At 71.7% G+C, this 55,902-nt stretch carries 50 protein-coding genes and 5 pseudogenes (2 of these 55 only partly in view); 22 read left to right on the forward strand and 33 right to left on the reverse strand.

Annotated features, from left to right (window positions below):
- Window positions 1–1,159: the 5' end (the start) of a SpoIIE family protein phosphatase gene (locus ACZ562_RS14760; RefSeq protein WP_471178087.1), read on the reverse strand. 1,229 nt of this gene lie to the left of the window's left edge; 1,159 of the gene's 2,388 nt are visible here — the first part of the coding sequence; its start codon is at window positions 1,157–1,159; its stop codon lies beyond the left edge, outside the window.
- A 296-nt stretch (window positions 1,160–1,455) separates the two neighbouring features.
- Here ACZ562_RS14760 and ACZ562_RS14765 point away from each other — a divergent pair, with 296 nt between their 5' ends.
- From ACZ562_RS14765 to ACZ562_RS14775, 3 genes are all read left to right on the forward strand, one after another.
- Complete coding sequence (locus ACZ562_RS14765; protein WP_471178089.1) at window positions 1,456–1,701, forward strand: hypothetical protein; 246 nt, start codon at window positions 1,456–1,458, stop codon at window positions 1,699–1,701.
- 3 nt (window positions 1,702–1,704) lie between these two features.
- Entirely contained in the window at window positions 1,705–2,082 is a 378-nt protein-coding gene (locus ACZ562_RS14770; RefSeq protein ID WP_471178092.1) for a toxin Doc, read from the forward strand.
- A 434-nt stretch (window positions 2,083–2,516) separates the two neighbouring features.
- A complete protein-coding gene (locus ACZ562_RS14775; RefSeq protein ID WP_471178094.1) occupies window positions 2,517–4,181 on the forward strand; it encodes an RICIN domain-containing protein in 1,665 nt (554 codons plus the stop codon).
- Here the strand turns inward: ACZ562_RS14775 and ACZ562_RS14780 are convergent.
- The 3 genes and pseudogenes from ACZ562_RS14780 to ACZ562_RS14790 all read right to left on the reverse strand — a co-directional run bounded on the left by ACZ562_RS14780 (window position 4,144) and on the right by ACZ562_RS14790 (window position 6,101).
- Complete coding sequence (locus ACZ562_RS14780; RefSeq protein WP_471178097.1) at window positions 4,144–5,316, reverse strand: lactate 2-monooxygenase; 1,173 nt, start codon at window positions 5,314–5,316, stop codon at window positions 4,144–4,146. The two genes, ACZ562_RS14775 and ACZ562_RS14780, sit on opposite strands and share 38 nt — an antisense overlap.
- Before the next feature lie 82 nt (window positions 5,317–5,398).
- Window positions 5,399–5,506, reverse strand: a pseudogene (locus ACZ562_RS14785) (alpha/beta hydrolase); the annotation flags it as partial.
- A 43-nt stretch (window positions 5,507–5,549) separates the two neighbouring features.
- Window positions 5,550–6,101 carry a hypothetical protein gene (locus ACZ562_RS14790; protein ID WP_471178100.1) on the reverse strand — a complete coding sequence of 184 codons (552 nt, stop codon included), beginning with the start codon at window positions 6,099–6,101 and terminating at the stop codon, window positions 5,550–5,552.
- 323 nt (window positions 6,102–6,424) lie between these two features.
- Between ACZ562_RS14790 and ACZ562_RS14795 the strand changes: the two genes are divergently transcribed.
- Window positions 6,425–6,859, forward strand: a complete 435-nt coding sequence (locus tag ACZ562_RS14795) for a protease inhibitor (RefSeq protein WP_471178102.1) — start codon at window positions 6,425–6,427, stop codon at window positions 6,857–6,859.
- A gap of 658 nt (window positions 6,860–7,517) precedes the next feature.
- Here ACZ562_RS14795 and ACZ562_RS14800 read toward each other — a convergent pair.
- The 6 genes and pseudogenes from ACZ562_RS14800 to ACZ562_RS14825 all read right to left on the reverse strand — a co-directional run bounded on the left by ACZ562_RS14800 (window position 7,518) and on the right by ACZ562_RS14825 (window position 11,751).
- A complete protein-coding gene (locus ACZ562_RS14800; protein ID WP_471178105.1) occupies window positions 7,518–7,733 on the reverse strand; it encodes a CDGSH iron-sulfur domain-containing protein in 216 nt (71 codons plus the stop codon).
- Window positions 7,714–8,400, reverse strand: a complete 687-nt coding sequence (locus ACZ562_RS14805; RefSeq protein WP_471178108.1) for a HemK2/MTQ2 family protein methyltransferase — start codon at window positions 8,398–8,400, stop codon at window positions 7,714–7,716. Before ACZ562_RS14805 ends, ACZ562_RS14800 begins: the two co-directional genes overlap by 20 nt.
- Entirely contained in the window at window positions 8,401–9,426 is a 1,026-nt protein-coding gene (locus ACZ562_RS14810; RefSeq protein ID WP_471178111.1) for an iron-containing redox enzyme family protein, read from the reverse strand.
- Between the two features lie 373 nt (window positions 9,427–9,799).
- Complete coding sequence (locus ACZ562_RS14815) at window positions 9,800–10,807, reverse strand: Ppx/GppA family phosphatase (protein ID WP_471178114.1); 1,008 nt, start codon at window positions 10,805–10,807, stop codon at window positions 9,800–9,802.
- A 261-nt stretch (window positions 10,808–11,068) separates the two neighbouring features.
- Window positions 11,069–11,252 (reverse strand): annotated as a pseudogene (locus tag ACZ562_RS14820) (ATP-binding cassette domain-containing protein); the annotation flags it as partial.
- A gap of 85 nt (window positions 11,253–11,337) precedes the next feature.
- Window positions 11,338–11,751, reverse strand: a complete 414-nt coding sequence (locus ACZ562_RS14825) for a PaaI family thioesterase (protein ID WP_471178118.1) — start codon at window positions 11,749–11,751, stop codon at window positions 11,338–11,340.
- A gap of 187 nt (window positions 11,752–11,938) precedes the next feature.
- On the opposite strand from ACZ562_RS14825, the gene ACZ562_RS14830 reads away from it, so the two are divergent.
- A complete protein-coding gene (locus tag ACZ562_RS14830) occupies window positions 11,939–13,336 on the forward strand; it encodes a S1 family peptidase (protein ID WP_471178121.1) in 1,398 nt (465 codons plus the stop codon).
- A 99-nt stretch (window positions 13,337–13,435) separates the two neighbouring features.
- On the opposite strand, the gene ACZ562_RS14835 is transcribed toward ACZ562_RS14830, so the two are convergent.
- A complete protein-coding gene (locus tag ACZ562_RS14835; RefSeq protein ID WP_471178810.1) occupies window positions 13,436–15,580 on the reverse strand; it encodes a SpoIIE family protein phosphatase in 2,145 nt (714 codons plus the stop codon).
- 334 nt (window positions 15,581–15,914) lie between these two features.
- On the opposite strand from ACZ562_RS14835, the pseudogene ACZ562_RS14840 reads away from it, so the two are divergent.
- The 6 genes and pseudogenes from ACZ562_RS14840 to ACZ562_RS14865 all read left to right on the forward strand — a co-directional run.
- Window positions 15,915–16,330: pseudogene (locus tag ACZ562_RS14840) on the forward strand (ATP-binding SpoIIE family protein phosphatase); the annotation flags it as partial.
- Window positions 16,331–16,525: 195 nt separating this feature from the next.
- The gene (locus ACZ562_RS14845; RefSeq protein WP_471178124.1) at window positions 16,526–16,705 is read left to right on the forward strand and encodes a hypothetical protein; all 180 of its coding nucleotides are present in this window, start codon (window positions 16,526–16,528) and stop codon (window positions 16,703–16,705) included.
- A gap of 93 nt (window positions 16,706–16,798) precedes the next feature.
- Entirely contained in the window at window positions 16,799–17,866 is a 1,068-nt protein-coding gene (locus ACZ562_RS14850; protein WP_471178127.1) for a glucose-1-phosphate thymidylyltransferase, read from the forward strand.
- Complete coding sequence (gene rfbB, locus ACZ562_RS14855) at window positions 17,863–18,843, forward strand: dTDP-glucose 4,6-dehydratase (protein ID WP_471178130.1); 981 nt, start codon at window positions 17,863–17,865, stop codon at window positions 18,841–18,843. The genes ACZ562_RS14850 and rfbB overlap by 4 nt, the downstream gene beginning before the upstream one ends.
- Entirely contained in the window at window positions 18,840–19,721 is an 882-nt protein-coding gene (gene rfbD / locus ACZ562_RS14860) for a dTDP-4-dehydrorhamnose reductase (protein ID WP_471178133.1), read from the forward strand. The genes rfbB and rfbD overlap by 4 nt, the downstream gene beginning before the upstream one ends.
- Entirely contained in the window at window positions 19,718–20,524 is an 807-nt protein-coding gene (locus ACZ562_RS14865; protein WP_471178136.1) for a class I SAM-dependent methyltransferase, read from the forward strand. Before rfbD ends, ACZ562_RS14865 begins: the two co-directional genes overlap by 4 nt.
- On the opposite strand, the gene rfbC is transcribed toward ACZ562_RS14865, so the two are convergent.
- Entirely contained in the window at window positions 20,514–21,116 is a 603-nt protein-coding gene (gene rfbC / locus ACZ562_RS14870) for a dTDP-4-dehydrorhamnose 3,5-epimerase (RefSeq protein WP_471178139.1), read from the reverse strand. The two genes, ACZ562_RS14865 and rfbC, sit on opposite strands and share 11 nt — an antisense overlap.
- A gap of 4 nt (window positions 21,117–21,120) precedes the next feature.
- Window positions 21,121–23,079: a glycosyltransferase family 2 protein gene (locus ACZ562_RS14875; RefSeq protein WP_471178142.1), complete on the reverse strand. Its 1,959-nt coding sequence runs from the start codon at window positions 23,077–23,079 to the stop codon at window positions 21,121–21,123.
- A 265-nt stretch (window positions 23,080–23,344) separates the two neighbouring features.
- Here ACZ562_RS14875 and ACZ562_RS14880 point away from each other — a divergent pair, with 265 nt between their 5' ends.
- A complete protein-coding gene (locus tag ACZ562_RS14880; RefSeq protein WP_471178145.1) occupies window positions 23,345–23,845 on the forward strand; it encodes a metallophosphoesterase family protein in 501 nt (166 codons plus the stop codon).
- 389 nt (window positions 23,846–24,234) lie between these two features.
- On the opposite strand, the gene ACZ562_RS14885 is transcribed toward ACZ562_RS14880, so the two are convergent.
- Genes ACZ562_RS14885 through ACZ562_RS14915 form a run of 7 tightly spaced genes read right to left on the reverse strand, consistent with a single transcriptional unit; the run spans window position 24,235 to window position 31,697 of the window.
- Window positions 24,235–24,855, reverse strand: a complete 621-nt coding sequence (locus tag ACZ562_RS14885; protein WP_471178148.1) for an SRPBCC family protein — start codon at window positions 24,853–24,855, stop codon at window positions 24,235–24,237.
- 10 nt (window positions 24,856–24,865) lie between these two features.
- Window positions 24,866–25,972, reverse strand: coding sequence for an XdhC family protein (locus ACZ562_RS14890; RefSeq protein WP_471178812.1), 1,107 nt, complete (start codon window positions 25,970–25,972; stop codon window positions 24,866–24,868).
- Window positions 25,965–27,113 carry a vWA domain-containing protein gene (locus ACZ562_RS14895; RefSeq protein WP_471178151.1) on the reverse strand — a complete coding sequence of 383 codons (1,149 nt, stop codon included), beginning with the start codon at window positions 27,111–27,113 and terminating at the stop codon, window positions 25,965–25,967. Before ACZ562_RS14895 ends, ACZ562_RS14890 begins: the two co-directional genes overlap by 8 nt.
- A gap of 5 nt (window positions 27,114–27,118) precedes the next feature.
- Window positions 27,119–27,994, reverse strand: a complete 876-nt coding sequence (locus ACZ562_RS14900; protein WP_471178154.1) for an AAA family ATPase — start codon at window positions 27,992–27,994, stop codon at window positions 27,119–27,121.
- A gap of 15 nt (window positions 27,995–28,009) precedes the next feature.
- The gene (locus tag ACZ562_RS14905) at window positions 28,010–28,864 is read right to left on the reverse strand and encodes an FAD binding domain-containing protein (protein ID WP_471178156.1); all 855 of its coding nucleotides are present in this window, start codon (window positions 28,862–28,864) and stop codon (window positions 28,010–28,012) included.
- A complete protein-coding gene (locus ACZ562_RS14910; protein WP_471178158.1) occupies window positions 28,861–31,230 on the reverse strand; it encodes a xanthine dehydrogenase family protein molybdopterin-binding subunit in 2,370 nt (789 codons plus the stop codon). Before ACZ562_RS14910 ends, ACZ562_RS14905 begins: the two co-directional genes overlap by 4 nt.
- The gene (locus ACZ562_RS14915; RefSeq protein WP_471178161.1) at window positions 31,227–31,697 is read right to left on the reverse strand and encodes a (2Fe-2S)-binding protein; all 471 of its coding nucleotides are present in this window, start codon (window positions 31,695–31,697) and stop codon (window positions 31,227–31,229) included. Before ACZ562_RS14915 ends, ACZ562_RS14910 begins: the two co-directional genes overlap by 4 nt.
- A 206-nt stretch (window positions 31,698–31,903) precedes the next feature.
- Here ACZ562_RS14915 and ACZ562_RS14920 point away from each other — a divergent pair.
- Window positions 31,904–32,221, forward strand: a pseudogene (locus ACZ562_RS14920) (TetR/AcrR family transcriptional regulator); the annotation flags it as partial.
- An 871-nt stretch (window positions 32,222–33,092) separates the two neighbouring features.
- Here the strand turns inward: ACZ562_RS14920 and ACZ562_RS14925 are convergent.
- The 6 genes from ACZ562_RS14925 to ACZ562_RS14950 form a co-directional block, all read right to left on the reverse strand.
- Window positions 33,093–33,461 carry a nuclear transport factor 2 family protein gene (locus ACZ562_RS14925; RefSeq protein ID WP_471178163.1) on the reverse strand — a complete coding sequence of 123 codons (369 nt, stop codon included), beginning with the start codon at window positions 33,459–33,461 and terminating at the stop codon, window positions 33,093–33,095.
- Between the two features lie 177 nt (window positions 33,462–33,638).
- Window positions 33,639–33,860 carry a hypothetical protein gene (locus ACZ562_RS14930; protein ID WP_471178166.1) on the reverse strand — a complete coding sequence of 74 codons (222 nt, stop codon included), beginning with the start codon at window positions 33,858–33,860 and terminating at the stop codon, window positions 33,639–33,641.
- Window positions 33,861–33,908: 48 nt separating this feature from the next.
- Window positions 33,909–35,102, reverse strand: coding sequence for a type III PLP-dependent enzyme (locus tag ACZ562_RS14935; RefSeq protein WP_471178168.1), 1,194 nt, complete (start codon window positions 35,100–35,102; stop codon window positions 33,909–33,911).
- Window positions 35,099–36,865, reverse strand: coding sequence for an IucA/IucC family protein (locus tag ACZ562_RS14940; RefSeq protein WP_471178815.1), 1,767 nt, complete (start codon window positions 36,863–36,865; stop codon window positions 35,099–35,101). The genes ACZ562_RS14935 and ACZ562_RS14940 overlap by 4 nt, the downstream gene beginning before the upstream one ends.
- A 140-nt stretch (window positions 36,866–37,005) precedes the next feature.
- Window positions 37,006–38,733 (reverse strand): IucA/IucC family protein, encoded by a 1,728-nt coding sequence (locus tag ACZ562_RS14945; RefSeq protein WP_471178171.1) that lies wholly within the window; start codon window positions 38,731–38,733, stop codon window positions 37,006–37,008.
- Window positions 38,730–39,902: an ATP-grasp domain-containing protein gene (locus ACZ562_RS14950; protein ID WP_471178174.1), complete on the reverse strand. Its 1,173-nt coding sequence runs from the start codon at window positions 39,900–39,902 to the stop codon at window positions 38,730–38,732. Before ACZ562_RS14950 ends, ACZ562_RS14945 begins: the two co-directional genes overlap by 4 nt.
- A gap of 229 nt (window positions 39,903–40,131) precedes the next feature.
- On the opposite strand from ACZ562_RS14950, the gene ACZ562_RS14955 reads away from it, so the two are divergent.
- The gene (locus ACZ562_RS14955; protein WP_471178177.1) at window positions 40,132–40,977 is read left to right on the forward strand and encodes a (2Fe-2S)-binding protein; all 846 of its coding nucleotides are present in this window, start codon (window positions 40,132–40,134) and stop codon (window positions 40,975–40,977) included.
- Window positions 40,978–40,996: 19 nt separating this feature from the next.
- On the opposite strand, the gene ACZ562_RS14960 is transcribed toward ACZ562_RS14955, so the two are convergent.
- Window positions 40,997–42,751 carry an ABC transporter ATP-binding protein gene (locus ACZ562_RS14960; RefSeq protein WP_471178180.1) on the reverse strand — a complete coding sequence of 585 codons (1,755 nt, stop codon included), beginning with the start codon at window positions 42,749–42,751 and terminating at the stop codon, window positions 40,997–40,999.
- A 154-nt stretch (window positions 42,752–42,905) separates the two neighbouring features.
- Between ACZ562_RS14960 and ACZ562_RS14965 the strand changes: the two genes are divergently transcribed.
- From ACZ562_RS14965 to ACZ562_RS14975, 3 genes and pseudogenes are all read left to right on the forward strand, one after another.
- A complete protein-coding gene (locus ACZ562_RS14965) occupies window positions 42,906–43,994 on the forward strand; it encodes an S-(hydroxymethyl)mycothiol dehydrogenase (RefSeq protein WP_471178183.1) in 1,089 nt (362 codons plus the stop codon).
- A pseudogene (locus ACZ562_RS14970) lies at window positions 43,991–44,217 on the forward strand (MBL fold metallo-hydrolase); the annotation flags it as partial. The gene ACZ562_RS14965 and the pseudogene ACZ562_RS14970, both read left to right, overlap by 4 nt.
- A gap of 246 nt (window positions 44,218–44,463) precedes the next feature.
- The gene (locus ACZ562_RS14975; protein WP_471178818.1) at window positions 44,464–45,378 is read left to right on the forward strand and encodes an SDR family oxidoreductase; all 915 of its coding nucleotides are present in this window, start codon (window positions 44,464–44,466) and stop codon (window positions 45,376–45,378) included.
- Between the two features lie 80 nt (window positions 45,379–45,458).
- Here the strand turns inward: ACZ562_RS14975 and ACZ562_RS14980 are convergent, their stop codons facing one another.
- The 4 genes from ACZ562_RS14980 to ACZ562_RS14995 are packed head-to-tail and all read right to left on the reverse strand — an operon-like array spanning window position 45,459 to window position 48,178.
- A complete protein-coding gene (locus ACZ562_RS14980; protein ID WP_471178186.1) occupies window positions 45,459–46,205 on the reverse strand; it encodes a TetR/AcrR family transcriptional regulator in 747 nt (248 codons plus the stop codon).
- 55 nt (window positions 46,206–46,260) lie between these two features.
- The gene (locus ACZ562_RS14985) at window positions 46,261–46,830 is read right to left on the reverse strand and encodes a class E sortase (protein WP_471178189.1); all 570 of its coding nucleotides are present in this window, start codon (window positions 46,828–46,830) and stop codon (window positions 46,261–46,263) included.
- A 22-nt stretch (window positions 46,831–46,852) separates the two neighbouring features.
- On the reverse strand, window positions 46,853–47,026 hold the full coding sequence (locus tag ACZ562_RS14990) for a hypothetical protein (RefSeq protein ID WP_471178192.1): 174 nt from the start codon (window positions 47,024–47,026) through the stop codon (window positions 46,853–46,855).
- 45 nt (window positions 47,027–47,071) lie between these two features.
- Window positions 47,072–48,178, reverse strand: a complete 1,107-nt coding sequence (locus ACZ562_RS14995; RefSeq protein ID WP_471178820.1) for a glycosyltransferase family 2 protein — start codon at window positions 48,176–48,178, stop codon at window positions 47,072–47,074.
- 144 nt (window positions 48,179–48,322) lie between these two features.
- Here ACZ562_RS14995 and ACZ562_RS15000 point away from each other — a divergent pair, with 144 nt between their 5' ends.
- Window positions 48,323–49,132: an SDR family NAD(P)-dependent oxidoreductase gene (locus ACZ562_RS15000; protein WP_471178195.1), complete on the forward strand. Its 810-nt coding sequence runs from the start codon at window positions 48,323–48,325 to the stop codon at window positions 49,130–49,132.
- Between the two features lie 47 nt (window positions 49,133–49,179).
- On the opposite strand, the gene ACZ562_RS15005 is transcribed toward ACZ562_RS15000, so the two are convergent.
- Complete coding sequence (locus tag ACZ562_RS15005) at window positions 49,180–50,565, reverse strand: pyridoxal phosphate-dependent decarboxylase family protein (protein WP_471178198.1); 1,386 nt, start codon at window positions 50,563–50,565, stop codon at window positions 49,180–49,182.
- 62 nt (window positions 50,566–50,627) lie between these two features.
- Here ACZ562_RS15005 and ACZ562_RS15010 point away from each other — a divergent pair, with 62 nt between their 5' ends.
- The 3 genes from ACZ562_RS15010 to ACZ562_RS15020 all read left to right on the forward strand — a co-directional run bounded on the left by ACZ562_RS15010 (window position 50,628) and on the right by ACZ562_RS15020 (window position 53,338).
- A complete protein-coding gene (locus tag ACZ562_RS15010; RefSeq protein ID WP_471178200.1) occupies window positions 50,628–52,016 on the forward strand; it encodes an aminotransferase-like domain-containing protein in 1,389 nt (462 codons plus the stop codon).
- 129 nt (window positions 52,017–52,145) lie between these two features.
- Window positions 52,146–52,841, forward strand: a complete 696-nt coding sequence (locus ACZ562_RS15015; protein ID WP_471178203.1) for a L,D-transpeptidase family protein — start codon at window positions 52,146–52,148, stop codon at window positions 52,839–52,841.
- A gap of 311 nt (window positions 52,842–53,152) precedes the next feature.
- The gene (locus tag ACZ562_RS15020) at window positions 53,153–53,338 is read left to right on the forward strand and encodes a hypothetical protein (protein WP_471178206.1); all 186 of its coding nucleotides are present in this window, start codon (window positions 53,153–53,155) and stop codon (window positions 53,336–53,338) included.
- 90 nt (window positions 53,339–53,428) lie between these two features.
- Here the strand turns inward: ACZ562_RS15020 and ACZ562_RS15025 are convergent, their stop codons facing one another.
- Entirely contained in the window at window positions 53,429–54,802 is a 1,374-nt protein-coding gene (locus ACZ562_RS15025; protein ID WP_471178209.1) for a S1 family peptidase, read from the reverse strand.
- Window positions 54,803–55,023: 221 nt separating this feature from the next.
- On the opposite strand from ACZ562_RS15025, the gene ACZ562_RS15030 reads away from it, so the two are divergent.
- A protein-coding gene (locus ACZ562_RS15030; RefSeq protein ID WP_471178211.1) for a MalY/PatB family protein crosses the window boundary here: on the forward strand, window positions 55,024–55,902 show its 5' portion. Its footprint extends 300 nt past the window's final position; the window shows 879 of its 1,179 coding nt (coding positions 1–879); its start codon is at window positions 55,024–55,026; its stop codon lies off the right edge, out of view.

Here is a 55,902-nt window from a genome sequence, read left to right on the forward strand (position 1 = left end):
GGACGGCGACGCCGAGGGTCAGTCCGCGGGCCTGGATCGGCACGGACATCGTGGAGTGGACGCCGTACTCCCTGACCCGTTCGGCGCGGGCCTTGTCCCAGGAGAGCCAGTCGGCGAGGTCACCGGTGGCCGTCGACGCCACGATCGAGTGTCCGGCCAGCAGCGAGTCGGCCTGGGGCGACGAGGCGGGATAGACCTCCACCCGACCGGGCTTGGCGACGGCCTCCGGGCTGCCGGGGCTCACGGACCGCTGGGCGGCCCGGCGGAGGCCGACGGGTGCGGTCAGCGGCCCGGTGGACGGTTCACCGCCCGGTTCCGGCGGGTCCAGCAGGTCGACGCTGACGAAGTCGGCGAGGACGGGGACACAGACGTCCGCCAGTTCCTGCGCCGTCCGCGTGACGTCGAGCGTGCTGCCGATGCGGACGCTCGCCTCGTTGACGAGCTGGAGCCGATCGCGCGCCAGGTACTGCTCGGTGAAGTCGTGGGCGGTGACGCACACGCCCCGCACCCGCCCGGCGGAGTCGGTGATCGGCGCCATGCGGGCCAGCCATGCGCCGGTGCGGCCGTCGCCGCCGATCGGCAGGTACGTCCGTACGTCGTGGCCCCGGCCGGTGGTGAGCACGCGCCGCAGATGCCGTTCGACGTCCGCGGTCTTCGGCTGGCCGCTCAGCTCGAGCACCCGAAGCCCCCGCACCCGCTCCTCGGGCAGTCCGAGCACCTCGGCCATGGCCTCGTTCATCCGGCGCAGCCGGAGCCGTTCGTCATAGATGGCGAGGGCGCAGGGGGACTGCACGAGCTCCGCCGTCTCCAGCGGGTCGTCGGGTGCGTGGGGCCGGTCGCCCTCCAGCGGGGTGACCACGAGCCAGTGGCCGGGGTTGCCGTCCTGAGGCTGTCTGCGGTGGGCGAGCAGCCATACGGACACGGTGCCGCCGTCGGCGTGACGCAGTGTGAGGATGCCGTCCCAGCGGGGCCCCTCGGGCAGGCCGTCCCCCTCCTGTCCCGCGCCGACCAGCAGGTTCGCGGCGGGACGACCCACGACGTCGGCGGCCGGCCAGCCCAGCAGCCGCTGGGCTCCGGCGTTCCACTCGACGAGAATGCCCTCGTCGTCGATGACAGCCCGCGCCGTCGCGGCATCGTCGAACGGGTACACCGGGCTCATCGTCGCCACTCCCATGCGCGCACTCACCGTGAACAGGTGCGTCACTGCGGTGCCAGCCTAGTGCGTGGCGCTCCGGCGCGGACGGGGAACCCCGCTCCGCGGGACCCGGCGCCCGCACCGCGGTCAAGGGGGAATTCCGGCCGTTGCGGCGCCGACGGCAGAAGCAGGGTCCGGCGGGAATCGGACACGGCGTTCGGCCGCGTTGGTGCCGGTTTCCGACCTCCTCGGTACCGTTGAAAATCCCACTTGACCTGGGGCTATTTACGACTGAGTACCCGAGCGGTACCGTGAGGGGCATGCCAGCTCTCAACGTGGAGTTCAGCGACCGTGAGCTAGAGGACCTGCGGCAGATCGCCAAGGAGCGGGGCACGTCGATGAAGGCCCTCGTGCGTGAGGCCGCCGCCGCCGACATAGCCCGGCACCGGGCGCTGCAGGAGGGCGCCGAGGCGTTCCGCCGCTTCTTCGCGTCCCACGCCGACGAGTTCGCCGCCGCCTTCCCCGACGACGAACCGACCGACAAGGGTGAGGGGCGGGCCGCCTGACCGATGGCACCCGTCATCCACATCGACGTGCCCTGGCTGCTCCAGCGCCATGAGGAAGTCCTGCCGGACCAGCCCACGATCAACGACTTCTCGGCGCTGGTGGCCGCCGTCGCCCGCCATCGCGTCGATCCGCCCCGGCTGGGCGTGGACTCCGACCCGGCCTGGCGGGCCGCGGCCCTGCTGCACACGCTCGCGCTGCTCAAGCCCCTGCCCTCGGCGAACGCCCGCTTCGCGTGTGCGACGGCCGTGGCGTACATGTTCGTCAGCGGCGTCGGCATCGACCCGCCCTACGGCGCCCTCGTCGACCTCGCCCGCGACCTGATCTCCGGCAGGACCGACGTCTACCGGGCTGCCGACCGGCTGCGTTCCTGGCAGATCTGAGATCCGCCGGGCGGGTGCCGCCCCCCGGGGCCGCCGACCGAGGGCGGAGGATCGGGGTCGGCGGCCTGTTTCGCGCGGGAGAGCCGCCGTCCTGCGCGGGGCCTTTTGAGAAGGGCCGGTTCCAGTGGACCACGCCCCGCTGTGCGCCGGGAGCGTGCGTGGTGCTCCGGCCCTTGCGTGTGTTTCACACGGGGCGCATGGAATGCCGAAAGCCCATACAGGTGGCGTGAGTTGTCGCCGTACCTCACTCTCCTTCAATGATGCGGATGTTGCTCAAGTGCCTTGTTGGCCGTGAGCCCCTTGTGCGAGGGTTGACCACCCGTGAGGGGGGTATCAGCCGGGTCGCATTCGTCCCGTGGGGAACCGGGTCGAACGGGCGTTGGTGAATTCATGCTCCCCGCGTGTCCCATGCGTGTGGGAAAGGAATCCGCTCAGTGTCCACCCCCCACCCCCCTCGCCCTCCCTACCCTCCACCGGGAGGGGTTCCCGGAGAATCCGACGAGAACCTCGCCACCCGGCTGAGAAGCCGCCCGGAGGGCGAGGCCGCTCATTCCGTCGCGCTGCTGATGGCCCGTCACTGGCAGCCGGCCCACGCGTACGCGGTCATCTGTCTCGGCGGCCCGGCGAACCTCGCCGCCATGGTCACCGCAGCCGCCTTCCACCAGGTCCTCGACCGCCTGGCGCTCGGGGAGACCGCCCTCGCGCTGCGGCCCCGCCTCCTGGTGGCCGTGCGGGACACGGCCGCGGAGTGGTCGGCCCAGGAACGAATATCCGCGGTTCTGCCGGACCTGGGGAAGCGGGAGGGCGGCCGCCGTATGCGCACTGCCAAGTCCCCGACCCCGGAAAATCGCCGGCTGGCCGAGCGGTCATTTCAGTCCCTTCACGGAGTTGCCCGGTGTCTGCTGTGGCACACCGAGGTCGAGGGGGAGCCGGTAAGCGCCCCGGCCGCCCTACTGGGCATGGATACCGACACCGCGTCGGCCGCACTCGAACAGGCGCGTGAGAAATTCCGCGAGGGTTGTGTACATGCCCATCGCGAACTCGCGCCGACCAAGGACTGCCGGTTCTACAACCGCCTCCTCGACGTCCCGATTCGCCGCGGCGGGGCCCTGTTGCCTGATGTGCAACAACATCTGGACCTGTGTCCCTACTGCCGTTACGCCGCCGAACAACTGAGCCATTTCGAGGGCGGGCTGGGCGCACTCATCGCCGAGGCGGTGCTCGGCCGGGACGCCGGCCGCTATCTCGACTCCCGCCGTGGAGGCCCGGCAGACGAACCCCGGACGCGCCATTCCGCCCGCCACGGCCGCAGACGCCGTCGCCTCCTGCCGGGGAGTCCGGTGCCCGGCAGAAGGATCCCGCCGGCCCTCCGGTCCTCCCGAGCGCTGTTCACCGGGATCGGTCTGGCCTCCGCCGGGCTGCTCGCGGCCCTGCTCGTCACCGGCCTGCTGTCACCCGACGACGCCGCCGACCCGGCCGCCTCCACCAGCGAGACCGGCGGCGGCTCCCAGCTCCCGCCCGGGGCCTCGTCCGCCCCGCCGGACACCGCCCAACTCCCCGTCTCGCCGCGGCGGACCAGGCTGCGCAACGCCGCCGCCGGCCTGTGCCTCGACATCCGCGGCGACGTCGAGGCCGGGGCCGGAACCGAGCTCGCGGCGTGCTCGTCCGCCGGGACCCAGCAGTGGTCGTACGAGTCCGACGGGCTGCTGCGCAGCGCTGCCGACCCCGGCCTGTGCCTGGACTCGCACGTCGACGCCGGCGTGGTCGTCCTCGGCGGGTGTGCCACCGCGAAGTCGAAGCGGGCGGACGACGTGCGCTACGACCTCACCGCGCAGGGCGAGTTGCTGCCCCGCTGGCAGGACCAGCTCGCCCTCACCTCCACCACCCGCGCTCCCGGCGCCGACATCGTCGTGAAGGTCCGCGACGGCTCCACCGGCCAGCGCTGGCTGACCGGCTCCGTGTCGGCCAGTCCGAGTTCACTGTCGGACGAGGGGACGCACGCACCGCCCGCACGGGCGGTCGAACTCTCCGAGCGGACGTGGACGCGGACGGCGAAGAGCATCACCCGGAGGATTCCCCGACGAGGTCGGCCGGGCTGATCGTGGCCGGGGTGGCGTGACCGGACAGGGCGAGGGTGAGGTCGAGTTCGGCGAGCAGACAGCGGATCACGTGCTCGACGCCCGCCTGGCCGTCGAGGCCGAGGCCGTACACATAGGGCCGGCCGACGAGCACCGCCCGCGCCCCGAGCGCGAGCGCCTTGAAGACGTCGTCCCCGGTGCGTACGCCGCTGTCGAACAGGACCGTCAGCCGGTCGCCGACGGCGTCGGCGACCCCGGGCAGCGCGTCGGCCGCCGCGACCGCGCCGGCCACCTGTCGGCCGCCGTGGTTGGACACCACCACCCCGTCCATCCCGGCGTCGGCGGCGAGACGGGCGTCGTCCGGGTGCAGGATGCCCTTCAGCACGATCGGACCGTCCCAGTGCTCCCGCAGGAACGCCAGGTCCGGCCAGGTCTTGGCGGGGTCCGCGAACATGCCGACGAAGTGCATCACCGCCGCGTTCGGATCCTCTTGCACGGGCTTCGCCAGGCCCGCCCGGAAGGCCGGATCGGAGAAGTAGTTGGCGGTCCCCACACCGCGCAGGAACGGCAGGTACGCCTGGTCGAGGTCGCGCGGCCGCCAGGAGAGCAGTGGTGTGTCCAGCGTGACGACCAGCGCGGTGAACCCGGCCGCCCCGGCCCGGTTCAGGAAACTCCGCGCCACCTCCACGTCCTTGGGCCAGTACAGCTGGAACCAGCGCTCGGCGTCCCCCATCGCCTCGGCGACCTGCTCCATGGGCGTACTGGACGCCGACGACAGGATGTACGGCACGCCCTGCGCCGCCGCGGCCCGTGCGGCGGCCGACTCGGCGTCCGGATGCATGATCGACAGCACGCCGACCGGCGCCAGCGCCAGCGGGGCGGGCAGAGCGCGGCCCAACACCTCGACCGACAGATCGCGTTCGTGCACGTCACGCAGTACGCGCGGCACGATCCGGCGGCGCTCCAGGGCCGCCCGGTTGGCGCGGGCCGTACTGCCGTCGCCCGCGCTTCCCGCCACATAACCGACCGGGCCGGGGCCGAGCCGCTGCTCGGTCAGCTCCTCCAGCCGGGTCAGGTCGGTGGTCAGCCGGGGGACCGCGCCCGTCATCCCGTTCAGATAGATCTCGTACTGGAAGTCCGCCCAGTGCCTGCCCATGGGTACGTCCGCCTCTCGTCGCTGAGAACGCGCTGCACCCCGACCATACTGGTGAGTAGGTGCGGGTCTCCGACGGCAGGCGTCAGGACCTGCTGACCGACTCGTGGAGTACCCGGGCCAGTTCGCGCGGCTGGGAGACCATCGGCCAGTGGCCGGTGTCCATCTCGACCAGCTCCCACAGGCCGCTCTTCGGCAGTGCGGCCGCGGCGCCGTCATCCCATCCCTGTCCTGGGTCACTCCTCGTCCGACGGCGCCTCCTCCGGCTCGGTGTCGGGTCCCTGGGCCCGGACGCGCTGGACGTGTTCCAGTGAGTCCCGCAGTTCGGCGAGCCAGTCGTCGGCGTGCCGCTGGACAAGGCGGACGCACCAGGCGAGGGCGTCGCTGCGGCTGCGGGCGACGCCGGCCGCGATGAGGGTGTCGAGGACCTGGCGCTCGGGCTGGCGCAGCCGGGTCATCACGGGCGCGGCCACATGCGTGAACAGCGCGCGTTGCCCGTCGCACTCCACGCCCCAGGAGACCTTGCGGCCGAACCTGTGCTCGGCCTCGCGGGCCACCGCGATCCGGGCCTCCCGGGTGCGCTCCCGGAACTCCTGGATCCTGCCCTGCGCCGCCGCCTCCCGCTGGGCGGCCGGGGCGTCCTCGGCCAGCCGGGGTTCGGGAATGCGGCCGATCACGGTGATCTCCTCGCGGTCGACCGTGACCTCCGTCAGGGACTCGAACAGATCGTCCGGCAGCCGGCCGGCGAACCAGCCGCGCAGCTTCTCTCGTTGCTCTGTAGTAATCATGTAATCACCATTACTCGGCTCGAACATGAACACAAGGGGTCAGAGCAGGGTGCGCTCAAGCTGAAGCGGAATGTTTCAGGCCTATTAACGAGCAGAGGGAATCCAGCCATCCGGCCGGTTGAAGTGATCAAGAACCGCCAGGTTCCGGGGTTGGAACGTTCGAACTCCGTCACTTCACGCCACTGATTCAATACGCAAGGTTACTGAAACCCATGGGGTCGATGTGAGTTTCGGCGGCGGACTCGGCAGACTCGCGCTCGCCGCTCCGGGCACCAACCCGGCCGGATGCGGCACACCCCCGAATCAGCGGAAGGATGCACACAATGCGGAACACCGCGCGCTGGGCAGCGACCCTCGGCCTCACGGCCGCCACCGTCTGCGGACCCCTCACCGGGGCCGCCCTCGCCACGCCCGCCGCCGCACCGGCTTCGCTCTACGCCCCGTCGGCCCTGGTGCTCACCATGGGCCACGGCGACAGCGCGGCCCTCGCCACCCCCGAACGGGCGGTCACCCTGAACTGCGCCCCCACGGCCTCCGGTACCCATCCGGACCCGGTCCTGGCCTGCGCCGAACTGCGGAGCGCCGAGGGCGACTTCGACGCGCTGACGGCCAAGAACGACGTGCTGTGCACCAAGGAGTACGACCCCGTGGTCGTCACGGTGGACGGCGTCTGGCGGGGCCAGCGCGTCTCCTATGAGCGCACCTTCGCCAACGAGTGCGTGAAGGGCTCCCTCGCGGTGAGCGTCTTCGCGTTCTGAGGGACCGGGATCGCGCGGTCCCCGTGAACAACCGAAGAGGCCCGCAGATGGGGAGTGCGAGCCCTGTCACGGGGCCGTGCGATCTCGTACCGGGGGCCGGCGGGCGGAGTGGGGCCGCCCGCCGGTACCCCGGGTCATTCCCGCTCCCCGGGAATCCGGGGCAGTGGCGGAAGGCGACGCAGCCGTCCCGCGGCGCGGGGCAGTCGGCGGATGTGCGGTGTCTCGCATGCGATCCGCAGCCGGCCGCCGCGCTGTCCGGCCCGTGACTCGGCCCGGCACCCGCAGCCCCGAGCAGTCGAAGAAGTCCACATGCCGCAGATCGACCCGTACGTCAGGCTCCGGCCTCCCGGTCGCGGCGTCCAGATGCTTCGCGCGCGGTCCGGCGGTCGCGATGTCGATCTCGCCGTGCCGCCTCGACCACGGTGAAGCGGCCGCTCCGGCGCGTGCGGGCATGGGGGTTCACCGCGGGCGACCCCGATCCGGAGGCGTCCGCGGCCTTGCCTTCGCGCGGTTGAAGGGGGCGGTCGACGGCGTCCGGCGGCACGTCCGTGCCTCCTCGGCAGGGGCGTATTCGATCTCGGTAGTCACCCCAGGCCGCGGCAGACCATCCATGCCAGACGGTGCACAAGACCTGCTTCGCCGACTTGGTGAATACCGGTCAACTGGCTTGACTTCCGCGGCTTTTGTCCCGGTGGCTGGTGTCGCACCACGGATAGCGCCGGCTGCGGCGACAGGTGCACAGGGCCACCCGGAAGCGGTCGGAGGAGACCGTGGTCCCGTCCTCCAGTTCCACTTCCACCGGGCCCTCCACCAGCAGCGGGCCCCGGCGCTGGACCTTGATCCGGCGAGGCGGGTCAGCAGGGGAGTTCGGCACGGACGACCACCAGCTCTTCCTTCTTCTCAGCGGGGGTCAGCAGACCTCGCTCACGCAGCCAGCCGGCCCTGGCTCGCAGCACCGGACCGAAGTCGATCCGGCTGCGCCGGGTCACGGCGGCCTTCAGGCCGCCCGCCCGCAGATGGCCGACCGTCAGGTCGGGGTCGCTGAGCGCCGAGTGCACGATCAGAAGCACTCCTCCGGGCCGCAGCAGCCCCGGAGCCTCCCCGCAGATCCGGTCCAGGACGAACCGCCCGTCGCGGCCCGCGTCCCACGCCCGGGCCGGACCGCGCGGGGAGCGCGCGGCCGTCGGCGCCGGCACGTACGGCGGGTTGCTGAGGATGAGATCGTACGACCGGTCCCGCACGGCCTCGAAGAGGTTGCCGTGCCGGACGCGGACCGGTACCCCGGCCAGCCATGCGTTCAGCCATGCCGTGCACACCGCGAGCCAGGACACGTCCACCGCGGTCACCCGGGTTCCGCGGCGCGCGGCCTCCAGAGCCAGCGCGCCGGTCCCGGTCCCCACGTCGAGGACGTCCGCGCCCGGCGGGAGCGGCTCTTCGGACAGGGCCCCGGCCAGCAGGGCGGTGTCCTCCTGCGGAGGGTAGACACCGGGCGGCGACAGGGGCGGTTCCAGGTGATTCACCCCGCTCCAGTACCCCGGCATTCAGGAAATATGATGAATTTCGGAACCCTGAGGGGAGGTGAGAGGCGTGCGCAGGGACGACCTGCCCGCGCGCCAGTCGGTGAGCAGGCGTGCGGCGAACCGGGCCTCGACGTGCCCGGTCGCGTCGAGGCCGAACGTGACGTCGGGGGCGAGATGCGGCTCCTCGGCGAGCAGACCGCCGATGACGTCGTGGCGTACGACCTGTTCGTGCACCGCGTCGGCCTCCACGTGCTCGTCGTAGAAGTGCTCGGCGGCGGGCCCGGCCCCCGTGCGGCGCATGGCCTCCGCCAGCCGCCGGGATCCGGGCGACGAGGTGATCTCGACCGCGGCGAAGTGACCCACCAGGGCGCCCCGCAGGGCCCGGTGCAGACCGAAGAGGGACATGAGGTTCACCGTGGCCAGTGCCTCCGCCGACCCCGCGTCGAGGTAGTGCCCGTACGTCGTGTCCAGACCCAGATCCGCCATCAGGTCGGCGAACAGGCGGGCGTGCACGCGGTCGGGCCGGCCGCCGCCGTACTCGTCGAACTCCACCGCCGCCATCCCGGCCTTGGCCCTGCCCCACAGCCGCGGCAGCACCCAGGCGTGCGGGTCGGCCTCCTTGAGGTGGTACAGGGAACGCTGCGCCGCGTACTCGCGCACCTGCCACAGCTCGCCCTCGTCGCGCAGGTAGTGGGAGACACCCTTGCCGTCGGCCGGTTCGACGAGGAGGTCCGCGAGTGCGTCCTCGACGCTGTCGTGGACCGGGGTGTCCGCGCGCAGGGCGGACAGGAAGCGGTGCTCGAGGGCGGCGCGGGTACGCAGCAGGCCCGGGTCCCACTCACGGTCCGGGGACACGCCCGCGAAACCGCGGTAGTGCAGCTCGTAACAGACGTACAGGGCGAGCTGGACGTCGTCGCCGTAGACGGCCGCCCGGGCGACGTCCTCGTGGCCCGGCAGCGCCCCGGTGTCCAGCAGGTACCGCGCCACCGCGGCGGAGACCGGGCCTCGCGCGGACGGCAGCCGTGGTCCTCGACGGTCGCGCGTCATGGCAACCGGGTACCCGGGTGCCGGTGGGCCACCCGCACGATCGCCGGACGGCCCGCCGGCACCCGGGTTCCCATCGCCGGAATCCGTGGACCTGCCGAGGCACCGGGGGTGCCCCGACCACGTCGACGACAAGGCGGTCGCGTGTAACCGCACCGCACCGCACCGCACCGCACGGCCCGCCCGCGCCGTCGGCGCGCCCGGCTCACCCGCCCAGGGACTCTCCTGGGCGCGCGTGGCTGGGGGTGATGGCCTCCGCGGCCTCGCCCGTGCGGCGCCGCTGCCCGGACGGCTCCCGGGTTCCGTTCTCCGCGTCCTCGACCTCGTGGACTTCTGGTGCCTTCCGTCCGTTCTTCCGTTCTTCCGTTCTTCTGGTTCAGCTCGTCGTGGTGGCGATGCGCAGGGGCACGGGATCACGGAGAGCGGGCTCCTCGTTGCGGCGGTTGATCTCCGCCCACCAGGACGCGCCGTCCTCGATGTGGCGCAGCAGAACGCCCTCACGGATCGCCCAGGGGCAGATCGTGACCGTCTCGAGGCCGGTCAGCTTCATCGCGGTGTGACCGACCACCGCGCCGGCCAGGCTCTGCGCGGCACGCGGTGCGGAGATGCCGGGCAGCAGCGCACGCTCGGCGGCGGGCAGGGCGGCCAGCCGGACGATCGCCGCACCCAGGTCCGAGCGGTGCAACCGCCTCTCCACGAAGGGGCCGTGACGCCCCGGCGGGGCACCGCACAGCCGTCCCAGCTGCTGGAAGGTACGAGAGGTGACCACCGCCGTACGCGGTCCCTCCCAGCGGATCCGCGCCGCCACGTCACGGAGTTGATGGCGGACCTTGCGGCGCAGCGCCCGTACCAGCTCGGGCGGCGGCGGATCCTGGCCCTCGAAGAACTCGTGGGTGAGCCGGCCCGCGCCGAGCGGCAGCGAGGCCACGAAGTCCGCTGCCCGGCCGCGCCCGAAGGCCACCTCGAGTGAGCCGCCGCCGATGTCCAGCAGGGCGAGCGGCCCCGACCGCCAGCCCATCCAGCGCCGGGCCCCGAGGAACGTGAGCTCGGCCTCCACCTCGCCCGGCAGGGTGCACAGGCCGACCCCGGTCCGGGTCCGGACGGTGCGCAGCACCTCCTGCCGGTTGGGTGCGCTGCGCACCACCGCGGTCGCGAAGGCCAGGGGGCCGGCCGCTCCCCAGCGGGTCGCGGTTCTGTTCGCCTCGGCGACCGCGTCGACGAGCCGCTCCACGGCCTTTTCGGGAATCGGTTCCCCGGGCCGCACCTGATCCGACAGCCTCAGACGCCACTTGGCGGTGTGCACCGGCAGTGGCACCCCGCCCTCCGCGTCCGCCACGACCAGTCTGACCGTGTTCGACCCCACGTCCACCACGCTGATTCGCATGGACCCGTGAGTACCCGTTTACGGGGCGTCTCAACAGCATCACTCGGAGTGCCAGGGGGTGAGCCGCGGCCACCAGCCCGGCACGGGGTGCCGGTAGCGTTCCCCACGGCAGCAGTACGACGACGGTGCCGGGGGCGAGTACGAGGAACAGCGACGTGCCGAGTGCCGCCGACGACTTGCGCATGCCGTCACCGTGACAGCGATGAGCGGCCGCCGTCTCCCTGCTGACGGCGGCCCCTCGGACGTGGGAAGTCACTCCCGACTGGCGGGAGTTGTCGAGGGCGCTGGTCGCCTCGTCGAGGAAGAGGATGCGTGGGCGGCGGATCAGCGCCTGGGCGATCATGAGGCGTTGGCGCCGGCCGCCGGAGACCGCACCGCTGCCGGAGACGATCGTGTGCAGGCCCATCGGCATCCGCCCGATGTCCTCGGCGAGCCGGCGCGCCTCGACCGCCCCGGACAGCGGACCCGGCCGAGTGTTGGTGACCTTCACACCTCTGTACCGCCGAGCTGGCGGCCGGTAGCCGACCGTGTCAGCCAAGGAGTGCGTACACCGTGCTCGACCGCGCCGCGATGTGGCCCGAATCCTCGTCGGTCATGGTGATGTCGGCGAACGCCATGCGGCGGCCCAGCTTGGTGATCACCGCTCGGATCAGGACATCCGAACCGGTCACCGCGCGCTGGAACGACGTGGACTGCTGCACTGTCGTCATCGGTCCGTAGCCGCCCCGGGCGGCCGACACGGCGATCACGGTGGCGGTGTCGGCGGCGGCCATCAGAGCCTGCCCCGACAGCGCGCCGCCCTCCCGGGCCAGCCCCGCTGACCAGGGAAGCCGCAGGATCGCATGGTCGTCTCCCAGTGCCTCGACCCGCAGCCCCAGGGCGAGAACCCAAGGGGCGAAGTTGTCGGAGAGGATCTTGTCGGCTTCGGCGGTGGTCATCGTCATATGGGGGATTCTTCCCGGCCCCGGACCGTCGGACCCGGGTAGTGGCCGATTCGGCGTTTCGCAAAGCGAGTTGGCAAACGGAATTGAACGCACCACGCGGGCCGTGCGTACCAACAGCCATCCAGGCGCCCCCCCACAGCTGCCGAACGGCGGCACAGACTCCGGTCCCCCCAGGAGGTCGAGAAGTTTGAGTCACAAGCGAATTCCGAAGCGCAAGGCCGCGATCGCGGCGGGCAGCGTTGCAGCGCTCGGAGCGGCCGCTCTGCTGCTCCCGAACGCCAACGCCTCCCAGGACGGCGCGTCGGACGCCGCTGGCGCCCCCAGGACCCTGAAGGCGACGGACGCCTCGGATCTCGCCTCGCAGCTCCAGGACCTGCTCGGCGACGCCTTCGCGGGCTCCTACTACGACGCCGGCAACCAGCAGCTCGTCGTCAACGTCGTACCGGGCGACGACAACAACGTGATCGTCCAGGCGAAGAAGGCGGGTGCGGCCGTCCGAGAGGTCGACAACAGCCTCGCCGAACTCGCCACCGGCGCGCAGACCCTGAAGGCGAAGGCGACCATACCGGGCACCGCCTGGGCGGTGGACCCCAAGACGAACAAGATCCTGGTCACCGCCGACAGCACGGTCACCGGCGCCAAGTGGGACCGGCTGGAGTCGACCGTCGAGAGCCTCGGTTCCGGCATGGCGACCGTCAAGAAGTCCGCCGGTACCTTCAAGACCTTCGTCTCCGGCGGCGACGCCATCTTCGCCGGCGGCGCCCGCTGCTCCCTCGGCTTCAACGTCACCGCGGGCGACGGCTCTCCCGCGTTCCTCACCGCCGGCCACTGCGGTGTCGCCGCCGAGCAGTGGTCGGACGCGCAGGACGGCCAGCCGATCGCCACCGTCGACCAGGCCGTCTTCCCCGGCGAGGGCGACTTCGCGCTCGTGAAGTACGACGACCCGGCCACCCAGGCCCCGAGCGAGGTCAACGTCGGCGGCGGGCAGACCGTCCAGATCACCCAGGCCGCGGAGGCCACGGTCGGCTCACAGGTCTTCCGGATGGGCAGCACCACCGGTCTGAACGATGGTCAGGTCCTCGGACTCGACGCCACCGTGAACTACCCGGAGGGCACCGTCACCGGTCTCATCCAGACCGACGTGTGCGCAGAGCCCGGCGACAGCGGTGGCTCGCTGTTCACCCAGGACGGCAGCGCCATCGGCCTGACCTCGGGCGGCAGCGGTGACTGCACGGCCGGCGGCGAGACCTTCTTCCAGCCGGTCACCACCGCCCTTGAGGCGGTCGGCGCCACGCTCGGCGCGGGCGACGCGGCCGGCGGCGCGGGCGACCAGTCGGGCGGCGAGGAAGCCGGCGGCGAGGAAGTCGGTGGTGAAGAGGTCGGCGGTGAGGAAGTCGGTGGTGAAGAGGCCGGTGGCGAGGAAGTCGGCGGTGAAGAGGCCGGCGGTCAGGAAGTCGGTGGCGAGGAAGTCGGCGGTGAAGAGGCCGGCGGTCAGGAAGTCGGTGGCGAGGAAGTCGGAGGTGAAGAGGCCGGCGGCGAGGAGGCCGGCGCCGGTGACGACTCCGGGCTGACGCAGACGCACTGACCCGGCGGCACCACCCTTCGGCATCGGTCTGAACCCCATTCAGGTCCGGCCCTCCGGCGGGAGGGCCGGACCGTCGGCGCGTCCCGGGCGGCAGCCGCGTCAGTCCTCCGGCCCGGCCCGCAGGAGCAGCAGCGCGACGTCGTCGAGCCGTTCCCGTGTGGCCACGCTGTGCCGGACGATGAAGTCGGCCAGCTCCTCCAGCGGCTGCTGCCCGGCCTCGCTGAGCAGCTGCCCGAGGTCGGCGAGCGCGTCCTCGATGTCCACGCCCGGCGCCTCGATCAGTCCGTCGGTGTAGAGGATGAGCACCGAGCCCGGGGCGAGGTCGACCTCCGTCGTCGGATACGGGGCCGAGCCGTCGATGCCGAGCAGCGGGCCGCCGGCGAGGTCGAGCACCCGCACCCGGCCGTCCGGCCGTCTGAGCAGCGGCGGCGGATGACCCGCCCGCGCCATCACGGCCCGCCCGCGCGCCGGATCGATCCGCAGATACAGGCAGCTGGCGAACATGTCGGAACCGAGGTCGATGAGCATCCGGTTGGTGCTGCGCATGACGTCCCCGGGGGCCTGGCCGACGGTCGTGTACGCGCGGACAGCGGTACGGATCTGCCCCATCAGCCCGGCCGCGGTCACGTTGTGCCCCTGCACGTCGCCGATCACCGCGGCCGCCGCCACGCCGTGTGTCGGCACCAGGTCGTAGAAGTCACCGCCGATGTCCATGCCCTGCATGGCGGGGAGATAGCGGGCGGCCGCTTCGATCCCGGGCAGGGACGGGAGGGAGTGCGGCAGCAGGGCCGCCTGCAAGCCGTGTGCCATCTGGTGCTTGGCGTCGTAGAGCAGGGCTCGCTCCAGAGCCTGGGCGATCAGTCCGCCGAGGCTGGTCAGCACGGCCCGCTCGTCCGCGGGGAAGTGGTGTGGCTCGGCGTAGGCGAGCACACACGTCCCCACCGGGCGGCCGGAGGCGATCAGCGGCAGAAAGGCCCAGGCCGCGAAGCCGTCCGGGGTCTCCTGACGCACCGGATACAGGTGTTCCAGCTGCTGGCGGGAGTCGAAGAACGCGGGCACCCCGGTCTTGAGTACCTGCGTGCCCGGAGTCTGCTCGGTCAGCGGCAGCCCGTCGAATCGCTCCACGGCGTGCGCGTCCGGATATCCCCGGTGCCCCAGTACATGCAGCCGGCCCGCCTCGGATCCGAAGACGACCAGCGCCTGGCTGCCCACGGCCGGGACGATCTCGTCCGCGACCAGCTGCACCACGTCCTGCACCCCCGCCGCCTCGGTCAGCGCACCGGCCAGACTCAGCACCTGGGAGATGGTGACCAGCCGCGGACGGAAGTCGCCGGGCTGCGGCCCCGCCCGGTTCATCTCCGCGACGGCCCGGGCCCTGCTGATGCGCACGCTGAGCCCGGTCGTACTCGGATACAGGCGGAACGACAGCCACTCGCCGGGCGGGCGCAGCGCCACGAACGACGTGGTGTGCTGGCTGATCAGCGCGGCCCGGTAGCGGTCCTCGTACGCGGGGTCGTTGAGCCAGGGGACCGCCGCCCACAGCGGGGTGCCGAGCAGCTTGCTGGCCGGGACGCCGATCAGCTCGGCCGCGGCCGCGTTGGCGAAGCTGATCCGGCCGTGCAGATCGAGTGAGCACAGTCCGTACGGCAGCCGCGCCACCATCCGCGCCGCCTCCACCGTGCCCAGCGTGCCGGCCACGCCCCCCAGCGGCGACCCGCCGATGAGATCGGGCTCGGGAGGCAGTGGGCGGCTCTCCTCCAGCGCGCGCTCCAGCCGTTTCGCGAGCCGGTCGCAGGCCGCGGTCAGATGGTCACGCTCCCGGTCGGACAGCTCCGGGGGATGGGTGCCCGGCCAGGTCACGAAGATCGCGCCGTACGCGGTGGACTCGGTCGCGACCGGCAGCGCGGCCAGCGCGAAGGGATAGGGCAGCACCACGGCGATCCGCGGATAGCGGGCCGCCATGTCCTCCTCGCCGCCGACCCAGACCAGCTGCCGCTCGCGCACCGCGTCGGCCACCGGGATCGGCGCGCTCAGTCCCACCCGCTCCCAGGGCGCCGCGAACGCCCGGGGCAGCCCGGCCATCACCGCCATCTCCAGCACGGGCTCCTCGGCCGCCAGCAGGTACACCGCGCCCGAGTGCGCGTGGACCTCCTCCATCATCGAGGCCAGCGCCAGAGACAGCAGCGGCCGGCCGACCCGCGTCCGGGCGGCTGCCGGTGCCTGCCCGTCGGTCACGCCGACCACCTCCTCGCACGGCCGCGCGACGGGTTCCAGGGACAAATCTCCCTCTTGGCGGCTCGCCGCGCACGGCGAGAGAGCCGGAGCGCACCGAACCGGCTCGCGAGCGGCACAGGAGCGCCGCGCTGCGACGAGGTGTTTCGTGTACCCATGTGCCCCCAGCACATGCCCCCGCAGCCTAGGCTCGCGGCGGCGCGAAGCCGTGTCCGGCCGGTTTCGAGCGCGGGCCCGGCACGGACCCCACGGAACGGTCACAGGGGCTGCGCGGCTGACCCGTAAGCGCTGTAATGGCGGTCGTGGTCAGTGAGGGCGCCGGCGGTCGTGGTCAGTGAGGGCGCCGACCTGCTGCTATGTCGACATGGACATGGAGGAGGGCTCCGCCTGGTACGTGCGGGCCGGGCACCTGCCGCCGGTGCTGCGTCACCCGGACGGCGGCACGGAGGTCCCCGAGACGGACGGCGGCCCGCCGCTTGGGGTTGCGGTGCAGGCCGACCGCTCGTCGTCTCCGAGCCCGTCACCGACGCTCTCGTGCACACCGACGGCAGGGTCCGCCGCGGCCTCACCCTCGTCCACAGCCGGATGCGCGTCGCCGTCGCCGACTCCTCGCCCCGCACGCCCGTCAAGCCGACCAGCCTGGGCTGGGACGCCACCGGCGGCCGCGGCATCCTCCTTGTCGAGGCCATGTCGGTGACGTGGGGGACGCTGCCCGTCAGCGGTGGCAAGCAGGTATGGAGCGAGATCGCGCTGGACTCATGACGCGGGCCTTTACGAACTGGGGCCCCGGACGGGCGAGTTCGGGCCCGTGACGGGCGGTCTCCTCGTGGCCGGCGCCGGCTGCGCGTTTGCCCGGGGCGTTGCTGGGGACCCGGGCGGACAGCACGTGTAGAAGTTGCCCCGCAGCCCGGCAGCGGGCCGGAGGCAGGACCGGACGCAGAAGGAAGATGAAGCGTCGTGACCTCGCAGACCAGTGAGAAACCTGTCGCCCGCCGGCCCGAGACGGGCTGGTCCAGGGCCCGTCGCCTGCGCGGCAAGGGCGTCCTGCGGACCTGTCTCCCGGCCGTCGATGACGAGCGTGTCCCTCGTACGACTGAATCGGGTCCGGAGTGGAACATCGTCCGAGGTGAGGACTGACCAGTCCCCAGGCCGCCGCCCCGCCGGCGGCAGCGAAACAAGCCGCACGTGTGAAACCCCCCGTTGCGCCCGAGACGGGCTAAGGTGACGCAGATGAAGGCTCTCGTGCTGTCAGGTGGTGCAGGTACGCGGTTGAGGCCGATCACACACACCTCTGCGAAGCAACTTGTACCCGTGGCCAACAAGGCCGTTCTGTTCTACGGCCTGGAATCCATCGCCGCGGCGGGTATCACCGAAGTCGGTGTGATCGTCGGCGACACCGCCGCCGAGATCGAGGAGGCGGTGGGCGACGGATCGGCGTTCGGTCTGAAAGTCACCTACATTCCCCAGGAGCGGCCCCTCGGCCTCGCTCACGCCGTGCTCATCGCACGGGACTGGCTCGGCGACGACGACTTCGTGATGTACCTGGGCGACAACTTCATCGTCGGCGGCATCTCCGACCTGGTCGACGAGTTCCGCAGGAACCGGCCCGACGCCCAGATCCTGCTCACCCGTGTGCCCGACCCCCGCTCCTTCGGTGTCGCCGAACTCGACGAGGGCGGGCAGGTCGTCTCGCTTGAGGAGAAGCCGGAGCATCCCAAGAGCGACCTCGCCCTGGTCGGAGTATACCTGTTCACGCCCGCGATCCACGAGGCGGTACGCGCCATCAGGCCGTCCTGGCGGGGCGAGTTGGAGATCACCCACGCCATCCAGCAGCTGATCGACATCGACGCCGACGTCCGCTCCACGGTCATCAAGGGCTACTGGAAGGACACCGGGAACGTCGTCGACATGCTTGAGGTGAACCGGACCGTCCTGGAGACCCTGGATGCGCGTCTCGACGGCGAGGTTGACGAGGCGTCGGAGACCATCGGACGGGTGGTGGTCGAGAAGGGCGCGCGCATCGTGAACTCGCGCATCGTCGGCCCCGTCGTCATCGGCTCCGGAACCGTGGTCAGCGACTCCTACGTCGGCCCCTTCACCTCCGTCGCGGAGAACTGCCGGATCACCGACAGCGAGCTGGAGTTCTCCATCGTGCTGCGGGACTCCTCGATCGACGGGGTGGGCAGGATCGAGTCCTCACTGATCGGCAGGCACGTAGAAGTCACCCCGGCACCCAGTGTGCCCAGTGCCCACCGCCTCGTTCTCGGAGACCACAGCAAGGTGCAGATCCATTCATGAATCTCCTCGTCACCGGCGCCGCCGGGTTCATCGGCTCCCGTTACGTCCGTACCCTGCTCGACTCGGACGCACCGGACGCCCCGCACATCACGGTGCTGGACAAGCTGACCTACGCCGGCACCCTGGACAACCTCGAACTCGACCATCCCCGGCTGGAGTTCGTACAGGGCGACATCTGTGACGCCGAACTGGTCGACAAGCTGACGGCCGCGGCGGACCAGGTCGTGCACTTCGCCGCGGAGTCCCACGTGGACCGCTCGATCACCGGCGCCGCCGACTTCGTGCGCACCAACGTCCTGGGCACCCAGACGCTGCTGGACTCGGCGCTGCGCCACGGCGTCGGGCCGTTCGTGCACGTCTCCACCGACGAGGTCTACGGTTCCATCGACGAGGGGTCGTGGCCGGAGGATCACCCGCTGCAGCCCAACTCCCCGTACTCCGCCTCCAAGGCCTCGTCCGACCTGCTCGCCCTGGCCTACCATCGCACCCACGGCCTGGACGTCCGGGTCACCCGCTGCTCCAACAACTATGGCCCGCACCAGTTCCCGGAAAAGGTCATCCCGCTGTTCATCAGCAACCTCCTCGACGGGAAGAACGTCCCGCTCTACGGGGAGGGCCTCAACGTCCGTGACTGGCTGCACGTCGAGGACCACTGCCGGGGAGTCGACCTCGTGCGCACCAAGGGGCGTCCCGGCGAGGTGTACAACATCGGCGGCGGCACCGAGCTGAGCAACAGGGAACTCACCGGCCTGCTCCTCGAGGCCTGCGGAGCGGACTGGGACCGGGTGGACTACGTCGAGGACCGCAAGGGTCACGACCTGCGCTACTCCGTCGACTGGAGCAAGGCCCGCACCGAACTCGGCTACCGTCCGCGCCACGAGTTCCGGGCCGGCCTCGCCGACACCGTCGCCTGGTACCGGGACAACCGCGAGTGGTGGGAGCCGCTCAAGCGGCGCGTCAGCGGGGAGCACGCATGAGGTGGCTGGTCACCGGCGCGGGCGGGATGCTCGGCCGGGACGTGGTCGAGGAGCTGCGAGGGCGTGGCGAGCAGGTCGCGGCCCTGGACCACGCCGCCCTGGACATCACACGGCCCGAGAGTGTCGCGCGTGCGTTCGCCGAGCACCGTCCCGACGTGGTGGTCAACTGCGCCGCGTACACCGCCGTCGACGACGCGGAGCAGGACGAGGAGCGGGCGCTGCGGATCAACGGCGAGGGCCCGCGGCTGCTCGCCCGCTCCTGCGCCGGGCACGACGCGCGTCTCGTCCATGTCTCCACCGACTACGTCTTCGACGGCGCGGCCCGCGGCACTCCTTACCCGGAGGACCACCCCACGGCCCCGCGCACCGCGTACGGCCGTACCAAGCTCGCCGGCGAGCGGGCCGTCCTCGAGGAGCTCCCCGCCGCGAGCGCCGTCGTGCGTACGGCCTGGCTCTACGGGGTCCACGGCCGTAGTTTCGTCCGTACGATGCTCGAGCTCGAGACCCGCCGGGACACCCTCGACGTGGTCGACGACCAGCGCGGACAGCCGACCTGGAGCGTCGACGTCGCCGAACGGATCGCGGTCCTCGGCGCGCAGCTCGGCCGCGACGACGGCGCGCACGGCATCTTCCACGCCACCAGTTCGGGCGAGGCCAGCTGGTACGAACTGGCCCGGGAGGTGTTCCGGCTCGTCGGCGCCGACCCGGACCGGGTCCGCCCCACCAGCAGCGAGGCCTTCCCCCGGCCCGCTCCGCGCCCCGCCTACAGCGCCCTCGGGCACGACCGGTGGCGGGAGGCCGGCATGGCCCCGCCGCGGGACTGGCGGGCCGCCCTGCACGAAGCACTGCCTCACATCCGCAAGGAGATTGCCCAGTGAAACGCCATGAGTTCCTGCGGGGGCTCCACAAGGCCAGCGCGAACCGCAACTACCTGGAGATCGGCGTCAACGACGGCCGCAGCCTGACGCTCTCCCGGGTGCCCAGCATCGCGATCGACCCCGCGTTCAAGGTGGTCACGGAGATCCGCTGCGACGTCCATCTGGCCAAGGCCACCAGCGACGACTTCTTCGCCCGCGGCAATCCGCTGGGCCACCTCAAGGGCGGCCGCCACCCCCTGCGCAACCTGCGCCGGGGCCGCAGCCCGCTCGGCTACTGGCGCCGTACCACCCTCGACCTGTCGTTCATCGACGGCATGCACCTGTTCGAGTACGCGCTGCGCGACTTCATCAACATCGAGCAGCACTCGGACTGGGCCAGCGTGATCGTCTTCGACGACATGCTGCCGCGCAACGTGGACGAGGCGGCCCGCGACCGGCACACCGGTGCCTGGACCGGCGACGTCTACAAGCTCATCGAGATCCTGAACCGCCACCGTCCGGACCTGGTGACGGTCCTGGTGGACACCCAGCCCACCGGGCAGCTCGTGGTCTTCGGCGCGGACCCGTCCAACACGGTCCTCAAGGACAAGTACGACGAGATCATCGCCGAGTACGAGGTCCCCGACCCGCAGAAGGTGCCCGAGACGGTCCTGGAGCGGGCGTCGGCGATCAAGCCGGAGACGCTGCTGAACGCGGGTTTCTGGACGCCGCTGGTGCGCTCCCGCAACCGCGGGACCAAGCGGTCCCGCGGCTGGGAGCCGCTGCGCCGGAGCCTGCAGCAGCTGAGCGACGTCAGCCGCTGAGGCCCCGCAGCCGCTCGTAGTAGGCGGAGCAGTCCGTATATGCGGGGAGCAGACCGGACCGCTCCGCCTCGGCCAGCGACGGGGCCTCGGCGTCCTTCGGCGACAGCAGCGGCTCGATGCCCTCAGGCCAGGGAAGCGCGAGCTGCGGATCCAGCGGGTTCACTCCGTGCTCACGATTCGGCGCGTAGCCGGTGGAGCACAGGTACACCACGGTCGCGTCGTCGGTGAGGGCCATGAAGGCGTGCCCGAGGCCCTCCGCGAGGAACACGGCGTGCCGCGTGTCGTCGTCGAGCCGCACGGCCTCCCACTGCGCGAACGTGGGGGATCCGACGCGCAGGTCGACCACCACGTCGAGGACGGCACCGCGCACACAGGTGACGTACTTGGCCTGGCCGGGGGGTACGTCGGAGAAGTGCACCCCGCGCAGGACGCCCCGGCGCGAGACCGAGCAGTTGGCCTGCGCCAGATCCAGGTCGTAGCCGGTCGCCTCGCGGAACTCCTCCCCGCGGTACCACTCGTGGAAGGTGCCCCGCTCGTCCGGGAAGACCTTGGGCTCCAGCACCCAGGCACCCTCGATTCCCAGTGATCGCACTCCGTCACGCCCTTCGCGTCTTGAGACCGGTTGCCGTCTTCCACAGGATCCCGCTGAGCGTGCGCCGGGCCCGTCGCGCCAGCCGGCGCAGGAGCCCGGCCCGGGGAGCCCGTGTCACCTGCACCCGGCCCGCCCTGACGCGCAGGACGATCGGCAGAGCCAGGAAGCGCGGCTCGTCCGCGACGGAGGCCGGGCTCAGCGCGACCCGCCATGTGGCGCCCCGCAGGCCCCCGAGCGGCAGCTCGGCCTCCAGCAGGGCCCCGGAGCCGTCAGGGGCGGGGGAGAGGGTGCCGGGCACCTCCAGGGCAGTCTGCGCGGTGAAACGCACCAGCACCTTGGTGTCGCCGGGGGTGTGCAGCGGCAGCGGAGCGTGCAGCCGCCCGTCGGACACGGTGACCTCGTCGGGGGTCAGGCGAGCCAGGCCGAGGCGCTTGCTCGCGCGGTCGACGTCCAGGGCGAAGTTGCCCTGCGGGTACGTCCAGTACGGCAGGACCATGCGTTCGCCGACGACACCGGCGGGCGCGGCCGTCCGGCCGGCACGGGGTACCGGCCCCAGCCGGCACTCCTTGGTCCAGCCGCCCAGCTTGACGCGGACGAAGGCGTCCCACAGGCCGGCGCCCAGAGGGGCGCCGGCGGCCGCGCCTGCGGCGTCGACGGCGGCGGTCGCGTGCAGCACCAGGCGGACGCGCCCGTCGTCCCCGGCCGGGACGGTGTCCCGGGTGAACTCCACGGGCTGGAAGTACTGCGCGGCGCTGGAGCGCTCCCGCAGCAGCAGGTCCACCGTGGCCTTGTCGAACTTGGCGACGGTGTCGGCGCCCACCCAGGCGATCGCCGCGTCGATGTCCTTGGGCGCGCCGTTCAGCGGGGTGGCGACCCCGTCGGCGGGAAAGGTCATCGGCTCCCTGCCGGCCACGAACTCGGCGGAGAGTCCGATCCGCAGTGAGCCCTCGTGCCACTGCACGTCGTGCGGAGCCGCGGTCGGCTTGACGGCGGCCTCCCACTCGGCGAAGCCCACGAGGTCGTCGAACCGGCCGGCGGCGACCAGCGCGGCGACGACCTGCTGCGTCGGCTGGAGTCCGGCCGCGACACCGGGACCGAACCGCTCGACGACGACGTCGCGGATCTCCTCGAACATCTGTCTGCGGTAGCCGTCGTCGGGCAGGGCGAGGAAGCGCCGGCCGCGCATCCGCTCGACCATCTCGTTGCGCAGCCAGCGCCGGAAGAGACGGTCGCGCAGCGGCCCCGGCTGGGTGTACTGCTCGACGACGTCGAGGGCCTCGCGGAGGTTCTTGAAGTACCCGACCGGGTCGAAGCGCTGGAAGCCCGCGTTGCCGGCGTCGTCGCGCTTGACGTGGTAGTAGCACACGTAGTCGCTGAGCACCGAGACGCCGTCCGCGCGCAGATACGCCTCCGTGACGAAGACGTGGTCCTCCAGACGCCGCCGGCCCTCGGGGAAGCGCAGCTCGATCTTGTCGAGGAACTCCCGGCGGAACATCTTGTGCGGGGTGAGGCTGTCGATGAGCGGGGCGTTCTCGACGGTGGCGTGCGGGTGGTTGCGGCGGAAGAGCTCCACGGGCACGGGCCGGCCCCGGCCTGCCATCTTGCCCACGACCACGTCGGCCCCGTTGGCCACCCCGTAGTCGTACATCCGCTCCAGTGCCTCGTCGCCGAGGTAGTCGTCGTTGTCGACGAACATGACGTACTCGCCCTGGGCGGCGGCGATACCGACGTTGCGCGGCTTGCCCGACCAGCCGGAGTTCTCCTGGTGCACGACCGTCACGCGGGGCTCCTCCGCGGCGAGCGCGTCGAGCCGGGCGGGGGTGCCGTCGGTGGAGCCGTCGTCGACGAAAATCACTTCGTACTCATCGGGGGGCAGCGACTGCCTCAGCAGCGAGGTGATGCAGTCCTCGATGTAGGTTCCCGGGTTGTACACGGGAACGATGACGCTGACCTTGACCGGCATTGAGCTCCGGGCCCCCTTGGGTGGCTTGCCGTGGGTGATGCGACTGGTGCGGGTGGCCAGATGCTAACCCCGTCGGTTGTGTTGTCTTCCACTCAACCACCGGTCGCGACGGTTCCGCTGCAGCGTCAGCCGTGCGTCTTGGCCAGCAGTTCCAGGGCTTTCACCCTCGCGCCCTCCTTACCTGGCGGCGCCCTCTCGCAGGTTCGACCGTACGAGTGACCCGTGGGGCAGCAGGTAGTCGCCGGTCCGCCTCTAGGCTGACGACGTGCGCCTCCTTCTCATGTCGGACACCCATCTTCCCAAGCGCGCCAAGAAGCTGCCCCCGCAACTGCTAGACGAACTTCCGGGCGCCGAGGTTGTGTTCCACGCCGGGGACTGGGTCGACACCGACACCCTCGACCTGCTGGAGAGCCGCAGCCGACGGCTGGTCGGCGTGTACGGCAACAACGACGGGCCGCAACTGCGCGCCCGCCTTCCCGAGGTCGCGTACGCCGAGTTGGAGGGCCTGCGCTTCGGGGTCGTCCATGAGACGGGCCCCGCGCAGGGCCGGGAGGCGCGCTGCGCCGCCCGCTTCCCCGACCTCGACGTGCTCGTGTTCGGTCACAGTCACATCCCGTGGGACACCACCGCGCCAGGCGGCCTACGCCTGCTCAACCCGGGCTCCCCGACGGACCGCCGGCGCCAGCCCCACTGCACATACCTCACGGCGACCGCGGCCCACGGCCGGCTCACGGACGTACTGCTGCACCGCCTGCCTCAGCGGTAGCGCCTGTTTCGGGCCATCCGCTCTCCGCGTGCCGCGGCGGGCGGGGGTGACTCAACAAGATCCGGGCCGCTCCGTCTTCGGGGAAGCGGCCCGGGCGCTGCGTGAGTGCGCTGTCATGGACCTCCTTCCGGTCGGAGGTACTTGGGGGAAGACATGCATGCTTTCCCCGTCGTGCGGCGACTACCCCGCGGGCACGGGTTCCACACTCCTCAATTCGTCCGAACCGGGTCTCGCCGCCGTACGGCGGGACCGTGATGCTGCGGGCCGCCACCTGGGGACGAACTGTCCGTCCGGCCGGTGTCTCGCCCTGCGGCTGCCGCTGCCCTCTCCGAGCCGGTCGCGAGGGGCGAGCACCCTGCTTCCGGCATGACCCGGCGGCGCCGCCCGGCTCAGCGCCGCCGTCGGCGTCGTACGAGGGCCATGACCAGCGCCACCAGGCCGGTGACGGCCGCCAGCGCGACCGCGGCCCGCACGGCGACGGGCACCCCCGCCGTGCGCAGCAGGTCGAGCGGCTCGTTCTCCTCCCAGCCCTCCTCCGTCGCCGCATCCCTTGCCGCGGGCGCATCCGGCTCGGTCAGCTTCTCGGACAGGCACGCGGCGAACTGCCCCACCAGCCGGTCGCCCACCTCCGCCAGCAGCCCCCGTCCGAACTGCGCGGGGCGCCCGGTCACCGTCAGATCGGTCCGCACCGCCACAGCCGTACCGCCGTCCTGCTCGCTGAGCGTGCCGGTGACCGTGGCCCGCGCGGTGCCCTGACCCCGGGTCTCCCGGCCGCTCGCGATGAGCACCATCCGGTGCGCCGTCTCGTCCTGCTCCTCGAAGACGGCGGTGCCCTTGTAGGCGACGGTGATCGGGCCCAGTCTGACCTTAACCGAGCCGGCCACCGTCTTGCCGTCGTAGTCCTCGACACTCGCCCCGGGCAGACAGGGGGCGATCCGTTCGATGTCGAGGAGCGTCCGCCAGGCGTCCTGGACCGGGACGGGCACGGTGAACTCGTGGTGCAGTTCCATGGCTTCCTCCTCACAGCGGGGTGGACGGGTGGATCGCGCCCGCCGTCGCCGTCAGCGGGGCGCCGCTGCCGCCCCAGCGCAGCGCGACGATCTCGGCGGCCACGGACACGGCGACCTCCTCGGGTGTACGGGCCCCGAGATCGAGCCCGACCGGCGAGCGCAGCCGGGACAGCTCGCGGTCCGTCAGACCGGCCTCCACCAGCCGCTTTGTACGGTCGTCGTCGGTGCGGCGGCTGCCCATCGCCCCGATGTAGGCGGCCGGCCGGCGCAGGGCCTCCTGGAGCAGCGGCACGTCGAACTTCGGGTCGTGGGTGAGGACGCAGATCACCGTGCGTTCGTCGGTGTCCGTGCCGTGCAGATAGCGGTGCGGCCAGTCCACGACCACCTCGACGCCCGGCGGGAACCGCTTGGGCGTGGCGAAGACGGGCCGGGCGTCGCAGACGGTGACCCGGTAACCGAGGAAGTCGCCGATGCGGGCGACGGCGGCCGCGTAGTCGATCGCGCCGAACACCAGCATGCGCGGCGGCGGGGCGAAGGAGTGCAGGAACACGGAGACGGCGTCCTCGCGCCGCTCGCCGTGCGCCCCGTAGTGGCGTACGCCCGTGGCGCCGAGGGCGAGTTCGCCGCGCGCGTCGGCGGTCACCGCCACGTCCAGGCCGCTCGCGCCGAGCGTCCCGGAGACCCGGTCCGGCCAGACGGCGAGGGTGGCCCCGCGCGGGGCGGGCCCGTCGGTCACGGTGGCGACGGTCACCGGGCGGCCGGCGCCGACCGACTCCGCGACCGCGCCGAACGACGGGTCCTGGCCGGGTGTGACGGGCCGTACCAGGACCGTGATCTCGCCGCCGCAGGTGAGCCCGACCGCGAACGCGTCCTCGTCGCTGTACCCGAAGGTCTCCAGGCGGGCCTCCCCGCTTGCGACGACCTCCTGGGCCAGCTCGAAAACAGCGCCCTCCACGCAGCCGCCGGAGACGCTGCCGACGACCTCGTCGTCCGGCCCCACGGCCATCGCGGCGCCGGGATCGCGCGGCGCGCTGCGGCTGACCGCGACGACCGTGGCGAGCCCGAACGGTGCCCGGGCGGTGTACCAGCCGCTCAGCACCGGGAGAATCTCACGCACCATCCGCTCCTTTCCCGCGGGGGGCTCCCCTTCCCGCAGGGGTCCCTCGCACCACCGCCGCCAGACGCTCCAGCGCGGCCAGGCTGTGCCCCTCGACGAAGGCGTCCACGCTCGGCAGGGCCGCCGCCATCCCGGCGGCCAGGGGCGCGTAACCCGGGCGCGCCTTGCGCGGATTCGCCCAGATCACCCGGTGCGCCAGCCGGTGCAGACGGCGCATCTGGGCCGCGAGCAGCTCCGGGTCACCGCGCTCCCAGCCGTCGGAGAGCACCACCACGACCGCGCCGCGCGCCATGCCCCGCTGCCCCCACCGGTTCAGGAACTCCCGCAGCAGCTCACCGAGCCGGGTACCCCCGCTCCAGTCCGGCACCGCCGCGGCGACCGCGGCCATCGCAAGATCCGGGTCGCGGTGCGACAGTTCCCTGGTCACCCGGGTCAGCCGGGTGCCGATCGTGAACACCTCTGTGGGGTACCCGCGTGCGGCGGCGTGCGCGAACCTCAGCAGGGCGTCGGCGTACGGTGCCATGGAGCCGCTGACGTCCACCAGCAGGACGACGCGCCGCGGCCGCTCCGCCCGGTCGTGGCGGAGCAGCCGGGCGGGCTCCCCGCCGCGCCGCAGCATCTCGCGCACCGTGCGACGGGGGTCCACGTCACCGCGGCGGGAGGGCCGGCGCCGCGCGGTACGCCTCGTCCGGCCGGGCAGCGTGAACGCGGCCAGCAGCCGCCGCAGTTGTGCGCGCTCGGCCGCGTCCAGGGCGGCGACGTCACGGTGGCGCAGGACCTCGGTGGAGCTGGCCAGCGCGGCGGCGGGCGGAACCTGCTGCTCGCTGTCCCGGGGGGTACGGGTGCCGGGGGGTGTGTCCCGTACGACGAGCCGGAGGCGCGGCGGGGGAGTGGCATGGCGCGGGCGGTCCGAGGACGGACCGGAGCCGAAGTAGGCGGCGAACACCCGCTCGTAGCGTTCCAGGTCGTCCCGGCTGCCGCACAGCGTCAGGCGGCCCGCCCAGTACACGTCCGCGCGCATCCTCGGCCGCAGCATGTCCACGGCGCGCAGGAAGGAGTGCAGGCGCTCGGTGCTCGCGTCGACGCCTGCCGCGCGCAGGGCGCGGGCGAAGCCGAGGAAGGCGGCGTCCGAGGTGAGCATGCCGGTCACGCCCCTCGGGCCGCGAGCACCGCCGCCAGGTCGAGCCCCCGGGCCCGCTCGGCGTCCTCGCGGTACTTGAGCACCGAGCCCAGCGTGGCCACCGCCAGTTCCGCGTCCACCTCGCTCGCCCCCAGCGCGTCGAGCGCCTGCGCCCAGTCGATCGTCTCGGCTACTCCCGGCGGCTTGAGCAGGTCCTGCGCGCGCAGCGCCTGCACCAGCGCGGTCACCTGCTCGGCCAGCCGGGCCGACACGGCCGGCAACCTCCTTCGTACGATGGCGAGTTCGCGGGCGAAGCCGGGGTGGTCGAACCAGTGGTACAGGCAGCGCCGCTTCAGCGCGTCGTGCACCTCGCGGGTCCGGTTGGAGGTGAGCACGACCACCGGCGGCACCTCGGCCCGCAGGGTGCCGAGCTCCGGAACGGTGACCGTGTACTCCGACAGCAGCTCCAGCAGGAACGCCTCGAACTCGTCGTCGGCCCGGTCGATCTCGTCGACGAGCAGCACCGACGGCTGCGTCTGCAGTGCCTGAAGCAGCGGCCGGGCGATCAGGAACCGGCGGTCGTACAGCTCGCTCTCCAGCCGTTCCGCATCGGTCACGCCGGCCGCCTCGGCGGCCCGCAGATGCAGCAGCTGCCGCGGGAAGTCCCAGTCGTACAGGGCCTGCGAGGCGTCGATGCCCTCGTAGCACTGCAGCCTGACGAGGGGAGCGCCGAGCGCCTCGGCGAGGGCGGAGGCGAGCGCGGTCTTGCCCACGCCCGCGTCGCCCTCGCAGAAGATCGGCCGGTGCAGCCTGAGGGCCAGGAAACAGGCGATGGCCAGCCCGTCGTCGACGAGGTACCCCGTCTTCTCCAGGCGGGCCCGCACCTGCTCCGGGCCGTCCATCCGCGTGATCGGCGCTCACCCCATTCCGGCGGCGGCCAGGACCGCCCGCTTGGTGAGGACCCGCGCCAGGTGGGCCCGGTACTCGGGCGAGGCCGCGGTGTCCCGCGAGGGCTGGGTGCCCTCGGCTGCCGATTCGGTGGCACGGGCCACGGCGTCCGGATCCCCGGCGCCGGTCAGAGCCTGTTCGGCGGCCGGGGCCCGCAGGGGCGTTGCGCCCATGTTGGTCAGGCCGATGCGTGTCTCGGCGATCTGCCCGTTGTCGCGCCGCACCAGCGCGGCCACGCCGACGATCGCATAGGCCTGGGCGACCCGGTGGAACTTCTCGTACCGGAAGCCCCAGCCGTCCGCCTTCGGGATCCGGACCTCGACCAGCAGTTCGTCGGGCGCCAGCGCGCTCTGCAGGAAGTCGACGAAGAAGTCGCGTGCCGCGATCGTGCGCCTGCCTCCCGGCCCCTGCGCGATGAGCTCGCCGTCCAGTGCCAGTACGACGGCGGGCAGGTCCGCGGCCGGATCGGCGTGTGCGAGCGAGCCGCCGAGGGTGCCCCGGTGCCGTACGGCCGGGTCCGCGACCGTGGAGGTGGCGGCCGCGAGCAGTCCCGCGTGCCGTCTGACCAGCGGATCCGCGATGACGTCGTGGTGGGTGGTCAGCGCGCCGATGACCAGCGTGTCGCCGTCCTCCCGGACGCCCCGCAGCTCGGGGATCCGGTTGACGTCCACGACGAGTTCGGGGAAGGCGAGCCGCAGCCTCATCAGCGGCAGCAGGCTCTGCCCGCCGGCCAGCACCTTCGCCTCCTCGCCCGCGTCGGCGAGCGTGCGCACCGCCTCGTCGACGCTGCTGGGACGGGCGTAGTCGAATGCGGGGGGAATCATGCCGACGCCTCCTTCACGGACCGAAGCGCCTGCCAGACCCGTTCGGGGGTGCAGGGCATGCGCATGTCCTTGACGCCCAGGGGGCGCAGGGCGTCCACGACCGCGTTGACCACGGCGGGTGTCGAGGCGATCGTCCCCGTCTCGCCGACCCCCTTCACGCCCAGGGGGTTGGAGGTGGCCGGTGTCTCGGTGCGGTCGGTGACGAATTCGGGCAGGTCAGGTGCTGCCGGGAGCAAGTAGTCGGCCAGCGTGCCGGTGACCAGGTTGCCCTCCGCGTCGTAGAGAGCCTCCTCGTACAGTGCCTGGGAGATGCCCTGGGCGATGCCGCCGTGCAGCTGGCCCTCGACGATCGGTGGGTTGACCACCTTGCCGACGTCGTCGACGCACACGTACGACCGGATGTGCACCGCACCCGTCTCGGTGTCGACCTCGGCCGCGCACAGGTGGGTGCCGTGCGGGTACGAGAAGGTGTCGGGGTCGAGGACGTGCTCGGCGTTGATCGACGGTTCGAGGCCGTCGGGCAGGTCGTGCGAGGTGAACGTCTCGAAGGCCACCTCCTGGATGGTCTTGCGCGCCTCGGGAGATCCCTTGACGGAGAAGGCCCCGTCCGCGAACTCGAGGTCCGCCTCGTTCGCCTCCAGCATGTGTGCGGCGACCTTGCGGGCCTTGGCCACCACCTTGCGCGCCGCCTCGTGGACGGCAACACCGCCGATGACGAGCGAGCGCGAGCCGTAGGTGTCCATGCCGTGCGTCGCCAGCCTGGTGTCACCGTGCATCACCTCGACGTCCTCGAACGGGACACCCAGGGCATCGGCGGCGATCTGGCTCCATGAGGTCACATGGCCCTGGCCGTGCGGGCTGGTTCCGGTGATGACCTCGACCTTGCCGGTGGGCAGCACCCGGACGGTCGCCGCCTCCCAGCCGCCTGCCGCGTAGCGCATCTCGCCCAGCCAGCGGCTCGGTGCTAGGCCGCACATCTCGGTGTACGTGGAGATGCCGATACCGAGCCGTACGGTGTCTGCCCGGTGGTTGCGGTCCGCCTGTTCGGCGCGCAGCTTGTCGTAGTCGAACAGCGCGAGCGCCTTGTCGGTGGCGGCCTCGTAGTTGCCGCTGTCGTACGTGAGCCCCGCGATCGTGGTGTACGGGAACTCCTCGTGCCGGATCCAGTTGTGGCGCCGCAGCTCCAGGGGGTCCATGCCGAGTTCGGCCGCCAGATCGTCCATGATCCGTTCGATCGCGAAGGTCGCCTCCGGGCGGCCCGCACCGCGGTAGGCGTCGATCGGGGTGCGGTTGGTGAAGACGCCGGTACAGGAGAAGTCGTAGGCCCCCATCTTGTAGATCGCCGGGTACATGGAGGCGCCGAGGATCGGGATCCCCGGGCTGAGCAGCATCAGATAGGCGCCCATGTCGGCCAGCAGCGAGACCTTCAGGCCCAGCAGGGTGCCGTCGCGGCGCACGGCGACCTCGATGTCCTGGACCTGGCTGCGGCCGTGGTGGGTGGCGACATTGGCCTCGGAGCGGGACTCGGTCCACTTCAGCGGCCGGCCGAGGCGCTTGGCCAGCACGAGCGTGATCACTTCCTCGCCGTACACCTGGAGCTTGGAGCCGAATCCGCCGCCCACGTCGGGGGCGACGACGCGGATCTTGTTCTCCGGGATGCCCGTGGTGACGGCGAGCAGGACCCGCAGCACGTGCGGGACCTGGGTGGAGGAGTAGAGGGTGAACTCCCCGGACGCCGCGAGCGGGGTGACCACGACGGCGCGCGGCTCCAGCGCGGTCGGGATGAGGCGCTGCTGGTAGTAGCGGCGGGTCAGGACGACATCGGCCCGGGCCTTCGCGGCCTCGTAGTCGCCGCTGGTCGCGTGGTAGTCGTACGAGCGGTTGGTGCCCTTCTCGCTGTGGACCAGCGGTGTGCCCTCGGCCAGCGCCGCCTCGATGTCCAGGACGGCCGGCAGCGGGGTGTAGTCGACCTCGATCGCCTCCAGCGCGTCCGCGGCCGCGTACCGGTCCCGGGCCACGACGACGGCCACCGGGTCGCCCGCGTACCGCACCTCGTCGACGGCGATCGGCGGGTGGTCCGGCACCACGGTGTCCTCGGCGACGGGCCAGGCGCAGGGCAGCGAGCCCATCGCCTCCGCGACGTCCCGTCCGCTGAACGCGGCGATGACGCCCGGGCGTTCCAGCGCCGCTGACACGTCGACGCGGTCGATGCGGGCGTGAGCCATCGGGCTGCGCAGGATCGCCAGGTGCAGCAGTCCGTTGACACTGATGTTGTCGGTCCAGTTGGTCTGCCCGGTGATCAGACGGGCGTCCTCCTTGCGGGGCCGGGCGCGGCCGACCTCGGGTCCCACTGCCTGGTCGGTCATGCCGGGACCTCCTGTTCGGAGGCGGCCAGGACGGCCCGCACGATGTTCTGGTAGCCGGTACAGCGGCAGAGGTTGCCCTCCAGGCCCTGCCGTACCTCGTCCGGCGTGGGGTGGGGGTGCTCGCGCAGCAGATCGCGCGCCGCCATGATCATCCCCGGGGTGCAGAAACCGCACTGGAGTGCGTGCTGCTCGTGGAACGCCCGCTGCAGCCCCGTCCACTCGCCGTCGCGGGCCAGCCCCTGGACGGTGGTCACCTCGCTCCCGTCCGCCTGGACGGCGAGCACGGTGCAGCTCTTGACGGCGGCGCCGTCCAGCTCGATCGTGCAGGCCCCGCAGTTCGAGGTGTCGCAGCCGATCGGGGTGCCGGTCAGGCCGAGGCGGTCGCGCAGGTAGTGGACGAGCAGGAGACGCGGTTCCACGTCGTCCTCGTACGTCGTGCCGTCCACTTTCACCGAGATGCGGGTCATATGCCCTCCTGAGGTCGTGCGGGCGGAGGAGTGGGAAACATTGGGCGAGCGTGATGTACGTCACTCTATGTCTGCGCCGGTGACGCGGCGAGTGCTGCGGCCGGGTTGGTTGAGCATTGATCCATTGCCCGTGCCGGCGCGGCCATGCCGCACCGTCTTCAAGGTCGAGCGGGGACCGGCCGGCGAGAAGGTGGCCTACGCGCGGCGATCCGCGCCGCGTCCGTATCAACCTTCGTCGAGATCATCGGCGTGAGCCCACGTCTGGAGGAACAGCGCCTGTCGCGCCGTTCCCGCTGGGTCGAGCTCGTGTGCGCCGAGGCGGCTGCGGCCGTCGCGCGCGGTGAGGCCGCGCCGCGGGGGACTACCGGATCGCGGCCACGGCGTTCATCGGCAGCGTCAACGGCCTGCTCCACGACTGGAACTCCGGATGGGTCGACGCGATTCTGGACGAGGTCGTCGACGAACTGGTCCGGCAGCTGCTGGCGATCCTCCAGCCGCCGGGACGGTGTCCGGCCGGCACCTGATCAGGGTGCCGCCGCGTGACAACGGACGGCCACCCTCCGCTCCGTACTCCACTATCACCCCGCGCACTCCCGCCCGGCGCCCGGCGCACAGGATGTCGGTACTCAGCCGCTCGGGTCCGGCACGGTCGCGCTGCCCAGCCCGACGAAGACGGCGGCGGACCCGCCTCCAGGAAGTCCCACAGCCGGGGCGGCAGTCGGGCCTCCCCGTCGAACGGCCACCAGTAGCCGGTCACCGCTGACCACTCCCGAACTGCTGGGCGCCGTCGGGACGTTGCTCGGCCACTGGACCCTCGGCGTCCGCGAGTACGCGGCGCGCGCGGACGGCTCCCGGCCGACGCCGAGGGGCTGCGGCCGGCCGGGCGGGTGACGGACCCTCTCGGCCGGAGCGGCCAGGCGTACGAGAACGAGGCCTCGGGCATCCAACGGATGCTGATCACGGACCGTCCACCGGCGCCGTCCTCGGCCCGGAGACCACTTTCACCAAGGACGAGCCCGAGTACGGCGTCGAGGCGGGCCATGTCATGGAGTACGGCGCCCGGATGGGCTCACCACCCCGCTGTCACACCCCGAGCTGCTGGAGGAGGCCGGACTCATCGCCCGTACACACCAAGCCACCGACCGGTGGCGCGTGACCGTCGCGCTCACCGAGGAAGGGCACGCCGCCTTCGAAGACCACGCCGTGGCGGAGGAAGCGGGCGAGGTCGCGCTCGTCGCAGCACTGACCTCAGAAGAGAGGCGGACACCAGCCGGCCCGCTGCGAAAACTGGTCGTCGCCGCCGAGACGGGACCGGACGCGAGCGTCCCATCGCCGCCTGCGCCGAAAAGGTCCAGGTCAACCTGGAGGTGACCTGGACCCTCGGCCACTGTCTCCCTACTCGTCCCATGCCTGGATCATGGTCTGTTCCGTGATCTTCCCGTCGCGCAGAGAGATCATCGACTCGGCGTAGACGCGGACCCCGTCCGAGTACTGGCAGGACTCGGTGAAGGCGGCACGGTCTCCCTGCATGATGCACTGCTCAAGCTTGTGCGCCTTGATGTCGCGGCTGTAGACGTCGTCGAGCAGTTCGCCTATCTCGTCACGGCCGTGCAGGACCCTGGGATTACTGGGCTGGGTGTTGCGGTCCACGACACGCAGTTCCGCGTCGTCCGCGTAGAGCGACAGAAGAGTCGCCGCAGTTTTTCCTTCGATGCCCCGGCGCAGAGTTTCGGTGCTGAAGCCGGAGCTTGCCGCGGTGCCCATGGTGACCTCCTTCGAGGGCCGCGGCCCGATGAGGAGCGGGCCGCGAAGGACCCCTTCTCCGAGACTCCTCCGCCCCGGCGGGGTCGGCAAGCGCAGCGGGGCGCTCCGCCCGACGCGTGAGGGCCGCGGGCCGTCCCTGTCCGGGGCTGCCCCGCGGGTGTTGCTCACAGCATGATCTCAACACGACGTATCGTCGCCGCCGTCGGTCTCGCCGTCGGTCTCGGCGCCGGTGTCGCCGGCCTGGCCGCGCCGCTCGAGGACGCCGCCGTGGCCCCGGCCGCCGCCAAGCCGAACCCGGTCGCCGCGCTCGACTCGCTCACCGCGAGCGGCATCCCGGCCGGTCACCGGGCCGAGGCCCCGCGAACCTCCGGGCAACTGGCCCAGCTCAACCGAGTCCACGAGCTCCACCACCTCGGCCGTGCTTCAAGGGTGGGCACGGGCCGGGGGTCAGGCGTCGAGGAAATGGAAGCCCGGCCGGGGATGCATCAGGAAGTCGTGGTGGGAGATGTTCCACGCGTAGGCACCCGCCAGCGAGAACAGCACCCGGTCGCCGGCCCGCACACCGGGTGCGGGCACATGGCGGGCGAGGACGTCCTTCGGCGTGCACAGCTGCCCGGCCAGGGTGATCCGCTCGCCTTCGGCCGCCGGTCGCGGCCAGGGGTGCGGCCAGGCGTCCACCTCCAGCACGGAGCAGGGCTGGTCGTGGCCCTTGGTCGCCGGGGTCCGCAGATGATGGGTGCCGCCACGGACGACGGCGAACTCCTCACCGTGACTGCGCTTCACGTCCAGCACCTCGGTCGCGTACCAGCCGCAGTACGCCGTCAGAGCACGTCCCGGCTCGATGCGCAGCGTCAACCGGGGGTGTCCTTCGAGAAGTTCGGCGAGACCCTTGCCGTAGGCGGTCCAGTCGAAGCGGCGTTCCGGGTGGGCGTAGTCGACGGTCATGCCGCCGCCGACGTTCACCTCGGCGAGCGGCACCCCGAGGCCCGCCGCCCAGGCCACGACGGACTCGGCCACCGCCAGCTGCCGGTCGGCCTCCAGCCCGCTGGCCAGGTGGGCGTGGACGCCGCGCAGTTCGAGATGGGGGAACGTACCGTCGGTGAGCGCGCGGACCACCGCCTCCGCGCGGACCGGATCCAGGCCGAACGGGGTCGGACGGCCCCCCATCGCCAGGGAGCTGCCCGCGAGCGATCCGTCGGCCACGGGGAGGTTCACGCGCGGCAGCACCGCCACCCGGCGCCCCGGCACAGTGCGCCGCGCCAGCTCGGCCAGGACGCGCAGCTCGTGCTCGCTCTCGACGTGAAAGCGCTCGACTCCCTGTTCCAGCGCGGCCGTCATCTCGTCCTGCGTCTTGCCGGGACCGCCGAAGGCGAGCGGCCGGCCCGGCACCGCCCGGGCGACGTGGGCGAGTTCGCCGCCCGAGGAGACCTCGTAACCGTCGACGTACGGACCGAGGGCGGCGAGGACCCGCGGCTCCGGGTTGGCCTTGGCGGCGTAGTACAGCTCGACCCGCTCGGGCAGCGCGTCCCGCACGGCGGTGACGTGGGTGCGCAACGCCGCCAAGTCGTAGAGATACGCCGGTAGTTCGGCGACGGACAGCGACAGCGCGCGGTCACGTACCGCGGAGGTCGGTCCGGTCATCGGGCACTGCCGGCCGCGTCACGCAGGACATCCCTGGCGAGGGGGGACGGCAGGCGGACGTAACCGGCCTCGCGGTCGGCCCTGCGCTCCCAGCGGGTGAGCAGGTTGGCCTTGGCGGGCAGCGGCACGCCGGCGAGCAGGGCGGCCAGGCGAGGCGGGCAGCCGTGCCGGCCGGCGTACGTCCGGAGTGTGCCGCGTACCCGCGCCCACAGGGCCGCCTCGGCGTGCGGGTGCAGGTCGGCGAGGGCGGCGAGCAGTTCGGCGACGTGGTTGACCAGCAGGCAGTACACGACGCGGTCCCAGCCGCGCTGCGCGTCGTACGTCATCGGGCCCGCGACCTCGGGTGGCAGAGCGGAGAGGGTGTCGGCGTGGTGCTCGGGGACCAGCTTGGTGCCCTCCAGGTCGCGGAAGAGGACCTGGGCGGGCATGCCGTCGCCGTCGACGCAGATCAGCACGTTCTGGAGGTGGGGTTCCAGGACCAGGCCATGGTCGAAATAGGCGGCCAGGACGGGCGGCAGGAGCAGGTCGAGGTAAGCCGACCACCAGTCGAGGGCGGTGGGTGCGTCCGCGTCGCGCAGAAGGCGTGAGATGTGGGCGGCACCGGTCGGGTACTCGTCGGCGACGGCGGCCGCCAGCAGGGGAGTGGTGCCCGGCGCGAGCCGCCGCGGCAGGCCCTCGCGGACGATGACACCGAAGCCCTCGAACAGCGCGCGGTCCGGTCTCCCGTCGGCGCCGGGCAGGGCGAGCGTGCGATAGGCGGGCTCACGCAGTACCGCGCTGCCCGGGAAACGGCGGGCCAGGCCGGCGAGTGACGGGCCCAGGGCCCGGGTCAGGGCCACCGCGCCGGACAGCTCGTAAGAGCTGTTCTTGCGCAGGCAGTTGGTGATCCGCACGTTCAGGCTGAACTTCAGGAACGTCTCGCCGTCGTACAGGGTGCGCACCGATGCGGTGGCGGCGAAGGGCTGTCCGCCGGTGCCGAGGTCGAGTACGTCGCCGCGGTCGAGTGCCACGCGCAGCACCGGGTGCGCGCGCAGCGTTTCGTACTGCCACGGGTGCGCGGGCAGCAGCCGGTAGCCGTCGGGGAGGTCCGTGCGCTGTCCGTCCAGCGGGGCGACGGCCGAGGGGTGGGTGTACTCCTCGCCGATCAGGTGGGCGCGGACGGCAAGGTGCCGCAACGGGAAGGTCCCGCCGGTCTCCGGGGCGTACGCCGCCCAGGCACGCGGGTCGCCCGTGCGGGCCTTGGGCGTGGGGTGGAAGCGATGCCCGAAGAGCAGGGACTGCTCGGAGGAGAGGTAGGCCGACAGGGGGGAGAGCGGGTCCTCGGCGGTCCCCGGGGTTCGCCGGGCGGCCGGTGAGGCCAATGAGGCCAACGAGGCCGACAGGGCTCCGTGGCTGGAGGCGACCTGCTCCAGAAACTCCTCGTTGTGCCCGCCGGTGCGCAGCGACAGCTCGTCGTGCGTGTACTCGGCCAGGCGGCGCCAGTCCACCACCGACCAGCCGCCTTCGCACTGTTCGCTCACCGGGCCGGTGAACCGGTGCGCGCCGAGGAGCGAGGTGCGGCGCAGGGACACGCGCAGCAGGACCCCGCGCCGGGGGAGCCGCAGAAGCAGCCGGCCGTCGGTGACGACGGTCTGGTGCTCGGGCCCGGACACCTCGCGCAGCAGACAGTTGAGCAGCGTGTGGGCCACCGCTTCGTCGGCGGTCGGCAGTCCGGCGGGGGCGCCTGCCGGGGTGCTCTTGGGCGAGTCGGTCAGCGAAGGCATCAGCGGCTCCAGCGGGGGGCGGAGGTCAGGTGCGGGGAGCGGAATCGCGGTGACGGCGAGATGGGGCGCGGTGACGACGGGGAGGGGCGCGGTGACGGCGAGATGGGGCACGGTGACCGCGAGGCGGGACGCGAGTGCACTCATGCCGTGTCCCCGCCGCGCAGCAGGTAGTTGGGGCCGGTCGTGTAGTGCTTGTTGATGTCGGCCGCGCCCGAGCGCTCCTTGGCCAGCAGCGTGCCGGCCGTGACCATCGCCTTCACCGGCAGCCGTGGCGCGTCCAGGACATGGGCGCGCAGTACGGCGCCGGCGTCACCGCCGAGCCGCCCGGCCGCTTCTGCAAGCCGCTCGCGGACGAGCTCCAGCAGCGCGGAAAGCGGGGCGCGGCCGTGCCGGGCGAGCCCGAACGCGTAGGCGCCCGCGCACAGATGGACGGTGATCGTGGCGAACAGGTCGGCGACCGGCCCGTCGCCCGTGGCGAAGATCCGGCCGTCGTCGAACCCCCACTCTCCGGGGAGCGCGGCGCCCAGACGCGTGGTGTTCAGGCGCGGCCCGTCGTTGTCCTTGAACAGCAGCCGCAGACTGCCGGGCCGCAGCACCAGCGAAATGTTCTGCTGGTGCGACTCCAGCGCGATGCCGTGGCCGAACAGCGTGGTCTGCCAGTCGAACAGCAGTGTGAGACAGGCGTCCAGCAGGGCCGGCGGGTCGCCGCCGTAGAAGCGGTCGGCGAGATGGTCGACGAGCAGCCGGCCCCCGGGAGCCTCCGCGAGCAGCGCCGCCATCGGGACCACCACAGCGTCGTCGAGGCCGGCCGGGTAGCGGCGGCACAGGACGGCGAGCAGTTCGTGCCCGGCGTGGGCGTGGGTGGTCTCGTCGGCGTGCAGGATCGTCTCCCGGAAGCGGGGCTCGCGGGCGATCACCGCCTCCAGCAGCCGCTGGCCGGCAGCGCCGTCGACGAGTGTGCCCGGCTTGATGGAGCGTTTGTTGCGCAGGCCCAGCGTCGCTGTGACGAGGGGGAGTTTGAGGTGCAGGGACGGATCGGCGACCGTCGCCACGGTGCGCATCGACAAGGTCGGTACGACGTCCAGGCAGGGGCGGTCCGCGAGCCGTGCGGTGTGAGCGAGGCCGGTGGCCCGCAGGGCGTCGTCGAGCGGGGCGCCGACGGTCAACGGGTGGACGGGCAGGGCCACGTGCGTGCGCCGCACCTCGGGCAGACCGAGCGTCGCGGGCGTGGGCCAGGACTCGGGAAGTTCGCCTGTCAGGGTGACGGCGTCCCGGGGGAGGGCGAGCCAGCGCAGCGCGAAGCGTGGATGGAACTCCGGGGCATGGGCCCGTAGTTGGTCTTCGGTGAGCCCCGACCGGCCGCGTGCGGTCGGATAGACCGGATGGTCGAGCCGGGCGGCCAGCGTGTCGTACGCCAGGCCGCCCGCGGGCCCGGCCCAGCGCGCGGGGTCGTCTCCGTGCCGGGCGGTCAGTCTCAGCGCGGTCTCCGCCTGGGTCGCGGTGTGCAGGCGCATGGTGGCCAGCGTCTGGCGGCACTCCTCGGCCAAGGCGTCGAAGCCGTCGCGGTCCTCGGGTTCGGACAGCGCGCGCAGAGCGGCGAGGACGGCCCCGGAGGAGGTCAGCTCGGCACCGTCCGACTCGCGCAGGAGAAGGGGCAGCCGGGCGGCGTACTCGCACTGGTAGCCGTCCTCGACGACGGGCAGGAGCACGGCGTCACCGTCGGCGGCCAGCCGCAGCCAGGGGCCGTCGGGTCGCTGCACGAGCGTGCTGCGGGTGCGCAGGCCGACCACGTTCTCGCGCAGCAGGGCGCTCAGAACGCGGACGAGCAGCTCCGTCTCGCATGCGTCCGGAGGGGTCGGCGCGGTCACGGTTGGATCTCCCAGCGCCGGGCGGCCAGGAAGTCGGCCGAGACCCGGTCCACCGTGCGCTGGTCGGTGCCGGTCGCCCTCAGCACGCCCAGGTAGTCGCGGTTGGTGCGGTACAGGTCGTGCCGCTCACCCACCGACCGCAGCGGACGGTACGTCAGATGGACGCCGTCCACGGTGACTTCGGTGGCGTCCGGGGCGTCGGTGAGTGTCCCGGCGCGGTCGGCGCACGGGTACTCCACGAGGGCGGCACCGTCCCGGCGGGCGCCCAGATCGGCGGGGAGCGGCTCGCCCAGGTGGGTGCGCAGGATGTGTTCGAAGAGCGGGATCTCCAGCAGGCGGGCCAGCAGCAGATCGCACTGGTCACCGATGGCACGGTAGTTGACCTCGATGATCCGCGCCTGGCCCTCGTGCACCACGAACTCCGTGTGGCAGGCGCCGAACCCGACGCCGAGCGCGTCTAGCCGGGCGAGGATCCGGGCGAGGACCGGCTCGGGATGCGCGGGGACGAAGGAGAGGCGTTCCTCGATGAAGTACGGCGGCGGCGAGAGCTCGGTGTGGAAGCCGCCCAGGACGTGGCGGACGGTCCCGTCACCGAGTGTCTCCAGGGTGTACAGCTCGCCGGGAAGGTACTCCTCGGCGACCAGTACGGTGCCCGGGCGCCGGTCCAGGATCTCCTTGGAACGCGTCACGAGTTCTTCCGGGCCGTCGACGAGGACGACGTCCTCGCTGGCCACGCCCTCGCGCGGCTTGACCACGCAGGGGTAGGGCGCTTCGAGCGCGACGGGCTCGGCGAGCTCGGCCGACCACACGGTGTCCAGGCCGACAGCCGCGAGCCGGCGCCGCATCTCGGCCTTGTCCTTGGTGCGTAGCGCGGCCTGCCAGTCCTTGCCGGGGAGCCCGAAGTAGGCGGCGGCCAGGGCGGCTTGGGTCTGGAGGTGGTCGCTGTTGGTGAAGACGGCGTCGGGCCGGTGATGCGTGGAGATCCGGGTGATCACGGTCCGGAAGTCACGGACGTCGCACTCCAGGATCTCGACGTCCGGGTACGTGCGGCGGTGGGTGTCGGGCTGGTCGGTGAGGACGGTGACGTCCAGGCCGAGTCGGGCGGCGGCGGGCAGGAAGCCCTCGGTGACGGAGTCCGTCGGGTTCAGGGCGAGCAGGTACAGACGCATGGCTGAGGAACAACTTCCGCTAGCGGGTGGAGAGTCCCGGCGGTTCGCGGTCACAAGCCGTGAGCTTAGGGTAGCCTTGGTTTAGTTCTCAAACCGGCCGTGTCGCCGCACTGACGTGGGGCTTCCGTGATCGCGGCTCGGCGTCCCGCGTGATCGGCTTCACTTGGTGTGAAGTAAGGTAAGCCTCACCTTCTGGCTTCTCCCTGGAACTTCCCGTGCTGGAGCACCTATGTCCATGGCTCTGAAGACTCCGTCGGCCGGCACCGTCGCGCACGCCCTCGGCGGCGTCTACCGCCGCCTGGCCGAGGTCTGCGAAGCCCTGACCGTACGGGTCGCGGAACCGGGCGACGACCGCACCGGACAAGGAGCCACAGCCGCCGAGTTGACCTCGGATCAGCGGGTGCTCGACGCCTTCGTGGACGCCGAGGCCGCCCGCATCCACGACCGCTACGGGACCGTTGCACGCCGTGACGTCGCCGCCTCCCGTGCCCTGCACGACTACGCCTGGTCCCTCGGGCTCCTGATGGCGGGAACCTGGTATCTCGAACGCAGGGTGCCGCGGATCCGTCCCGAGGACGTCCGGCTCGACCTCGCCTCGGCCACGTACGTGATCACGCCCGGCACGGAACTCACCTGCCTGGCCGGTGACCCCCTGGGCTCCCTTCCGGGAGTGCTGACCGCCCCTCATGAATCAGATCTGCCGGGCGAGTTGCGCGCGGCCGTCGCCGACCACATGGGTCCGCTGCTGACCGCCATGAGCCCTCTCGTACGACGCCGCGGGCGAGCCCTGTGGGGGATGGTCGCCGACGACCTCGTCTCCGGGATCTGGTACCTCGGCCGGACGCTCGGCCAGGAGGGTGACGCCGTTCGCGCCGCCACCGAAGTGCTGCCGGTCGCGGTGCCCCCCTACCCCGGCGGCGCCGGCTTCCGGTACCTGACGGACCGCCACGGCATGCGTCACACCACGCGCACCCGGACCGGCTGCTGCCTCTACTACACGATCAGGCCGGCCGAGGCGTGCCTCACCTGCCCCCGCACCTGCGACACCGAGCGCCTGCGCCGGCTCCAGGACTGACCGGCCACCACAGGGCCGCTCAGCCGGCCGTCGCCAGGAACTGCGTGGCCGCCAGCTCCGCGTAGAGCGGATCGCCGGCCACCAGTTCCCGATGGGTGCCCACCGCACGCACCGTGCCCGCGTCCATCACGACGATCCGGTCGGCCATGGTCACCGTGGACAACCGGTGGGCGACGACGAGCACCGTGGTCGTCCGGGCGACGTCGGCGACCGTGTCCCTCAGCGCCGCCTCGTTCACCGCGTCCAGCTGAGAGGTCGCCTCGTCCAGAAGCAGGAGCCGGGGCCGGCGCAGCAGGGCACGGGCGATGGCGACGCGCTGCCGCTCACCGCCGGACAGCTTGGTGCCACGGTGCCCGACCAAGGTGTCCAGACCGCCGGGCAGCCGGGCCACCAGCCCGTCCAGACGGGTCGTCTTGACCACCCGTGCGACGGCGTCGTCGTCCGCCTCCGGATTGCCCAGCAGCAGGTTGTCCCGCAGCGAGCCCGACAGGACCGGAGCATCCTGCTCCACATATCCGATCGCGGAACGCAGCCCGGACAGGTCCCACTCCGCGACATCCCGCCCGTCGAGCGTGATGACACCGGACTCCGGGTCGTAGAACCGCTCGATCAGTGAGAAGACGGTCGTCTTGCCCGCCCCGGACGGCCCGACGAAGGCCGTCATGCCCCTGGCGGGCACGTCGAACGTCACACCGTGGTGGACGTACGGCAGATCGTGGGCGTACCGGAAACGGACGCCGGTGAAGGCGACGGACGCGGGCTCCGCCCCGGCGGCCGGCAACGGGGCGGGCAGGGCCGCCGGTTCGGCGGGCAGACGCAGCGCCTCCTGGATGCGCGAAAGCGCCGCGGCACCCGTCTGGTACTGCGTGATCGCGCCGACGACCTGCTGGACCGGTGACATGAGGTAGAAGACGTAGAGCAGGAACGCGACCAGGGTGCCCACGTCTATGGAGCCGGTCGCGACCCGCGCCCCGCCCACCGCGAGCACCGTGATGAACGCGATCTGCATCGCCAGCCCCGCCGTGTTGCCCGCCGCCGCGGACCACTTGGCGGCGCGCACGCTCTGCCGCCACGACTCCTCGGCGGCCGCGTGCAGCGTATGTTCCTCCCGGTGCTCGGCACCGGACGCCTTCACCGTGCGCAGCGCGCCGAGTATGCGCTCCAGCGAGGCGCCCATCGCCCCGACCGCGTCCTGCGCCTGCCGGCTCGCCCGGTTGATGCGCGGCACGATCACACCGAGAACCGTCCCCGCGCCCAGGACCACCGCCAGCGTGACCCCGAGCAGCACCGGATCCACCAGCCCCATCATGACCACGGTCGCGACGAGGGTGAGGCCGCCGGTGCCGAGGCCGACGAGCGAGTCTGTGGTGACCTCGCGCAGCAGGGTGGTGTCCGACGTGACACGGGCCATCAGATCGCCCGGCTCACTGCGGTCCACAGCCGTGATGCGCAGCCGCAGCAGATACGACGACAGGGCGCGCCGGGCGCCGAGCACCACCGACTCGGCGGTACGACGCAACACGTACGAACCGAACGCGCCCAGCGCCGCGTTGGCGACGACCAGCCCCGACATGGCGAGCAACGCCCGGGTGATGGCGCGGTCGTGCGACAGATCGTCGATCAGCCCCCGCGCCACCAGGGGCAGCAGCAGTCCGGTGGCCCCCGTGACGAGCGAGAGCACGGCGCCCGCCAGCAGCGCCCACCGGTGCGGTCGTACGTAGCCGAGGAGCAGCTGCCAAGCGGGCGGGCCGGTCTCCGTCTCTGCGATGCTCAAGGCGCTCCTTCGGACCGTCGGGGTCGGGCTGAGCCTTAAGGCTACGTGGGCGCCCGACGGGCCTTGGGGCCGGTGCTCGAGCCGTCGGCGTCTACCGATCAGTCACACGTAGGGTCGGAGCGACGGACCTCGGCCGACAGAAGGGTTCACCACCATGGCGCAGGAAGTTCGCGGTGTGATCGCTCCGGGCAGGAACGAGCCGGTGCGGGTCGAGACGATCGTCGTGCCCGATCCGGGGCCCGGGGAAGCCGTGGTCCAGGTGCAGGCCTGCGGGGTCTGTCACACCGACCTGCACTACAAGCAGGGCGGCATCAACGACGACTTCCCCTTCCTGCTCGGGCACGAGGCGGCCGGTGTGGTGGAGTCGGTCGGCGAGGGAGTCACCGATGTCGCCCCCGGCGACTTCGTGATCCTGAACTGGCGGGCGGTGTGCGGCAACTGCCGGGCCTGTCTGCGCGGACGGCCCTGGTACTGCTTCAACACGCACAACGCCCGGCAGAAGATGACCCTCGCCTCGACCGGCCGGGAGCTGTCCCCGGCGCTGGGCATCGGTGCGTTCGCGGACAAGACGCTGGTGGCGGCCGGGCAGTGCACGAAGGTCGACCCAGCGGTCGCCCCACAGGTCGCCGGCCTGCTGGGGTGCGGGGTGATGGCGGGCATCGGCGCCGCGATCAACACGGGCCAGGTCGGCCGGGGTGACTCGGTCGCGGTCATCGGCTGCGGCGGGGTCGGGGATGCGGCGATCGCCGGGTCGCGGCTGGCCGGCGCAGCGAAGATCATCGCGGTGGACATCGACGACCGTAAACTGCGGACAGCCCGGGCGATGGGTGCCACCCACACGGTCAACTCCAAGGAGACGGACCCGGTGGAAGCGGTGCGGGAACTGACCGGCGGGTTCGGCGCGGACGTCGTCATCGAGGCGGTGGGCCGCCCGGAGACGTACCGGCAGGCCTTCTACGCCCGCGATCTGGCCGGCACGGTGGTGCTGGTCGGGGTGCCGACCCCGGAGATGAAGCTGGAGCTGCCGCTGCTGGACGTTTTCGGCCGGGGCGGGACGCTGAAGTCGTCCTGGTACGGCGACTGCCTTCCCTCCCGGGACTTCCCGATGCTGGTCGATCTGCATCTGCAGGGCCGCCTGGATCTGGCGGCTTTCGTGACCGGGACCATCGCGCTGGACGAGGTGGAGAAGGCGTTCGAGCGGATGCACCACGGCGACGTGCTGCGCTCGGTGGTGGTGCTGTGACGGCCGCACGCATCGAAGGCCTGGTCACCTCCGGGCAGTTCACGCTCGCAGCTGGGACGTCGACAACAACGTGTGGATCGTCGGCGACGACCACGAGGTGATCGTCATCGACGCCGCCCACGACGCCGACGCCATCGCCGAGGCCGTCGGGGAGCGCCGGCTGACGGGCATCGTGTGCACCCACGCCCGCAACGACCACGTCGACGCCGCCCAGCCCACCGCGACCGCCTGCTCACCCTCCTTCCGGAGACGAAGGTCCTCACCGGCCACGGCGACTCGACCACCGTTTGAGCCGAGGCCCCGCACCTGGAGGAGTGCATCGCCCGCGGCCACTGAGCACTGTGCCTTCGCGGGAGCCGCGCCCGACCGGGTGGCCTTCCGCAGAGGCGGCAGAAAAGGCGACAGAAGATGTCCGGCTTACCCGTCACCCTCGAAGAGACGCCGCAGTCGAGGTCCAGGGAGGCCGGACATGTCACACCCGCTGGAAGGCAGGATCGCACTGGTCGCCGGGGCCACCCGCGGAGCAGGCCGGGGCATCGCCGTGGAACTGGGGGCGGCCGGTGCCACCGTCTACGTCACCGGCCGCAGCACCCGCACCCGCCGCTCGGAGTACGACCGCCCCGAGACCATCGAGGACACCGCCGATCTGGTCACCGAAGCCGGCGGCCACGGCATCGCCGTACCCACCGACCACCTCGTCCCGGCGCAGGTCCGCGGGCTCGTGGACCGCATCGCCGGTGAACAGGGCCGCCTGGACGTCCTCGTCAACGACATCTGGGGCGGCGAGAGCCTGTTCGAATGGGACAGCCCGGTGTGGGAGCACGACCTCGACAACGGGCTGAGGCTTCTGCGCCTCGCCGTCGAGACGCACGCGATCACCAGCCACCACGCCCTGCCCCTGCTCCTGCGCCGCCCGGGCGGGCTGGTGGTCGAGATGACCGACGGAACCGCCGAGTACAACCGCGGCACCTACCGCAACTCGTTCTTCTACGACATCGCCAAGGCCTCGGTGCTGCGTATGGCGTTCGCCCTCGGCCACGAACTCGGACCGCGCGGCGCGACGGCCGTCGCGCTGACCCCGGGCTGGCTGCGCTCGGAGATGATGCTCGACAACTTCGGGGTGCGCGAGGACAACTGGCGCGACGCCCTCGACCGCGTCCCCCACTTCGCCATCTCGGAGACACCCCGCTACGTCGGCCGGGCCGTCGCGGCACTCGCCGCCGACCCCGACGTGGCCCGCTGGAACGGGGGGTCCCTCTCCAGCGGCGCGCTCGCCCAGGTGTACGGCTTCACCGACCTCGACGGCAGCCGCCCGGACGCCTGGCGGTACATCGTCGAGGTCCAGGACGCGGGCAGACCGGCGGACCCGACCGGCTACCGGTGACCTGGATCTGCGGCGCCAAGGATGGACGCGCGGCGCGTGCGCGGCCGCCTCTCGACCCGCTGCTCACACGCCGGCACGTGCTACTCGCCCACTCCTGGGGAACGGCCGAGCAGCCCGTCCAGCCCGGCGACCAGACACTCCGGCCCGCCCCGCTCGGCGAGGGCGGGGGCGGTCTCGCGGAGCGTCGGCAACGCCCGAGGCGGCATCTGGTGCAGTCCGAGGCGCAACGCCGGATCGGATTCCTCAGGGTTGTCCACGACTGCTCCCAGTTCCACCCACACGTACCCGAGGACCCAGGCGGTGAAGGCGCGGAAGACGGCGGCGGAACCGGCCTCGTCGAATCCGGCAGCCCGGAGCAGGGCGAGCACTCGTTCGTGATCCCTCAGGACCACCGGAGACCGCCGCGCCAGCGGGACCGCCATCATGCGAGTGCAGAGCAGCGGTACCACATGGGGGTGGTCGAGGCAGACCCCGTAGATGGTCAGGGCGATATGCCTCAGTCCGTCCCGCCAGTCGGGACTCTCCGTGGAGGAACCCGCGGCCGGTGGCGCCCGCTGAACGGGTGCCTCGGCCAGACGGTCCTCCAACCGCAGATAGAAGGCCTCGACCAGCCCGTCCAGAAGGGCCTCCTTGCCCGGCGCGTAGCGATACAGGCTCATCGCCTCAACGCCGAGTTCGGCTCCCAGCCGACGCATGCTCAAAGCGGAGAGGCCTTCGCGGTCAACCAGTTCCAAGGCGGCGGCCAGCACACGCTCCCGGCTGAGTCGTACGTGGCGTCCGCGGTCGGCGACGCGCCGGTCCCCGGTCGCTTCCGAATCCTTCACCATGTGCGTGCCTCCTCGACGCTCGGTCCTTCGGGCCTCCGGACCGGCCCCTGTGGAATCACCGTTCGTCAAGCTCGCCCCATGCCACGAAGCGGTGGATGTAAGTGCCGTTCCACCCTCGGTCCGTACATGTGGTGAGAGTGATCCGCGCCTTGTCGGCTTTTCCGTCCGGTTTACCGGGAACGGGAAGAACAACACCGGTGTCCGAAGGGCTGACGACCTTGGTCCGAGTGACACGGTAGGTGTATTCTGCGCCGTGCCACTCGACGTTGATCGCATCGCCTTCTTTCAACTCTGCGAGCCGATGGAACGGCTGCCCCCAGCCTGTCCGGTGACCGGCAACCGCAAAGTTTCCGATGCCGCCCGGCATTGCTGTTCCCGGGAAGTGTCCAGGACCTTTCTGGAGGGTTTCTTGGGAGACGCCCTCGAGAACCACATGGTCATATCCGGAACCGAATCGCGGAATCCTCAGCACCGCAAGCGGGTGTCCTTCATGAGGAACAGGATTCTTCTGGAGTTCTTCCTGAAGAGCTTGCTGGGTAATTCTGTATTCGTTGTCCAACTGCCAGTTCTGAAAGAACTTGAGTCCGCCCAGGCCGACACCGGCGAGTATGAAGCCAATACTCATGAGACGTATGGCCCTTCTCATGTCAGGAGTCGTCCTTGATCTTTCTTGGAACCAGTCGCAGGACTGCGAATCCCGCTGAGATGAGAACGAATACCACCATCCAGAACCAGATGCTGTCCGGCCCCCCGGTCAGGGGAAGCATTCCTGCCGCACCAGCGCTGCTGGCCGTGGTCCCTGCGCCTGCGTAGTTTGCCATGGTCCTCTCCTTTGTCTGTCCGCTTTTCTCGTCACGGCTTGCGATTTACCAACTGCGCTCCCGTTGAAGGGCCGCATCCGCGAGTGCACGGATGTGTACTCCCTGGAGAAAGAGGTCATACAGCCATTCCGGTACGACGAGCATCGATGAAATGGCCGCACGCCAGCCCCTGGATTTCACGGTGATCGCGCGCTCAATCGCGTAGAACGCTGTGAAGGCCATCCAGAAGGGGGCGATCTCAAGGCCCGACCCGGCAACGAGGAACCATATGACCGAACCTATGTACAGGGTCGATACGGATGCTCCAAGGAATGCTATGACCTGCCTGACCCAACCTTCTGCGGTGTAGCGAGTCAGTCCGTAGTCGATCAGATTCTCCAGTGCTCCACGCTTCCAGCGAAGCCGCTGCTTGGCGAGGTCCCCCCAGGTTTCCATGACCTCAGTGGTCATGGTCGCACGAGGCGGAGCGACGATATTCCATCCGAGGTGCTTCAGAGCGAGCGTGAGTTCGTTGTCCTCGGTCAGCGCCTTCGTGTCGTAGACCCCATCAGCCGCGGGAAGCCGTCCTGTCTTCCTACCGGCAAGAACACTTTTCAGGGCTGCGGCCTTGAAAAGGCAGGCGGTGCCGGTAAGGCACAGGACCTTGCCGTTCTTTCGTGCTGTGTCCCGAGCGTACCGAGCGAACTCGTTGCGCTGGAAAGTGCCGCACAGCCTCCCGCCCGAGCGCCCGCGGAAGTTCCCGCCCACGGCGCCGTACCCCTGTCCCATCCTCTTGTGAGTCAACTCGATGAAGTGGGGGTCGAGATAGGTGTCGGCGTCCTGGATGAGGATTGCATCGTTGTCCGGGATGTCCGGCAGCAATCTCTCCAGCGCCCCGTTGAGGTTGCCGGCCTTCTTGTGCCGGTTGCCGACCGAACGCCAGACTTCAGCACCCGCTGCGCCGGCGATCCGCTCGAGTTCCCGGGTCCGCTCTCCGTCTTTGTGCGGATCCAGTGTCACGATGATGCGATCCGCGGGACGTGTCTGTCGCTGGAGCGCGTCTAGGACGCGGTGGAGGGAGTCCACCTCCTTGTAGGCCGGTATGAGCACGGTCACCGTTGACGCTTCCTCCGGCGGAACCGGCGTGCACCGCTCGTCGCTCGGCAGGCTCATGTCGATCACCAGGTGGCTCCTTACGACCGAAATTTACGATGTATACATACATACGACACTTCGGGCGTAAGTTCAAGAGGTGGCGGGGTTTCTGCTGGTCAGGAGGCTGTGCTGGTGAGCGGGAGGTGGCGGTAGGTTCGGTCCATGACGGACATGAGGCGCTTCGACGGACACGGAGTTCTCATCACGGGGGCGGCGCGCGGCATCGGTGCGGCCGTCGCCCGGCGGCTCGCCGAGGAGGGGGCGCGGGTCCTGGTGACCGACGTGGACCTGCCCGACGCGGAGGAGACGGCAGCGGCGTTGCGAAGCCGAGGGCTCGCGGCGCAGGCGTACGCCTGCGACGTGGCGGACCGGATGTCCGTGGAGGCGGCCGTCGCGCACGCCGCCCGCGTCTTCGGCACGCTCGATGTCCTGGTCAACAGCGCCGCCCGCTGCACACCCGACACCCCGCTCTTCGAGGACGGGCCGGACGAGGTGTGGGCCCCCGACCTGGACATCACGCTGACCGGTGCCTACCGCTGCTGCCGCGCGGCCTTGCCGCACCTGGCGGCGTCCGGCCGGGGCGCGATAGTCGGCATCGGCTCGGTCGACGGCCTGCAGGACTTCGGAATCCACGCCTACAGCGCGGCCAAGGCGGGCCTCGGCTCGCTGACGCGCACCCTCGCCGGACACGCCGCCGCCCGCGGTGTGCGCGTGAACCTGGTGGTGCCGGGCACGGTGCGCACGTCGGCCTGGGAGGGGCGGGACGCCGACCTCGACGCGCTGCGCGAGCTGTATCCGCTCGGCCGGGTGGGCGAGGCGGACGACATCGCCGCGGCCGTGGCCTTCCTCGCCTCCCGTGACGCGTCCTGGATCACCGGCACCACGCTCTGCGTCGACGGCGGCCTGACCGCAGTCAACACAGGGTTCCGCGCGGCGGTCGAAGGGACCGCGGACGCCCGTCAAGACCCTTGACCCTGGCGGGCGTCAAGTCCCGTGCGTGTGACGGGTGCCGACGGTCCTCATACGGCCGCGGCAAGGGCGGTGAGCACGCGATCCGCGTCGGCCCCGGTGGTCCGCCAGTTGCTGAACGCCGCCCGCAGCGCCGGCACCCCGCCGAACACCGTCGGCGTCAGGAACGCCTCCCCGGACGCGGCCACGGCCCCGGCCAGCGCGTCGACCCGCTCCTGCGTGGGCTCCTTCGCGAGCGTGAAGCAGACGACGTTGAGCCGGACGGGCGCGAGCAGCCGGAGCCCCGGCAGCTCTTCGACGCCGGCTCCGAGCCGCCGCGCCAGCTCCACGTTGCGCTCCACGATCTCGCGGTGCCCCCCATGCCCGTACGCCACGAGGGAGAACCACGCCGGCAGGGCCCGCAGCCGCCGGGAGTTCTCCGGTGTGAGATGGAGGAAGTCGGGGTCCCCGGCGGGCAGACCGAGATACGGCGACGCGTTGTGGAAGACCCTGACCTGCAGGTCCCGGCGACGCGTGAACTGGACGGCCGCGTCATAGGGCACGTTGAGCCACTTGTGCAGGTCGACGCAGACCGAGTCGGCCGCGTCGAGCCCGTCGACGAGACGCGCGTACGCGGGGGAGAGGGCGGCGAAGCCGCCGAACGCGGCGTCCACGTGGAGCCAGAAGTCGTGCCGCTCCTTGAGGGCCGCGATCGCCCGCAGGTCGTCGAAGTCGACGGTGTTCACCGTGCCGGCGTTGGCCACCACGATCGCGGGCCGGTCGCCGAGATCCGTCAGGGCGGCGTCGAGCGCGGCGACGTCGACGGCCTCGCGGCCGCCGGGGAGCACGGGCACGTGCCGCAGTCGCGCGCGGCCGATGCCGAGGACGGACAGCGCCTTGGTGATGCTGGAGTGGGGGCTGCCGGAGAGCACGTCGACGGGGCCGAGCGCGGCCGCGCCGTCCCGCGACACGGACACCCCCAGCCGCTCGCCGAGCCACTCGCGGGCGACGGCCAGACCGACGGTGTTGGACACGGTCGCCCCGGTCACGAAGGCACCGCTGTGCGCCTCGCCCAGTCCGAACAGCTCCCGCAGCCAGCCCACCGTCTCCCGCTCCAGAGCCGCCGCCCAGGAACCGGCCGCCCCGGACACGTTCTGGTCGTACGCGCCGGTCAGCCAGTCGCCCGTCACCGAGGCGGGTGTCGCACCACCGGTGACGAAGCCGAGGTAGCGCGGGCCCGCCGAGCCGGAGAAGCCCGGTGCCCAGCGCTCGGCGAACCGGGCGAGGGCCCCCGCGGCGCCGGCACCCTCCGCCGGGAGCGCCGCCGGGCCGGACGCCCGGTCGAGCCGGGCGACCGGACGGTCCGCCAGGCCGGTCAGCTCCGCGGCGGCGAAGTCGCGGGCGGACTGCAGGAGTTCGGGAAGCCGGGAGAGGTCGTCGGCGAGTGAGCGGTGCATGGTCGGCAGCGTAGACGGGCGCACCCGTCGGACTCCTGGTCCAGTTGAGGGAAACTGGACCAATGGTTTCAGGTTTCATCGCCGCGGTCGGCGCCTGGCGCGACCAGCCGGGGCAGGGGCCGCTGGCCCGCTCGCTGTCGGCGGCCGTACGCGAGGCGGTCGTCGACGGCCGCCTTCCCGTCGGGACCAGGCTGCCGTCCGAACGGGAACTCGCCCGCACCCTGGGCATCAGCCGCGGCACCGTCGTCACCGCCCTGACCCTGCTGCGGGACGACGGCTGGCTGCACACCCGGCACGGCAGCGGCAGCCACGTCCGGCTGCCCGCCCGGCTCACCGAACGCACCACTCCCTGGTCCCTGGACGGCGGGGGAGCGGGCGACGCCGACCTCGACCTCACGCTCGCCGTCACGGCCGCGCCCCACGACGCCTGTCTCGCCGCCCTCGGCCGGGCCGTCGAGCGCAGCGCGGCCCTGCTCGTCGACTCGGGCGTGGCGACGGCCGGGCTGCCCCGCCTGCGCGATCTCCTCGCCGACCGCTACACCCGCGCGGGCCTGGCGACCCGCCCCGAGCAGATCCTCGTGACCTCCGGCGCCCAGGCCGCCCTCACCCTGCTCCTCGATCACCTCCACACCGACCGCAGGTCACCGGTCGTGGTGGAGAGCCCGACGTACCCGGGCGCACTGGCCGCCCTGCGCCGCCGCCGAACACGGCTGCAGCCCGTGCCGGTGTCGGCACACGACGGCTGGGACCTGGCGCACCTCGCGGCCGCCGTGCGCGACAGGCGCCCCCGACTGGCTTATCTGATCCCGGACTTCCAGAACCCGACCGGCGCGCACATGTCCGACGCCACCCGCGCCGAGCTCGCCCGGCTGGCGCACCGGCACGCGCTCACCGTGATCGCCGACGAGACGATGCGCGACCTGGACCTGAGGACACCGGCCGGAACCGAGCCGCATCTCGCCGGGCCGGGCGTGATCCAGATCGGATCCACCAGCAAGATCCTGTGGAGCGGGCTGCGGGTCGGCTGGATCCGGGCGGACGCCGGCCTCGTACGAGAGCTGCGGCGCAACCCGCTTCAGGCGCAGCTCTCGCCGCCGCCGCTGGAACAGCTGATCGCGGCCGAACTGCTGGGCGACGGGCTGGAGACGGTGCTCGCGGACCGCCGCGAGCGGCTGCGCGACCAGCGGGACCACCTGGCCCGACTCCTCGCCGGGGCCGGATGGACGTACACCGTCCCGGACGGAGGTCTGTCGCTGTGGGTACGCCTCGACGACACGGCCTCGGCCACCGAACTGGCGTCACGGGCAGCCCGGCGCGGCCTCGCCGTCACCCCCGGCCCGTTCTTCGCGGCCGACCGGGCCACACTGGCCCGCCATCTGCGGCTGCCGTTCACGGCGACGCCGGACATCCTGACCCGCGCGGTGGACGTGCTGCGCCAGTGTGTCCCGTAACCGCCCAACGGCCGCCCGCGTGACGTCGAATGTCACCGTTTCGTCGCAACGCGGGCGGCGTTACAACCGAATCCTCCGGGCACCGGTCTAGCTGGCAGGGATCGCAGGACCGTTCGAAGGGGAACGCCCGTGGGGGACATACGCAGACGGGGAGTTGTCGTACTCGGGATCACCGGAATGGTGGCACCGCTCACGCTCGCGCTCGGCACCGCGCCGGCGCAGGCCGCGAGCTGTACCACGCAGGCCGGGCCGTACCAGAAGCAGGTGGAGAAGTTCCTCGGCCGGCCGGTCGACGGCAGGCAGTCCGCCGCCGACTGCAAGGCCATCCAGGCCTTCCAGAACAAGCACGGCATCACGCCGAACATCGGGTACGCGGGCCCCGTCACCTGGGGCGTGATGGACCTGATGAACAAGCAGAAGGCCGTCGGGAACAACCCCGGCAAGGACGGCAAGTGCCCGGTGAACAAGGGCCGTATCGCCTGCGTGAACCTGACGCTCCAGCTGAGCTGGATCCAGGACGGCGACAGGCTCGTCTACGGCCCGGTGCCGGTCCGTACCGGCCGCGACGGCTACGAGACCCGCACAGGCCTGAAGAAGATCTACTGGCGGGACATCGACCACGTCTCGACCATCTACGACGTGCCGATGCCCTACAGCCAGTTCTTCGACGGCGGCCAGGCCTTCCACTCGGTCAACCTCAGCATGTGGAACCCGCCGGGCTCGCACGGCTGCGTCAACATGACCGAGGCCACCGCCAAGAAGTACTGGTCGCTCCTGAAGAAGGGCGACGACGTCTTCGTGTACGGCCGCAAGCCGGGCACCTGACGAAGCCAGGAGCCCGGCCGAGCGGAAACGTCACGCCTGAGGCGCGTCTCCGAAGTCCGGTATCTCCGGCCGTACCCCGCCCTGCCGCGCGGACTCGTGCGCGAGGATGCCCGGCAGGGTGGAGCGGGCGGCTGTCCGACCTTCACGACTGGGCACGCGGTGCCGTAGTGCCGGCGATCAGGTGCCGGTGCTGAGGTTCGCGGAAGTGTGAACTGCGTTACAGGCCTTGACAGATGGACGTGATCATTAACACGGTCCGGTATGTCCGTATAGCTCATGATTACTCACATCGTCTTCACGTTCTGAGCCGTATGCTTCACACCATGTCCACCAGTGTTGAACCCGCCTCCGATCGCTCGGCTGACGAGGTCAACGAGGAGATCCGGGCCCTGTGGCGCCGGTCGGGCGGGACACTGAGCGGCGAGCAGCGCGAGGAGTACCAGCGGCTCGTGCTGGAGTGGGCCGCCGCCGCTCCGCAGCCGGTCCACGCGGCCTGAGCGCTTCCCCTTCGCAGTCCGGCGCCGGGAGCGGTCCGGCCTTCCTCGCCTCCCTCTGCCCGGCCCCTCCCCCGTCCGCGCCGTTTCCGCTCAGCCCCAGGTGGTCGAGTAGTAGCGGCGATACGCCTTGCGGTCCTGTTCCGCCCGGATGTACCGCGCGGCCACCAGCGCCACCAGACTGCCCGCGATGATCAGCAGTCCGGGGCCGACGTTCCTGGGGTCCGCGAGCCGGGACAGCAGCGTCGACGCATCCGTGGCGCCCGTGATCGGCGCCGAGGATCCGGGCGAGGCCGCACCTGGGGCGACGGCGTTCTGGGTGGCCGCCGGCGAGGGCGCGGCGCTCCGGCCCGGCCCGGACCCGGCCTGCGTCGACACGATCAACTGGACGCCGAGCGCGGACAGCGCCTTCGTCACCGGCTGGAAGAACGTCGTCCCGCCCGCGGTGCAGTCGCCGCTGCCGCCCGAGGTCACGCCCAGCGCGATCCCCTCGGAGAACATCGGGCCGCCGCTGTCGCCGGGTTCGGCGCACACGTTCGTCTCGATCAGACCGGAGACGGTGCCCTCGGGGTAGTTCACCGTCGCGTCGAGCCCCGTGACCTCCCCGTCGCGCAGACCGCTGGTACTGCCGCTGCGGAACACCCGCTGCCCGACCGCCGGATCGGCCGCGCCGGTGATGCGCACGCCCTTGCCGTCGCCCACCGCCACGACGTCGGCGTCCTGGCCCGCCTTGCCGCTCGCGTACTGCACCAGCGACCAGTCGTTGGCGGGGAAGCTCTGGTTCACGGTCGTGCCCACCTGCTTGCTGCCCTGGCTGTCCGCGAACCACACGGAACCGTTCGGCCCGCAGTGGCCGGCCGTGAGGATGAAGTCGCTCTGCCCGTTCGTCACGTTGAAGCCCGCAGAACAGCGCCCGCCGGTCGACAGGATCGGCTGCGCGCCGTTGACGCGGGTCGTGAAGGTGCCCTCGGTGCGCTCCATGCGCACGAAGCCGCCGATGTCGTCCGCGACGCCGGTCATCCGGGACCAGTCGCCGGCCGAGACGGTGCTGTCTGCCTGCACGACCACCTGGTTGGTCTTGTAGTCCAGCGACCAGGCCGTGCCGGGCACCCGGGGCGCCGAACGCAGCGTCGCCGTCGCCGACTTGAGTTCGTTCATGCTGTGCGACACGACCTTCGCCTCGGCGCCCGCGCGCCGGACCTCGGCGGCCGTGTCCTCGTCGGTGACCGCCACGACCGGCCGCCCGTCGGCGCCGATCCAGGTGCCCGCCGTCCGGGAGGTGCCGAGCCGCGAGACCAGGTCGCGGCCGGTGTCCGCGGCCGGCTGCGCGAAGGTGCGCGGAACGGTGGAGACGTCCGGAGGTTCGCTCGCCACGGCGCGTGTGACCATCGCCCCACCCAGAAGGAGTCCGCCGACGGCCGCCAGCCGTGTCACCCGCCGGACGACCCGTCGTCGTACGTGCCTCATGCATGGCTCCCGAACCCGAACGCGCGGTGTCAACACCGCGGGGCCCTCCGGTCGTCGAGCGCCCTTCCTTCATACGTGGCCCGGGACGACAGTGTTCAGCGCGCGGATGGTCTCCTCATGTCCGGCTGCCCGAGCAGGGAACCCGCCGGCGGGCACCGCCCGCGCACTCTGCACCCCGTTCTCACGCTGCCCCGTCACACCAAGCCCCCTATCTTGTGCCCATGACCAGGATCCCGCACGAAACGTCCGGTGAACCCAATCCCCTGCGCGTACTCACCCTCGACCGCCTCCGACGCCGTACGAGCGTGAAGTGGCGCACCTACCCCGAGGACGTGCTGCCGCTGTGGGTGGCCGAGATGGACGTGCCGCTCGCCGAACCGATCGTCCGCGCGGTCACGGACGCCCTCGCGCTCGGGGACACCGGCTACCCGGCGGGCACCGCGTACGCCGAGGCCCTCGCGGCCTTCGCCGACAGGCGGTGGGGGTGGGACGGGCTTGCCGTGGAGCGCACGGCGATCGTGCCCGACGTGATGCTCGGCGTGGTCGAGATGATCAAGCTGGTCACCGGACCCGGAGATCCGGTCGTGATGAACCCGCCCGTGTATCCGCCGTTCTTCCAGTTCGTCGCGCACCTGGACCGGCAGGTGGTCGAGGCGCCCCTCGGCGCGGACGGGCGGATCGACTTCGACACGCTGGAGGAGGTCTTCGGGCGGGTCGCCGCGGGCCGGCGACGGGCCGCCTACCTGCTGTGCAGCCCCCACAACCCGACCGGCACCGTGCACACCGCCGGCGAACTCGCCGCGGTCGCCGCGCTCGCCGGCAGGTACGGAGTACGGGTCGTCGCCGACGAGATCCATGCGCCGCTCGTCGCGGCCGGCGTGACGTTCGTGCCGTATCTGAGCGTGCCCGGCGGCGAGAGCGGCCTGTCGCTGATGTCGGCCTCGAAGGCGTGGAACCTGGCCGGTCTCAAGGCCGCGCTCGCCGTGGCCGGGCCCGCGGCGGCCGCCGACCTCGCCCGGCTGCCCGAGGAGGTCAGCGACGGCCCGAGCCATGTCGGCGTCATCGCCCACACCGCCGCGCTGCGCGAGGGCACCGCCTGG

The sequence above is a fragment of the Streptomyces sp. NPDC040410 genome (genome assembly GCF_055595715.1).

Bases quoted from the DNA above. Each gene is read 5' to 3' on its own strand.
- ACZ562_RS14765 (WP_471178089.1), top strand. From the start codon at position 1,456: ATGCCAGCTCTCAACGTGGAGTTCAGCGACCGTGAGCTAGAGGACCTG.
- ACZ562_RS14770 (WP_471178092.1), top strand. From the start codon at position 1,705: ATGGCACCCGTCATCCACATCGACGTGCCCTGGCTGCTCCAGCGCCAT.
- ACZ562_RS14780 (WP_471178097.1), bottom strand. From the start codon at position 5,316: ATGGGCAGGCACTGGGCGGACTTCCAGTACGAGATCTATCTGAACGGG.
- ACZ562_RS14790 (WP_471178100.1), bottom strand. From the start codon at position 6,101: ATGATTACTACAGAGCAACGAGAGAAGCTGCGCGGCTGGTTCGCCGGC.
- ACZ562_RS14795 (WP_471178102.1), top strand. From the start codon at position 6,425: ATGCGGAACACCGCGCGCTGGGCAGCGACCCTCGGCCTCACGGCCGCC.
- ACZ562_RS14805 (WP_471178108.1), bottom strand. From the start codon at position 8,400: ATGCCGGGGTACTGGAGCGGGGTGAATCACCTGGAACCGCCCCTGTCG.
- ACZ562_RS14810 (WP_471178111.1), bottom strand. From the start codon at position 9,426: ATGACGCGCGACCGTCGAGGACCACGGCTGCCGTCCGCGCGAGGCCCG.
- ACZ562_RS14815 (WP_471178114.1), bottom strand. From the start codon at position 10,807: ATGCGAATCAGCGTGGTGGACGTGGGGTCGAACACGGTCAGACTGGTC.
- ACZ562_RS14825 (WP_471178118.1), bottom strand. From the start codon at position 11,751: ATGACGATGACCACCGCCGAAGCCGACAAGATCCTCTCCGACAACTTC.
- ACZ562_RS14850 (WP_471178127.1), top strand. From the start codon at position 16,799: ATGAAGGCTCTCGTGCTGTCAGGTGGTGCAGGTACGCGGTTGAGGCCG.
- rfbB (WP_471178130.1), top strand. From the start codon at position 17,863: ATGAATCTCCTCGTCACCGGCGCCGCCGGGTTCATCGGCTCCCGTTAC.
- rfbD (WP_471178133.1), top strand. From the start codon at position 18,840: ATGAGGTGGCTGGTCACCGGCGCGGGCGGGATGCTCGGCCGGGACGTG.
- ACZ562_RS14875 (WP_471178142.1), bottom strand. From the start codon at position 23,079: ATGCCGGTCAAGGTCAGCGTCATCGTTCCCGTGTACAACCCGGGAACC.
- ACZ562_RS14885 (WP_471178148.1), bottom strand. From the start codon at position 24,855: ATGGAACTGCACCACGAGTTCACCGTGCCCGTCCCGGTCCAGGACGCC.
- ACZ562_RS14895 (WP_471178151.1), bottom strand. From the start codon at position 27,113: ATGCTCACCTCGGACGCCGCCTTCCTCGGCTTCGCCCGCGCCCTGCGC.
- ACZ562_RS14900 (WP_471178154.1), bottom strand. From the start codon at position 27,994: ATGGACGGCCCGGAGCAGGTGCGGGCCCGCCTGGAGAAGACGGGGTAC.
- ACZ562_RS14905 (WP_471178156.1), bottom strand. From the start codon at position 28,864: ATGATTCCCCCCGCATTCGACTACGCCCGTCCCAGCAGCGTCGACGAG.
- ACZ562_RS14910 (WP_471178158.1), bottom strand. From the start codon at position 31,230: ATGACCGACCAGGCAGTGGGACCCGAGGTCGGCCGCGCCCGGCCCCGC.
- ACZ562_RS14915 (WP_471178161.1), bottom strand. From the start codon at position 31,697: ATGACCCGCATCTCGGTGAAAGTGGACGGCACGACGTACGAGGACGAC.
- ACZ562_RS14925 (WP_471178163.1), bottom strand. From the start codon at position 33,461: ATGGGCACCGCGGCAAGCTCCGGCTTCAGCACCGAAACTCTGCGCCGG.
- ACZ562_RS14935 (WP_471178168.1), bottom strand. From the start codon at position 35,102: ATGACCGGACCGACCTCCGCGGTACGTGACCGCGCGCTGTCGCTGTCC.
- ACZ562_RS14940 (WP_471178815.1), bottom strand. From the start codon at position 36,865: ATGCCTTCGCTGACCGACTCGCCCAAGAGCACCCCGGCAGGCGCCCCC.
- ACZ562_RS14950 (WP_471178174.1), bottom strand. From the start codon at position 39,902: ATGCGTCTGTACCTGCTCGCCCTGAACCCGACGGACTCCGTCACCGAG.
- ACZ562_RS14955 (WP_471178177.1), top strand. From the start codon at position 40,132: ATGTCCATGGCTCTGAAGACTCCGTCGGCCGGCACCGTCGCGCACGCC.
- ACZ562_RS14965 (WP_471178183.1), top strand. From the start codon at position 42,906: ATGGCGCAGGAAGTTCGCGGTGTGATCGCTCCGGGCAGGAACGAGCCG.
- ACZ562_RS14975 (WP_471178818.1), top strand. From the start codon at position 44,464: ATGTCACACCCGCTGGAAGGCAGGATCGCACTGGTCGCCGGGGCCACC.
- ACZ562_RS14980 (WP_471178186.1), bottom strand. From the start codon at position 46,205: ATGGTGAAGGATTCGGAAGCGACCGGGGACCGGCGCGTCGCCGACCGC.
- ACZ562_RS14985 (WP_471178189.1), bottom strand. From the start codon at position 46,830: ATGAGTATTGGCTTCATACTCGCCGGTGTCGGCCTGGGCGGACTCAAG.
- ACZ562_RS14990 (WP_471178192.1), bottom strand. From the start codon at position 47,026: ATGGCAAACTACGCAGGCGCAGGGACCACGGCCAGCAGCGCTGGTGCG.
- ACZ562_RS14995 (WP_471178820.1), bottom strand. From the start codon at position 48,178: ATGAGCCTGCCGAGCGACGAGCGGTGCACGCCGGTTCCGCCGGAGGAA.
- ACZ562_RS15000 (WP_471178195.1), top strand. From the start codon at position 48,323: ATGACGGACATGAGGCGCTTCGACGGACACGGAGTTCTCATCACGGGG.
- ACZ562_RS15005 (WP_471178198.1), bottom strand. From the start codon at position 50,565: ATGCACCGCTCACTCGCCGACGACCTCTCCCGGCTTCCCGAACTCCTG.
- ACZ562_RS15010 (WP_471178200.1), top strand. From the start codon at position 50,628: ATGGTTTCAGGTTTCATCGCCGCGGTCGGCGCCTGGCGCGACCAGCCG.
- ACZ562_RS15020 (WP_471178206.1), top strand. From the start codon at position 53,153: ATGCTTCACACCATGTCCACCAGTGTTGAACCCGCCTCCGATCGCTCG.
- ACZ562_RS15025 (WP_471178209.1), bottom strand. From the start codon at position 54,802: ATGAGGCACGTACGACGACGGGTCGTCCGGCGGGTGACACGGCTGGCG.